Source organism: Comamonas sp. SY3 (assembly GCF_041730275.1).
Classification (GTDB): Bacteria; Pseudomonadota; Gammaproteobacteria; order Burkholderiales; family Burkholderiaceae_C; genus Comamonas; species Comamonas sediminis.
The window spans coordinates 1-54,570 of record NZ_JBGTYN010000024.1 but is presented as its reverse complement, the minus strand read 5'-3'; the positions used below and the strand labels follow the sequence as shown (position 1 = coordinate 54,570).

The 54,570-nt window shown below is 62.4% G+C and carries 56 protein-coding genes, 2 tRNA genes and 1 riboswitch (1 of these 59 only partly in view); of the genes, 24 read left to right on the top strand and 34 right to left on the bottom strand.

Annotated elements, in window-relative coordinates:
- Positions 1-1,446, top strand: partial view of a polynucleotide adenylyltransferase PcnB gene (gene pcnB / locus ACCQ08_RS21960; protein ID WP_312413568.1) — the 3' portion only. 171 nt of this gene lie to the left of the window's left edge; the window shows 1,446 of its 1,617 coding nt (coding positions 172-1,617); the start codon falls outside the window, past its left edge; the stop codon is at positions 1,444-1,446.
- On the top strand, positions 1,436-1,987 hold the full coding sequence (folK, locus tag ACCQ08_RS21955; RefSeq protein ID WP_373450996.1) for a 2-amino-4-hydroxy-6-hydroxymethyldihydropteridine diphosphokinase: 552 nt from the start codon (positions 1,436-1,438) through the stop codon (positions 1,985-1,987). The genes pcnB and folK overlap by 11 nt, the downstream gene beginning before the upstream one ends.
- Before the next feature lie 97 nt (positions 1,988-2,084).
- Here folK and ACCQ08_RS21950 read toward each other — a convergent pair whose 3' ends face one another.
- A complete protein-coding gene (locus tag ACCQ08_RS21950) occupies positions 2,085-3,056 on the bottom strand; it encodes a tripartite tricarboxylate transporter substrate binding protein (RefSeq protein ID WP_312461817.1) in 972 nt (323 codons plus the stop codon).
- Between the two features lie 288 nt (positions 3,057-3,344).
- Complete coding sequence (locus tag ACCQ08_RS21945) at positions 3,345-4,400, bottom strand: CDP-6-deoxy-delta-3,4-glucoseen reductase (RefSeq protein WP_239808996.1); 1,056 nt, start codon at positions 4,398-4,400, stop codon at positions 3,345-3,347.
- Between the two features lie 193 nt (positions 4,401-4,593).
- Between ACCQ08_RS21945 and ACCQ08_RS21940 the strand changes: the two genes are divergently transcribed.
- Entirely contained in the window at positions 4,594-5,604 is a 1,011-nt protein-coding gene (locus tag ACCQ08_RS21940; protein WP_373450995.1) for an NAD-dependent epimerase/dehydratase family protein, read from the top strand.
- 12 nt (positions 5,605-5,616) lie between these two features.
- Here ACCQ08_RS21940 and ACCQ08_RS21935 read toward each other — a convergent pair whose 3' ends face one another.
- From ACCQ08_RS21935 to ACCQ08_RS21925, 3 genes are read right to left on the bottom strand one after another with little or no spacing between them, the layout of a single operon-like run.
- Positions 5,617-6,381: a DUF4124 domain-containing protein gene (locus tag ACCQ08_RS21935; RefSeq protein ID WP_312807921.1), complete on the bottom strand. Its 765-nt coding sequence runs from the start codon at positions 6,379-6,381 to the stop codon at positions 5,617-5,619.
- A gap of 24 nt (positions 6,382-6,405) precedes the next feature.
- The gene (locus tag ACCQ08_RS21930) at positions 6,406-6,861 is read right to left on the bottom strand and encodes a hypothetical protein (RefSeq protein ID WP_239808993.1); all 456 of its coding nucleotides are present in this window, start codon (positions 6,859-6,861) and stop codon (positions 6,406-6,408) included.
- A gap of 57 nt (positions 6,862-6,918) precedes the next feature.
- Positions 6,919-7,410 (bottom strand): hypothetical protein, encoded by a 492-nt coding sequence (locus ACCQ08_RS21925; protein ID WP_133857912.1) that lies wholly within the window; start codon positions 7,408-7,410, stop codon positions 6,919-6,921.
- Between the two features lie 539 nt (positions 7,411-7,949).
- Here ACCQ08_RS21925 and ACCQ08_RS21920 point away from each other — a divergent pair.
- Positions 7,950-9,080, top strand: coding sequence for a branched-chain amino acid ABC transporter substrate-binding protein (locus ACCQ08_RS21920; protein ID WP_239808992.1), 1,131 nt, complete (start codon positions 7,950-7,952; stop codon positions 9,078-9,080).
- A gap of 39 nt (positions 9,081-9,119) precedes the next feature.
- Here the strand turns inward: ACCQ08_RS21920 and ACCQ08_RS21915 are convergent, their stop codons facing one another.
- Positions 9,120-9,653 carry a methylated-DNA--[protein]-cysteine S-methyltransferase gene (locus tag ACCQ08_RS21915; protein WP_239808991.1) on the bottom strand — a complete coding sequence of 178 codons (534 nt, stop codon included), beginning with the start codon at positions 9,651-9,653 and terminating at the stop codon, positions 9,120-9,122.
- Positions 9,654-9,863: 210 nt separating this feature from the next.
- Positions 9,864-10,021: riboswitch (FMN riboswitch) on the top strand.
- A 90-nt stretch (positions 10,022-10,111) separates the two neighbouring features.
- On the opposite strand from ACCQ08_RS21915, the gene ACCQ08_RS21910 reads away from it, so the two are divergent.
- Positions 10,112-10,633 (top strand): 6,7-dimethyl-8-ribityllumazine synthase, encoded by a 522-nt coding sequence (locus ACCQ08_RS21910; protein ID WP_373450994.1) that lies wholly within the window; start codon positions 10,112-10,114, stop codon positions 10,631-10,633.
- Positions 10,634-10,747: 114 nt separating this feature from the next.
- Positions 10,748-11,962 (top strand): sugar transporter, encoded by a 1,215-nt coding sequence (locus tag ACCQ08_RS21905; RefSeq protein WP_312413595.1) that lies wholly within the window; start codon positions 10,748-10,750, stop codon positions 11,960-11,962.
- 227 nt (positions 11,963-12,189) lie between these two features.
- Here the strand turns inward: ACCQ08_RS21905 and ACCQ08_RS21900 are convergent, their stop codons facing one another.
- The 5 genes from ACCQ08_RS21900 to ACCQ08_RS21880 form a co-directional block, all read right to left on the bottom strand.
- Positions 12,190-13,596, bottom strand: coding sequence for a PepSY-associated TM helix domain-containing protein (locus tag ACCQ08_RS21900; RefSeq protein ID WP_373450993.1), 1,407 nt, complete (start codon positions 13,594-13,596; stop codon positions 12,190-12,192).
- A gap of 13 nt (positions 13,597-13,609) precedes the next feature.
- Positions 13,610-15,184, bottom strand: coding sequence for a phosphonate ABC transporter, permease protein PhnE (gene phnE / locus ACCQ08_RS21895; RefSeq protein WP_373450992.1), 1,575 nt, complete (start codon positions 15,182-15,184; stop codon positions 13,610-13,612).
- A complete protein-coding gene (locus ACCQ08_RS21890) occupies positions 15,175-16,023 on the bottom strand; it encodes a phosphonate ABC transporter ATP-binding protein (RefSeq protein WP_373450991.1) in 849 nt (282 codons plus the stop codon). The genes phnE and ACCQ08_RS21890 overlap by 10 nt, the downstream gene beginning before the upstream one ends.
- A 74-nt stretch (positions 16,024-16,097) precedes the next feature.
- On the bottom strand, positions 16,098-16,982 hold the full coding sequence (locus tag ACCQ08_RS21885) for a putative selenate ABC transporter substrate-binding protein (RefSeq protein WP_373450990.1): 885 nt from the start codon (positions 16,980-16,982) through the stop codon (positions 16,098-16,100).
- Positions 16,983-17,191: 209 nt separating this feature from the next.
- The gene (locus tag ACCQ08_RS21880) at positions 17,192-18,094 is read right to left on the bottom strand and encodes a LysR family transcriptional regulator (RefSeq protein WP_239808986.1); all 903 of its coding nucleotides are present in this window, start codon (positions 18,092-18,094) and stop codon (positions 17,192-17,194) included.
- A gap of 132 nt (positions 18,095-18,226) precedes the next feature.
- Here ACCQ08_RS21880 and ACCQ08_RS21875 point away from each other — a divergent pair, with 132 nt between their 5' ends.
- The gene (locus ACCQ08_RS21875) at positions 18,227-18,886 is read left to right on the top strand and encodes an NAD(P)-dependent oxidoreductase (protein ID WP_373450989.1); all 660 of its coding nucleotides are present in this window, start codon (positions 18,227-18,229) and stop codon (positions 18,884-18,886) included.
- Between the two features lie 19 nt (positions 18,887-18,905).
- Here the strand turns inward: ACCQ08_RS21875 and ACCQ08_RS21870 are convergent, their stop codons facing one another.
- The 3 genes from ACCQ08_RS21870 to ACCQ08_RS21860 form a co-directional block, all read right to left on the bottom strand.
- Complete coding sequence (locus ACCQ08_RS21870) at positions 18,906-19,703, bottom strand: alpha/beta fold hydrolase (protein ID WP_373450988.1); 798 nt, start codon at positions 19,701-19,703, stop codon at positions 18,906-18,908.
- Positions 19,704-19,753: 50 nt separating this feature from the next.
- Positions 19,754-21,286: a glycosyltransferase family 39 protein gene (locus ACCQ08_RS21865; protein ID WP_373450987.1), complete on the bottom strand. Its 1,533-nt coding sequence runs from the start codon at positions 21,284-21,286 to the stop codon at positions 19,754-19,756.
- Positions 21,287-21,388: 102 nt separating this feature from the next.
- Positions 21,389-21,874 carry a nucleoside deaminase gene (locus tag ACCQ08_RS21860; RefSeq protein ID WP_373450986.1) on the bottom strand — a complete coding sequence of 162 codons (486 nt, stop codon included), beginning with the start codon at positions 21,872-21,874 and terminating at the stop codon, positions 21,389-21,391.
- A 131-nt stretch (positions 21,875-22,005) separates the two neighbouring features.
- Between ACCQ08_RS21860 and ACCQ08_RS21855 the strand changes: the two genes are divergently transcribed.
- Positions 22,006-22,743, top strand: coding sequence for a methylated-DNA--[protein]-cysteine S-methyltransferase (locus ACCQ08_RS21855; RefSeq protein ID WP_373450985.1), 738 nt, complete (start codon positions 22,006-22,008; stop codon positions 22,741-22,743).
- Between the two features lie 66 nt (positions 22,744-22,809).
- Here the strand turns inward: ACCQ08_RS21855 and ACCQ08_RS21850 are convergent, their stop codons facing one another.
- Positions 22,810-24,048 carry a CaiB/BaiF CoA transferase family protein gene (locus ACCQ08_RS21850; RefSeq protein ID WP_373450984.1) on the bottom strand — a complete coding sequence of 413 codons (1,239 nt, stop codon included), beginning with the start codon at positions 24,046-24,048 and terminating at the stop codon, positions 22,810-22,812.
- Positions 24,049-24,280: 232 nt separating this feature from the next.
- Complete coding sequence (locus tag ACCQ08_RS21845) at positions 24,281-25,471, bottom strand: acyl-CoA dehydrogenase (protein WP_021026966.1); 1,191 nt, start codon at positions 25,469-25,471, stop codon at positions 24,281-24,283.
- 216 nt (positions 25,472-25,687) lie between these two features.
- On the opposite strand from ACCQ08_RS21845, the gene ACCQ08_RS21840 reads away from it, so the two are divergent.
- The 3 genes from ACCQ08_RS21840 (at position 25,688) to ACCQ08_RS21830 (ending at position 28,772) form a co-directional block, all read left to right on the top strand.
- Complete coding sequence (locus tag ACCQ08_RS21840) at positions 25,688-26,626, top strand: LysR substrate-binding domain-containing protein (protein ID WP_312530717.1); 939 nt, start codon at positions 25,688-25,690, stop codon at positions 26,624-26,626.
- A gap of 153 nt (positions 26,627-26,779) precedes the next feature.
- Positions 26,780-27,322, top strand: coding sequence for a polyhydroxyalkanoate synthesis repressor PhaR (gene phaR / locus ACCQ08_RS21835; protein ID WP_021026964.1), 543 nt, complete (start codon positions 26,780-26,782; stop codon positions 27,320-27,322).
- A 433-nt stretch (positions 27,323-27,755) separates the two neighbouring features.
- Positions 27,756-28,772 (top strand): LPO_1073/Vpar_1526 family protein, encoded by a 1,017-nt coding sequence (locus ACCQ08_RS21830; protein WP_373450983.1) that lies wholly within the window; start codon positions 27,756-27,758, stop codon positions 28,770-28,772.
- A 219-nt stretch (positions 28,773-28,991) separates the two neighbouring features.
- On the opposite strand, the gene ACCQ08_RS21825 is transcribed toward ACCQ08_RS21830, so the two are convergent.
- The 3 genes from ACCQ08_RS21825 to ACCQ08_RS21815 all read right to left on the bottom strand — a co-directional run bounded on the left by ACCQ08_RS21825 (position 28,992) and on the right by ACCQ08_RS21815 (position 30,059).
- Positions 28,992-29,243, bottom strand: coding sequence for a hypothetical protein (locus tag ACCQ08_RS21825; protein ID WP_373450982.1), 252 nt, complete (start codon positions 29,241-29,243; stop codon positions 28,992-28,994).
- A 173-nt stretch (positions 29,244-29,416) separates the two neighbouring features.
- Complete coding sequence (locus ACCQ08_RS21820; RefSeq protein ID WP_373450981.1) at positions 29,417-29,875, bottom strand: hypothetical protein; 459 nt, start codon at positions 29,873-29,875, stop codon at positions 29,417-29,419.
- Complete coding sequence (locus ACCQ08_RS21815; RefSeq protein WP_373450980.1) at positions 29,868-30,059, bottom strand: hypothetical protein; 192 nt, start codon at positions 30,057-30,059, stop codon at positions 29,868-29,870. Before ACCQ08_RS21815 ends, ACCQ08_RS21820 begins: the two co-directional genes overlap by 8 nt.
- 93 nt (positions 30,060-30,152) lie before the next feature.
- Here ACCQ08_RS21815 and ACCQ08_RS21810 point away from each other — a divergent pair, with 93 nt between their 5' ends.
- The 4 genes from ACCQ08_RS21810 to ACCQ08_RS21795 all read left to right on the top strand — a co-directional run bounded on the left by ACCQ08_RS21810 (position 30,153) and on the right by ACCQ08_RS21795 (position 32,049).
- A complete protein-coding gene (locus ACCQ08_RS21810) occupies positions 30,153-30,458 on the top strand; it encodes an N-acetylmuramoyl-L-alanine amidase (protein ID WP_373451004.1) in 306 nt (101 codons plus the stop codon).
- Positions 30,455-30,736, top strand: coding sequence for a hypothetical protein (locus tag ACCQ08_RS21805; protein WP_373450979.1), 282 nt, complete (start codon positions 30,455-30,457; stop codon positions 30,734-30,736). Before ACCQ08_RS21810 ends, ACCQ08_RS21805 begins: the two co-directional genes overlap by 4 nt.
- Before the next feature lie 37 nt (positions 30,737-30,773).
- On the top strand, positions 30,774-31,022 hold the full coding sequence (locus ACCQ08_RS21800) for a hypothetical protein (RefSeq protein WP_373450978.1): 249 nt from the start codon (positions 30,774-30,776) through the stop codon (positions 31,020-31,022).
- Between the two features lie 94 nt (positions 31,023-31,116).
- On the top strand, positions 31,117-32,049 hold the full coding sequence (locus tag ACCQ08_RS21795) for a hypothetical protein (RefSeq protein ID WP_373450977.1): 933 nt from the start codon (positions 31,117-31,119) through the stop codon (positions 32,047-32,049).
- 34 nt (positions 32,050-32,083) lie between these two features.
- Here ACCQ08_RS21795 and ACCQ08_RS21790 read toward each other — a convergent pair whose 3' ends face one another.
- From ACCQ08_RS21790 to ACCQ08_RS21780, 3 genes are all read right to left on the bottom strand, one after another.
- A complete protein-coding gene (locus ACCQ08_RS21790; protein WP_373450976.1) occupies positions 32,084-32,329 on the bottom strand; it encodes a DUF4113 domain-containing protein in 246 nt (81 codons plus the stop codon).
- 30 nt (positions 32,330-32,359) lie between these two features.
- Positions 32,360-32,773: a hypothetical protein gene (locus ACCQ08_RS21785; protein ID WP_373450975.1), complete on the bottom strand. Its 414-nt coding sequence runs from the start codon at positions 32,771-32,773 to the stop codon at positions 32,360-32,362.
- Positions 32,774-32,929: 156 nt separating this feature from the next.
- On the bottom strand, positions 32,930-33,322 hold the full coding sequence (locus ACCQ08_RS21780) for a LexA family protein (RefSeq protein ID WP_373450974.1): 393 nt from the start codon (positions 33,320-33,322) through the stop codon (positions 32,930-32,932).
- A gap of 239 nt (positions 33,323-33,561) precedes the next feature.
- On the opposite strand from ACCQ08_RS21780, the gene ACCQ08_RS21775 reads away from it, so the two are divergent.
- Positions 33,562-34,641, top strand: a complete 1,080-nt coding sequence (locus tag ACCQ08_RS21775) for a DUF3800 domain-containing protein (protein WP_373450973.1) — start codon at positions 33,562-33,564, stop codon at positions 34,639-34,641.
- 18 nt (positions 34,642-34,659) lie between these two features.
- Here the strand turns inward: ACCQ08_RS21775 and ACCQ08_RS21770 are convergent, their stop codons facing one another.
- Entirely contained in the window at positions 34,660-36,267 is a 1,608-nt protein-coding gene (locus ACCQ08_RS21770) for a recombinase family protein (RefSeq protein ID WP_373450972.1), read from the bottom strand.
- Positions 36,268-36,301: 34 nt separating this feature from the next.
- Here ACCQ08_RS21770 and rimO point away from each other — a divergent pair, with 34 nt between their 5' ends.
- A complete protein-coding gene (gene rimO, locus ACCQ08_RS21765) occupies positions 36,302-37,696 on the top strand; it encodes a 30S ribosomal protein S12 methylthiotransferase RimO (protein WP_373450971.1) in 1,395 nt (464 codons plus the stop codon).
- A gap of 83 nt (positions 37,697-37,779) precedes the next feature.
- Here rimO and ACCQ08_RS21760 read toward each other — a convergent pair whose 3' ends face one another.
- The 5 genes from ACCQ08_RS21760 to earP all read right to left on the bottom strand — a co-directional run bounded on the left by ACCQ08_RS21760 (position 37,780) and on the right by earP (position 42,819).
- Positions 37,780-38,592 (bottom strand): PPK2 family polyphosphate kinase, encoded by an 813-nt coding sequence (locus ACCQ08_RS21760; protein WP_373450970.1) that lies wholly within the window; start codon positions 38,590-38,592, stop codon positions 37,780-37,782.
- A 111-nt stretch (positions 38,593-38,703) separates the two neighbouring features.
- Positions 38,704-40,092 (bottom strand): MATE family efflux transporter, encoded by a 1,389-nt coding sequence (locus tag ACCQ08_RS21755; protein ID WP_313335244.1) that lies wholly within the window; start codon positions 40,090-40,092, stop codon positions 38,704-38,706.
- A gap of 38 nt (positions 40,093-40,130) precedes the next feature.
- Positions 40,131-40,769: a DUF2239 family protein gene (locus tag ACCQ08_RS21750; RefSeq protein WP_373450969.1), complete on the bottom strand. Its 639-nt coding sequence runs from the start codon at positions 40,767-40,769 to the stop codon at positions 40,131-40,133.
- A gap of 220 nt (positions 40,770-40,989) precedes the next feature.
- The gene (gene efp / locus ACCQ08_RS21745) at positions 40,990-41,544 is read right to left on the bottom strand and encodes an elongation factor P (RefSeq protein ID WP_021026959.1); all 555 of its coding nucleotides are present in this window, start codon (positions 41,542-41,544) and stop codon (positions 40,990-40,992) included.
- 165 nt (positions 41,545-41,709) lie between these two features.
- The gene (gene earP, locus ACCQ08_RS21740) at positions 41,710-42,819 is read right to left on the bottom strand and encodes an elongation factor P maturation arginine rhamnosyltransferase EarP (RefSeq protein WP_373450968.1); all 1,110 of its coding nucleotides are present in this window, start codon (positions 42,817-42,819) and stop codon (positions 41,710-41,712) included.
- A 256-nt stretch (positions 42,820-43,075) separates the two neighbouring features.
- Here earP and ACCQ08_RS21735 point away from each other — a divergent pair, with 256 nt between their 5' ends.
- The 7 genes from ACCQ08_RS21735 to ACCQ08_RS21705 all read left to right on the top strand — a co-directional run bounded on the left by ACCQ08_RS21735 (position 43,076) and on the right by ACCQ08_RS21705 (position 50,617).
- A complete protein-coding gene (locus ACCQ08_RS21735) occupies positions 43,076-44,290 on the top strand; it encodes a CaiB/BaiF CoA-transferase family protein (protein ID WP_239808970.1) in 1,215 nt (404 codons plus the stop codon).
- Between the two features lie 61 nt (positions 44,291-44,351).
- A complete protein-coding gene (uvrC, locus tag ACCQ08_RS21730) occupies positions 44,352-46,337 on the top strand; it encodes an excinuclease ABC subunit UvrC (protein WP_239808969.1) in 1,986 nt (661 codons plus the stop codon).
- A gap of 206 nt (positions 46,338-46,543) precedes the next feature.
- A complete protein-coding gene (gene pgsA, locus ACCQ08_RS21725; protein ID WP_116927291.1) occupies positions 46,544-47,110 on the top strand; it encodes a CDP-diacylglycerol--glycerol-3-phosphate 3-phosphatidyltransferase in 567 nt (188 codons plus the stop codon).
- Between the two features lie 306 nt (positions 47,111-47,416).
- The gene (locus ACCQ08_RS21720) at positions 47,417-47,689 is read left to right on the top strand and encodes an HU family DNA-binding protein (RefSeq protein WP_021026954.1); all 273 of its coding nucleotides are present in this window, start codon (positions 47,417-47,419) and stop codon (positions 47,687-47,689) included.
- A gap of 16 nt (positions 47,690-47,705) precedes the next feature.
- Positions 47,706-47,781 (top strand) — tRNA-Val (locus tag ACCQ08_RS21715).
- Positions 47,782-48,567: 786 nt separating this feature from the next.
- Complete coding sequence (locus tag ACCQ08_RS21710) at positions 48,568-50,481, top strand: SurA N-terminal domain-containing protein (protein ID WP_312417829.1); 1,914 nt, start codon at positions 48,568-48,570, stop codon at positions 50,479-50,481.
- Between the two features lie 60 nt (positions 50,482-50,541).
- Positions 50,542-50,617, top strand: a tRNA-His gene (locus ACCQ08_RS21705).
- A gap of 75 nt (positions 50,618-50,692) precedes the next feature.
- On the opposite strand, the gene ACCQ08_RS21700 is transcribed toward ACCQ08_RS21705, so the two are convergent.
- The 6 genes from ACCQ08_RS21700 to ACCQ08_RS21675 all read right to left on the bottom strand — a co-directional run bounded on the left by ACCQ08_RS21700 (position 50,693) and on the right by ACCQ08_RS21675 (position 54,465).
- On the bottom strand, positions 50,693-51,706 hold the full coding sequence (locus ACCQ08_RS21700) for a tyrosine-type recombinase/integrase (protein WP_373450967.1): 1,014 nt from the start codon (positions 51,704-51,706) through the stop codon (positions 50,693-50,695).
- A 52-nt stretch (positions 51,707-51,758) separates the two neighbouring features.
- Positions 51,759-52,016, bottom strand: a complete 258-nt coding sequence (locus ACCQ08_RS21695; protein WP_373450966.1) for a hypothetical protein — start codon at positions 52,014-52,016, stop codon at positions 51,759-51,761.
- Between the two features lie 120 nt (positions 52,017-52,136).
- Entirely contained in the window at positions 52,137-52,643 is a 507-nt protein-coding gene (locus tag ACCQ08_RS21690; RefSeq protein WP_373450965.1) for a hypothetical protein, read from the bottom strand.
- Positions 52,636-53,088, bottom strand: coding sequence for a hypothetical protein (locus ACCQ08_RS21685; protein ID WP_373450964.1), 453 nt, complete (start codon positions 53,086-53,088; stop codon positions 52,636-52,638). The genes ACCQ08_RS21690 and ACCQ08_RS21685 overlap by 8 nt, the downstream gene beginning before the upstream one ends.
- The gene (locus ACCQ08_RS21680) at positions 53,085-53,696 is read right to left on the bottom strand and encodes a hypothetical protein (protein WP_373450963.1); all 612 of its coding nucleotides are present in this window, start codon (positions 53,694-53,696) and stop codon (positions 53,085-53,087) included. The genes ACCQ08_RS21685 and ACCQ08_RS21680 overlap by 4 nt, the downstream gene beginning before the upstream one ends.
- Before the next feature lie 229 nt (positions 53,697-53,925).
- Entirely contained in the window at positions 53,926-54,465 is a 540-nt protein-coding gene (locus ACCQ08_RS21675) for a hypothetical protein (RefSeq protein ID WP_373450962.1), read from the bottom strand.
- Between the last annotated feature and the right edge of the window lie 105 nt (positions 54,466-54,570).

The window sequence follows — 54,570 nt, the reverse complement described above, 5'->3', positions numbered from 1 at the left end:
GAGGCCTATATCGTCGGCGGGGCCGTGCGCGACCTGCTGCTGGGCCTGCGCCCCAAGGACTTCGACGTGGCCACCAACGCCACGCCCGAGCAGGTCAAGAGCCTGTTCCGCCGCGCCTTCATCATCGGCCGGCGTTTTCGCATTGTGCACGTGGTCTATGGCCGTGGCCGCGAGAACGAGGTCATCGAAGTCACCACCTTCCGGGCCTTCCTGGACAGCTCCAAGGCCGAACAGGTGCAGGGCAACGAAAAAACCAGCAAGGCCGCACTGGCCGGCATGAAGCTGGCGGTGGACGAAAGCGGCCGTGTGCTGCGCGACAACGTCTGGGGTCCGCAGAACGAGGATGCGGCGCGGCGCGACTTCACCGTCAACGCCATGTACTACGACCCGCAGACCCAGATCGTCGTGGACTACCACAAGGGCATCCGCGACTCGCAAAAGCATGTGCTGCGCATGATTGGTGATCCGGCCACCCGCTACCGCGAAGACCCGGTGCGCATCATCCGCGCCGTGCGCTTTGCCGCCAAGCTCAGCAAGAAGGGCTTCACGCTCGACCCCAAGACCGCCAAACCGCTGGTCGAATGTGCCCAGCTGCTGCAGGAAGTGCCGCAAAGCCGCATGTTTGACGAAATGCTCAAGCTTTTGCAGACAGGGCATTCGCTGGCCTCGATCGAGCAACTGCGCCTGCTGGGCCTGGCCAAGGGCATCTACCCGCTGCTGGATGTGGTGGTGGACCGCGCCGACCTGCCGTTTGTGCAGGCTGCGCTGATGGACACCGACCGCCGCGTGGCCGAAGGCAAGAGCGTGGCGCCAAGCTTCTTGCTCGCCTGCGTGCTGTGGCAGGACGTGAAAGCGGGCTGGGACAAGCGCATGCTCAAGGGCGAGCACCCGCACCCGGCGCTGCAGGATGCAATCGACGATGTCTTCAACCACCGCATCGGCGATGTCTCCGGCCGGGGCAAGCTCGCCGCTGATATGCGCGAAATCTGGGTGATGCAGCCGCGCTTTGAAAAGCGCACCGGCAGCACGCCGTTCGGCATGATCGCACAGGCGCGCTTCCGTGCCGGCTTCGACTTTCTGCGTCTGCGCGCCGATGTGGGCGAGGTGGACGAAGCGCTGGCCAACTGGTGGCAGGAGTTCCAGCAGGCCGATGAGGCCCGCCGCGAAGACCTGATCGCCCAGGTGCGTGAAGAGCAGCGTGCCAAGCCCAAGGCAGGCGCTGCCAAGCCCAAGCGCGCCCCGAGAAAACCGGCAGCCGCCACAGAGGCGCAGGAAGGCTCCAGCCTGGACCAGGTGGCTCAGCAGGCCATCGACAGCGAGAGCGCCGCCGCTGGCGATGCGCCAGCGAAGAAGCGCCGCCGCCGCCGCCGCAAACCCGGTGCGGGTGATGCCGGCGGTGCAGCAGGTGGCGGCAATGGTGGTGATGCAGCCGCCCATGGCGACTGAAGCGTTGGGCCAGGCGCAGCGCCTGGCCAATGGTGATGCCGCACCGCCCGCTGGGCAGAGCTTGCGCGCCTGGATAGGCCTGGGTGCCAATTTGGGCGACCGGGGTGCTGCAATGGCGCAGGCCTTGCGGCAATTGGCGGGCAGCGCGGGTGTGGCCGTGCAGGCGGTCTCGTCGTTGTACAGCAGCCGGCCGGTGGATTCCAGCGGGCCCGACTACCTCAATGCCGTGGCCGAGCTGCGCACATCGCTGTCGGCACAGCAGCTTTTGCACCTGCTGCAGCAACTGGAGCTGGCCGCCGGCCGCGAGCGCCCCTACCGCAATGCCCCGCGCACGCTGGACCTGGATGTGCTGCTCTATGCGGATATCGACACGTCGATCGCGATGCCCGACCTGCAGGTGCCCCATCCGCGCATGTGGCAGCGTGCCTTTGTGCTGGCACCGCTGCAGGAGCTGGCGCCGGCCTGGGTCAGCGAGGCACAGCTGCAGCCGCTTTTGCCACAGGGTGTGCAGCGCAGCCAAGGGCCGGACTGGTGGCGCTGAGCCGGCGAGAGAAAGATACCGCCCCACAAGAACAAAGCCCCGCAGCTGCACGCTGGCGGGGCTTCTTGCTGGGCGCTACGGATTCGCAGCGCGGCGCTTAGTCGACCTTGGCGCCGGAGAGCTTGACCACCGATTCGTACTTGTTGCGCTCGGAGGCCATGAACTTGTCAAACTCGGCCGGCGTAGTGGGCACGGGCTCGGCCATCAGGCTGGCAAAACGGGTCTTGGTGGCCGGATCCTTCAGCGCATCGGTAAAGGCCTTGTTGAGGCGGTTGATCACATCAGGCGGCGTGTTGGCCGGTGCCACCAGGCCCCACCAGGTGTCGATCTCGAAGCCTTTGAGGGTGTCAGCCAGCGGTGGCACGCCGGGCAGCATCGGGCTGGCGTGCAGGCTGGTGACGGCCAGCGCGGTGAGCTTGCCGCTGTGGATGTTGGCCGACGCGGCCGCCAGGTTGTCGATGTTGAAATCCACCTCGCCCGACAGCAGCGCCAGCTGCGCAGGGTTGGCGCCACGGTAGGGCACGTGCACGGCAAAGATGCCGGCCTGGCGTTTCATCATCTCGCCGGCCAGGTGGCCGGAGCTGCCATTGCCGCCGCTGCCGAAATTGAGCTTGCCGGGGTTCTTCTTGGCATAGGCGATCAGCTCCTGCACATTGCTGATCTGCAGCGCCTTGGCGCGCTCGGTGTTCATCACCAGCACGTTGGGCACGCGCACCATCTGGGTGATGGCGGTGAAATCCTTGGCGGCGTTGAAAGGCATCTTGGTGTACAGCCAGGGATTGACGGCATGCGTGGCCGTCGCCGACAGGCCGATGGTCAGGCCGTCCGGTGCGGCCTTGGCCACGATGTCGGCACCGATGTTGCCGCCGGCGCCCGCCTTGTTGTCGATCACCACGGTACCCAGTTGGTCGCGGACACGTTCAGCCAGGATGCGCGAGGTGACATCCAGTGGACCTCCCGGAGCGTAAGGCACGACCAGGCGAATCACCGGATCGGCCGCAAAAGCGGCAGGTGCAGCGAAAGCGGCGGCGGCCAGGACGGTGGATAACAGGATATTTCTGCGTTGCATGGTTTGGTGTCTTCTTGACGAGAGTGAATAACGACGAAGCGCCTGAGACGAGCAGGCACTATCCCCTGAGTGCCGCCAGCACAGCCCCGCCAGCCAAAGCTTGGCGTTGCAGACGAGGGGCCCAGCCTGCAGCATGACAGACGCACGACAAGGCGGGGCCCTAACGCAGGTTGGACTGTGTGAGCGGCTCTAAACTTTCTAGTGTAGCGGCTGGGGCATGTACATGCCGTGACGCGGAAGTGGGACAGGGCCGCGATTGCGCCCTGTCAGACCCCGTGTCTCAGCCGTTCATACGATCTGGTTCTGCTTGTCGGCCTCGGTCACGAAGGCATCGGCAAAGAAGGCGTCCTCCGGCAGGCCGCGCTGGCTGGTAAAGCTGGCGCGGGCGGAATCCACGACAATCGGCGCGCCGCAGGCATAGACCTCGTAGCCCGACAAGTCGGCAAAATCATCGAGTACGGCCTGGTGCACAAAGCCGCTGCGGCCTTGCCAGGCGTCTTCTGCCAGCGCGTCGGAAACCACCGGCACATAGCGCAGCTGGGGCATCTCGGCGCTGCGTGCCAGCATCCAGTCGTGCATATACAGGTCTTGCGGGCGCCTGCCGCCCCAGTACACCACCACCGGGCGCTGGATGTCGTGGTGCTGCAGATGTTCGATGAGCGCCTTGATCGGCGCAAAGCCGGTGCCCGAGGCCAGAAAGACCATCGGTTTGTCGCCGTCATGCAGGAAGAAGCTGCCGAACGGGCCTTCGATGCGCAGGATCTCGCGCTCCTTCATCGCGCCAAACACGTGGTCGGTAAAAAGACCGCCGGGTGTGTGGCGGATATGCAACTCCAAGCCAGGCGCGCTGTCTTGGTGGTGCGGCGCAATCGCCATCGAATAGGCACGGCGCGTGCCACCGGCAAGCAAAAACTCGATGTACTGACCGGCGTGGTAGCGAAAGCTGTCTGCGGCAGGCAGCTGCAGGCGCAGCTTGACGACATCGGGCGACAAGCGCTCGATGGTCTGCACGCGCACCGGCATTTTCTTGATCGGAAAGGCGCTTTCATCGGTGACATGGCGCGACTCGATCACCACATCGCTGGTGGGCACGGCGCAGCACGGCAGGATCATGCCGTCGGCCTCTTCCTGCGGGCTCAGCGCACGTTCGCTGTGGGGACCATGCACGACGGTGCCGCTGAGCTTCTTGCATTTGCAGGAGCTGCAGGCGCCATCCTTGCAACCATACGGCAGACCTACGCCGCTGCGGATCGCAGCCGTCAGGATCGCTTCCGAGGCCTGGGTGGCAAATGCGCGTCCGCTGGGCAGGACCGAAATTTGAAACGCGCTGGACGAAGAGCTCATTGCACCAAAATTCCTTATCGACACAAAACAACGGCGCTCATCGGCGCCTGGGGTTGCATAAATGGGGTGAGCGCTGGCATTTGCAAGCAGGTTCAGACGCTAGACTGCAGTGTGATGGCTGCCATCTGAACCACGAAAGCTTATTGTGCCTTTAAACCAAAGCCCGCGAAGCGGGCCCCGACAGCGCTGCGCCATGGCAGCTGGCCAGGCCTTGCCGGCGCGTTTTCGGCGCCAACGGGTGCTGATCGTGGGCTGCGGCGATGTCGGCCAGCGGGTGCTGCAGCTGTGGCAGCGGCCAGGCCAGCATGCGCATGCGGCGCGCGGCCCGCTGGTGCGGGCGCTCAGTTCATCGCCGCAGCGCTTTGACAGCCTGCGTGCCCTGGGTGCTACGCCGTTGCTGGGCAATCTGGACGAGCCGCGCAGCCTGCGCCGGCTGGCGGGGCTGGCCCAGCGTGTGGTGCATCTGGCGCCACCGGCGCAGCCCGCTGCGGGAACGCCGTCCACGCTGGCCTCGCGCGATCTGCGCACACGCCACCTGCTGCAAGCACTGGTTTGCCGCGCGGGCCAGGCGCCGCAGCTGGTGTACGGCTCCACCAGCGGTGTCTATGGCAACTGGGACGGTGCCTGGGTCACGGAGACCCATCCGCTGCGCGCCAGCACCGCCCGGGCGCTGCGCCGGGTCGATGCCGAACGCCAATTGCGGGCCTGGGCGCGGCGCTTGGTGACCAGCGGCGCTGCCGTGCATGTACTGCGCATCCCCGGTATCTACGCAGGCGACCGCGAGGGTGGTACCCCATTGGGGCGGCTGCAGCGCGGCACGCCGCTGTTGCGGCGCGAGGACGATGTTTACACCAGCCACATCCATGCCGATGACCTGGCGCGCGCGGTGGTGCGGGCGCTATGGCGCGGTAGGCCGCAGCGCATCACCAATGTGGCCGATGACTCTGCGATGCTGATGGGCGATTATTTTGACCTGGCCGCTGACCTGTGGCGCCTGCCGCACCCGATGCGCATCAGCCTGGCCGAGGCCGAGCAGCAACTGAGCCCCACCTTGCTGAGTTTCATGCGCGAGTCGCGGCGCCTGAGCAATACGCGTATGCGGCAGGAGCTGGGCCTGGTACTGCGCTACCAGACGGTGCACCACGGCTTGCAGGCCGCTGTGTACCTGGTGGGGGCGGGCACTGCGGCGGGCCCTGGTGCTTGAGCCTCGCCCGGGCTAGCAGGGTGCCGAGCCGCCCTGGCTGCGGCAGCTGCGCGGGTTGGCGCCGGGGCTCGGTGGCCGTGCGGTTTCGCCAATCTGGCCCCGGGGGTGCGAATAGCCCTGCGTATCCACACACTTGAACACATCGCAGCGGCTGATGCTGGGTGCGGGAGCGGGCGGTGGTGCCGGTGGGCGGGGGCGATGGGGGCGGTATGGGTAGCCGTCCCAATAGGGATCAGCGGGCAGTACCGCCGTCGGTGCGGGGCGGCTGGCCTCCAGCCGGCTATAGGCCTCGGGGCCCATGCAGTCGAGCTCCATCTGGCGCTTGGCCGCATCGAGCCGGGCATGGCTGCCCATGGTCTTGTCGGCAGCCTCTTCGGATGCGGCGCTGTAGCGCTCACGCGATTGCTGGCAAGCGGCTGACTGCGCGGGGTTGGCACGAGCGGGGCGGTTGGCGGCCCGTTGCGCCAAATCCTCGGCGCGTTCATCGGCCTGCAGGCGGCGCTGGGCCAGCTCCTGCTGGCGCCGCTCGGCCTTGGCTTGCAGGGCTTCCTGCTCGCGGGCGCGGTCCTGGGCCAGCTCCTCATCGGATTTGCGGCGCTCTATCTCGGTCGCGCTGGCACCGCTGGCGCAGGCGCCATCGGTGTAGGTCACCTTGCCCGTGCCCGGGTCCACGCAGCGGGTGACCTGGGCCTGTGCCAACGGCGCCGCCAATGCGCAAGCACACCAAAAACCCAGCCATGCGGCATAGCGAAGGCTGGGCAGAGGGGGGCGTGGCATGAGGCGCATGGTGGTGACCGAAGGTTAGCGCTCGAACTGCCCACCAAACCGGCCGCCGTTGGGGCGCGACGCGGGCGCTGCCGGGCGCGGGCCCGAACCATAAGGGCGGCCAAAGTTGGAGCCCGTGCCGGGTGCCAACTGCTGGGGTCGCGATGGTGGTGGCCGGCTGCTGCCGCCATGGCCGGGGCGGTCATAGCCACCGCCTGGGCGGTAGTAACCGCCACCCGGGCGGTAATAGGGGCGGCCGCCGCCATACACGTAAGTCGGAGAGCTCTGGATGACCAGCGAGCTGCTGCCGTAGTAGGGGTAGCTGTTGTAGCCATACCCGTAGCCCCCATAACCGTAGCCATAGCTGGGGGTGGAGTAGGTCGAATAGGCATCGCCGTAGTACACGCCGTCTGCGGGTGCGACCACGCAGCCGCCCAAGAGCAGGGCGCTGGCCGCAGCGATGGCCATCGTTCCGAGACGAATGGTACGCATGGTGAAAACTCCTTGAGGAATAAGCCCGCGCGCTCGGCACGCGGGCGGGTCAGCGGGTTAGCGGCAGGGGCGGCTGGGGGTCAGCACATTGTCGCTGCCAGCGGCATTCTGGCGGGCAGCGGCCGCGCATTCCTGCTGGTGACGGCTTTCGCCAAAGCGGTTGCGGTCGCGCTCGCGGTTTTGGCGTTCACGGTCTTGCGCCTGGCGCTCCAGTGCACGGCGGCGATCTTCGTCACGGGCGCGCTGGTCGCGGTCGCGTTCACGGGCCTGGCGATCGCGGTCACGGTCACGCTCGCGTTCACGGGCTTCGCGCTCGCGGGCTGCGCGGTCCCGGTCACGTTCACGGTCGCGGTAATAGCGGTCATCGTTGTAGCGGTCCTGCACATAAATGGTTTGCGAAGGCTGCTGGTAACCATAGCCATAACCGCCGCCATAGCTGCCGTAGCCCGAATCGCTGTAGTAGCCGTCGCTGCCGGTGGCAACGCAGCCGGTCGTGGCCAGCGCGCTGAACGCGATGGTGGCAATGCTGAGCAGATGACGATGATTCATATTCGAGCCTTTCTGGTTGTGTGGTGGCAGGACTTGCGTGATGCCATAGGGCCAGCAATCGCGATTCCCAATGCTAACCGTTACACCCTCAAAACCGGAGACATGGGCCCATGTATGTAAAGACGTTTTTCCGGCCTTGGGGGTTGACGGCGATGCCACAGCCATGCTGTGTTTTGCCAATCTTTACAGACAGTCTCTGCGTGGTATGCAGGAGACATGCCTGTTGTGGGATGTCAATATCCGTATTCGTCGGTGTTGAGAAGTTAGACAAATAACGGCTTTCACCGTTCCGATTGATGCAATGCAGCAATCGCTGGAATGCGTTGCGTGCTGGCGCTTATATGCGATTTCAAACCCACTGTGTCGCTATTTTTACAGGACTTGTCCTAATACCGTCGTAGGCCCCGGTAGATAAAAAATCTCACTCACGCTATCGAGTTCGATGATGTACCGAATGTGCGGCCTCCATTACAAGTGGCAAGGCGGCAGATGCCGGTACCGGTGGCGCTTAACAGACGCTTTTGATGGAGTACGACGCAATGGATAAAAGTATCAAGGCTGCAGTGGCCCTGGTGGTGGCCGGTATGGCCGTGGCTGCAAGCGCACAAGAGGTGGTGAAGATCGGTACGATGAGCCCGCTGTCCGGTCCTCAGGCGCACTATGGCAAGGACAACGTCACCGGCGTGCGCTTTGCGGTGGAAGACCTCAACACCCAGGGCGTGACCATCGGTGGCAAGAAGATCAAGTTCGAGGTGGTGGCCGAAGACGATGCGGCCGACCCCAAGCAAGGCACGGCTGCTGCGCAAAAGCTCTGCGATGACAAGGTGGCGGCGGTTGCCGGTATTCTGAACTCGGGCGTCGCGATCCCCTCATCCAAGATCTTCAACGACTGCGGTGTGCCTTTCATCACCGGCGCGGCCACCAACCCCGAGCTGACCCGCCCTGGCTACCCCGGCGTCTTCCGCATCATCGCCAACGACAACGCGCTGGGCGCTGCGCTGGCAGGCTACGCGGCCGACACCCTGAAGCTGAAGAACGTGGCCGTGATTGACGACCGCACCGCCTACGGCCAAGGCCTGGCCAATGTGTTCAAGAAGGACGCGGGCGCCAAGGGCGTGAACATCGTGGCGTCCGAGTTCACCAACGACAAGGCCACCGACTTCATGGCCATCCTGACCTCCATCAAGGCCAAGAAGCCCGATGCGATCTTCTACGGCGGCATGGATGCGCAAGCCGGCCCCATGCTGCGCCAGATGGTGCAACTGGGCATGACCAATGTGAAGTTCTTCGGCGGCGACGGCATCTGCACGGCCGAGCTGGCCAAGCTGGCCACCGGCACCAAGACCTTGGGCAATGTGGTCTGCGCCGACGGCGGTGCATCGCTGGCCAAGATGCCTGGCGGTACCGAATGGAAGAAGCGCTATGACGCCAAGAACCCTGGCGTGTTCCAGGTCTACAGCCCTTACTTCTATGACGCGACCATGCTGATCGTCGACGCGATGAAGCGTGCCGATTCCACCGATCCGAAGAAGTACCTGCCCGAGCTGCGCAAGTCCGAGTACAACGGCGTGACCGCGAAGATTGCGTTCCAGGAAAACGGCGAGCTGAAGGTGCCTCTGTACACCCTGAGCCACTACATCGACGGCAAGAAGACCCCGATCGGCGAATAAGCTGCCAAAACCGGTGCTGATAGCCTCCCCGAGCCCGCCCTAGGCGGGCTTTTTGCTGTGCCGCGCTTCATGCGCCAGCAGCCACTGCTTGCGCGCCAGGCCGCCGGCGTAGCCGGTGAGCGATGCATCGCTGCCGATCACCCGGTGGCAGGGCAGCACGATGCTGATGGGGTTGGCGCCATTGGCCATGCCCAGCGCACGCACTGCTGCCGGCCGCCCGATCTGCGCGGCCAGGCTGGCATAGCTGCGCGTGCTGCCTGCAGGGATGGCGCGCAATGCCGTCCAGACCTGGCGCTGAAAATCGGTGCCACCCAGTGCCAGTTCCAGGCGATCAAGCGCCTGCAGCTCGCCATCAAAGTACGCGGCCAGGGCATCGGCCACCGGCGCGGGCACGGCCGCGCTGCTGTGCATCTGGACGGCATCGCGCGGGTACTGGCGGCGCATCAGCAAGGCCATGCGCGCTTCATAGCCCTGCCAGTCCAGCGCGCGCAGGCGCTGCTGCGCGTCGCACAGCAGCAGGATGCCCCCTTGCGGGCTGGGGAGGCGGGAGAGCATGAAGTTCAGCAAGGCCATGGTGGGGATCGGTGGCGCGCGCAGGTACCGCAGTGTAGAGCGCAGGCGATGTATGGCAGGCCGGCAGCTAAAGCCGAAAAACTAGACGCATAACAAGTTGCCCGCGCATCAAAAACCTGGGTGACGGTGTTTGTATCGCAGCCCCTCTACAATCGGCCGGCGAGCTGCAGCAGGCTTGGGCCCTCCAGGGCCTTGCCGGCAGCCGCTCAGCGTTATTCTCAGGGCGGGGCGCAATTCCCCACCGGCGGTATCTGGCTTTGAGGAGCCAGGAGCCCGCGAGCGCTTGCAAGGCCTACGGCTGCGCAAGGTCAGCAGATCTGGTGCGATGCCAGAGCCGACGGTCACAGTCCGGATGAAAGAGAATCGCGCAAAGCTTCGCCGCCTCCTGCGCCTGTGCGCGGGTTGCGGCCATGGGCTTGCGCGCGCCCTGATTCAGGTCATTGAAGGACAGCAAAACCATGAATCAGCATTCCAGCATTTCTTACTCCATCAACAAGGCTGCACGCCTGGCGATTGTCTGCGCGCAATGGCATTCGGACATCGTGCACCAGGCCCGCGATGCCGCCCTCGCCGAGTTGGCACAACACGGCTGGCGCGCCGACCAGATCGACCTCTACGATGTGCCCGGCGCCTTCGAGATCCCCTTGCTGCTCAAGCGCCTGGCCCAAAGCGGCCAATATGCGGGTCTGATGGCCTGCGGCCTGGTGGTCAACGGCGGCATCTACCGCCATGAGTTTGTCACCACCGCCGTGATCGATGGCCTGATGCGGGTGCAGCTGGACACCGGCGTGCCGGTGTTCTCGGCCGTGCTGACGCCACGCGACTTCCATGAATCGCAGGAGCACCACGATTTCTTCCACCAGCATTTTGTGAAGAAGGGTGCCGAGCTGGCCCGCGCCTGCGCGGCCACGGTACAGCTGCACCGCACGTTGGAAGCGCAGCAATTGCACCAACTGCAGCCGCAAACCCTGGCAGCCTGACAGCTGCCAACAACCGGGATCAAAGGGTTTTCCCTGGCCATTCTGGGCAGGTAAGCGTTTTTTGGCACACTGGCGAGCCGCTCTCCGCTTTGGGGCTGCGGCTTTTTTATTGCCATGACTGACTCCGCATCTTTGACCCGCCGCCAGGCCTGGCTCGGCGTGCTCGCCCTGGCCATGGGCGCCTTTGTTTTCAACACCACCGAGTTCGTGCCGGTGGGCCTGCTCAGTGACATTGGCGGCAGCTTTGGCATGACCACCGAGCAGGTGGGCCTGATGCTGACCATCTATGCCTGGATCGTCGCGCTCACCTCGCTGCCCTGCATGCTGATGACCAAGAATGTCGAACGCCGCAAGCTGCTGATGGGCGTGTTCGCGCTGTTCATCGTGAGCCATGGTTTGTCGGCCATCGCCTGGAACTATGCCACCTTGCTGATCAGCCGCATGGGCATTGCGCTGGCACATGCGGTGTTCTGGTCGATCACCGCATCGCTGGCGGTGCGCATTGCGCCGCAGGACAAGCGCCCGCAGGCGCTGGGCCTGCTAGCCACCGGCACCACGTTGGCCATGGTGCTGGGCGTGCCGCTGGGGCGCATGGTGGGTGAGGCGCTGGGCTGGCGCACGACCTTTGGCATCATCGGCGTGCTGGCGCTGCTCGTCATGCTGGTACTGTGGCGCATGCTGCCCTTGCTGCCCAGCGAGAATGCCGGCTCGCTGCGCAGCATTCCGGTGCTGTTCAAGCGCCCGGCGCTGTCGGCCACCTATGCCCTGCTGATCCTGATGGTGACGGCCCAGTTCACCGTCTACAGCTATATCGAGCCGCTGATCCAGCGCGAGGCCGGGCTGAACAACCAGGTGACCACCTGGGTGCTGCTGCTGTACGGCGGCATGGGCATTGTCGGCAGCATCTTGTTCAGCAGCTTTGGCATGCGCTGGCCGCGCGGCTTTTTGCTGGGCGCGATGGCCGTGCTGACCGCCTGCCTGTGGCTGCTGCTGCCCAGCACGCGCTGGCCGCCTGCGCTGTACCTGGTCTGTGCGGTGTGGGGCGTGGTCATGCTGTGCATGGTGCTGCCACTGCAGGCCAAGGTACTGCGCCTGGCCTCCGATGCCACCGATGTGGGCATGTCGCTGTTCTCGGGCATCTTCAATATCGGCATTGGCGCAGGCGCGTTGCTGGGCAGCCAGGTGGGCATGCATGCCGGCCTGCACTACCTGGGCCCGGTCGGCGGCAGCATTGCCGTGCTGGGTGTGCTGTGGTGTGCCTATGCGGGCTGGAAGTGGCGCAGCAGCTTTGCGCCCACGGGGACGGCGGCGCGCATCGTGCCGCACTGACCTGCTGCGAACCAACCCCGTCCACCTGCCCGGCACCGCCTCTGTGCCGGGCTTTTTTGGGTCTAGGGATCCTCTGCAAACCCCTCGCCAAGCGGGATGGACGCGGATCGGGATGAGACGCAAGGCGTCTTTTGCGGTCAATAGCCGTAGCTATTGACAAGGAAGACAACGCAGTGGATCGCCCGAGTCCGCGTTCAGACCACGGCAGGGAGTTTGGCAGAGGGCCCCTAGCGTTGCGCGGCTGGGTGCGATCGGCGCAGGTAGATCCAGGCATCCAGCGCCAGCAGTGCCAACAGGCTGCAGCCCAGCACCGGCAGCAGCCAACCCAAGGCGATGGCCGCCAGCAACAAGGCCAGCGCGGCAGTGCGCGGCAGCTGGCGCCACTGGTGGACCAAGGTCAGCTGGCCATGCAGCCATTCGCGGCTGCGGCCCGGGCGCTTGCGCCACTGCAGCCAGCCGGTCACTGCCATCGCCACCATGCCGGCGCCCAGCAGCACCAGCAAGGCCTGGTTCAGCACACCCCAGCTGCCCATGTGCAGGTCAATGCCCCAGCGCGTCAGCTTGGCGGCCAGCGGGTAGTCGCTAAAGCGCTTGTGGTCCAGCACCTGCCCGTTCGCCAGATCCATGGCCAGCGCATCCACTTCGGTGGGCCAGGAGCGGTTGATCTCCGTCACCGTCCAGGCCTTGTTGGCAGCGGCTGGCGGCCGGATCTCCAGCTTGGCGGATGCCAGGCCGTGCTGGCGGGCGATTGCCAGCACGCTGTCAAAGTCCTGCGGCATGGGGCCCATACCCGCCATACCGGCCATACCAGCCATGGCCATGGGCGCGGCCTGGTGCTCTGCATGGTCCGCATGCGGGTCTGCGGGCTGGTGGTGGGCATGGGCGCTGCTGGCGTCCGTGCCCAGGCTGGTGTTCAAACGCGGCGTTTGCCAGCCCATCTGCTGCAGCGCCTGGCCAAAATGGCTGCCGGCCCAGCGCGACCAGGTCAGGCCCGTGGCCGACAGAAACAGCAGGCCCACCAGCAGCCACAGCCCCAAGCCATGGTGCCAACGGCGCAGCGCAGCATGGGCTACGTGGGCGCCGGCCCGCTGCGGGCGCGACAGCCACCACAGGGCCACACCCCCCAGCGCAGCCACCCACAGCCAGGAGGCCGCCAGTTCGCTGTAAGTGCGGCCCCATTCACCCATCAGCAACTGGCGGTGCAGCAGATCGAGCTGCTTGCGCAGCGGCAGCACGCCGCTGGTGCCATAGACCGTCAGGTCGCCCTGCAGCGCCAGGCTGTAGGGGTTCACAAAGAGGCTGCGGTATTCCGAGGGGCCCAGCGCCGCATCGGCCACCATGACGCGGGTGGTGCTGCGCGCATCGGGCGCCGGGCGCACGGCCAGCACCGCAGCCGATGCCGGCAAGGCCTGCAAGGCGGCCTGCACCTGGGCCGACAGAGGCTGCGCCGGGGCGCCTGGCGCCGATTCGGCCTGCAGCGCGCTGCGGTAGAGCTGGTTTTCCAGCTGGGGTGTCAGCGCATACAGCAGGCCGGTAGCGGCAGCCACCACGATGAACGGCGCGACCAGCAGGCCGATGTACAGATGCAGCCTGCGGATCAGCAGCTGCCAGGCTTTGCGGGAGGAGGGAGACATCAGGGATGGGGGGTCAGCGCATCGCGCGGCGCAGCGCAGCACTGCTCCAGTCCACCGCCATGCTCAGCAGCAGCATGGCAATGATGACGGTGCTGGCCTGCGCGTAGTGGAACAGCGAGAGTTCGACATACAGCAGCTGGCCCAGGCCACCAGCGCCGACAAAGCCGAGGATGGCCGCCATGCGGATGTTCATCTCCCAGCGGTAGAGGGTGTAGGCCAGCAACTGCGGCGCGGCCGCTGGCAGCGTGCCGTAGCAAAAGGCCAGCAGGCGGCTGCTGCCGGCCAGGCGCAGCGCCCGGGCGGGAGCGGTAGGCGTATTCTGCAAGGCCTCGGCATAGAGCCGGCCCAGCACCCCGGCCGTGTGCAAGGCCAGCGCCAGCGCGCCGGCAAACGGGCCCAGGCCCACCGCCAGCACGGTGATCGTCGCCCAGACCAGCTCGGGCACCGAGCGCAGCAGGTTGAGCAGCGCGTTCCAGGGTGCGCGCCAGCGCGGCAAGGCCAGCAGCAGCCCGGCCATGGCCGCCAGCAGGCTGCCGATGACGGAGATGGCCAGGGTCTCCCACAACCCTTGGGCCACTTTGCGCAGCCAGGCGGCACTCAGGTCGGGCGAGAAAAAACCGGCCACGAAGCTGCCCATCGATCGCAGCGCATCGCGGCTGAACAGCGCGGACCAGTCAATGCCGAGCAGCCAGAAGCTGGCCCACAGGCCAATGCCGCCGAGCAGCAGCATGGCCGCGCTGCGCCAGCCAAAAGGCAGCGCACGGGCCGCTGGCGGCGTATCGAGCGCGCGGCGCAGCCACCAGGACAGCAGATCGGCCAGCGCCACGAGCAGCATGAAGGCCAGCAAGATGCTGGCGACCTCGCCGCCATTGAGCATCTTCATCGCCTGGTCCATCAGCTGGCCCAGGCCACCCGCGCCCACAAAGCCCATCACCACCGAGGCGCGGATCGCGCATTCCCAGCGGTAGACGGTGTACGAGGTCAGCTCACGCGCCGCTTGCGGCAGGCTGCCGTAGAGCAGGGCCTGCAGGCGCCCTGCGCCACTGGCGCGCAAGGCGCGGGCGGGGGCCGGGTCGGTGGATTCCAGAATCTCGGCATACACCTTGGCCAGCATGCCGCCATAGGTCAGGCCCAGGGCCAGCACGCCAGCGGCGGGGCCCAGGCCAAACACCCGCACAAACACCAGCGCCCAAACCAGCTCGGGCACGCCGCGCAGAATGGTCAGCACGCCGCGGGTAAGGGGGTTGAGGCTGACTTTCTCGCGCGCAGCGCCGCTCGCCAGGTAGGACAGCGGCAGCGCCAGCAGCAGCGCCAGCGCCATGCCGGCGGTGGCAATGGCCAGGGTCTCCAGGCTGGCCTGGCCCAGGTAGGCCAGAAACTCCTGGCTGGTCTCTGGCGGCAGAAACTGGGCCAGAAAACCACCGACGACCTGGAGGTTGTTGCTGTCAAAAAACGGCGCCAGCGAGAAGCCCGAGGTCTGCAGCATCGGCCACAACACCACCAGCGCCAGCAGCAGCGCGATGAGCCGGCCACGGGCGGCAGGGTCGCGGCGCTGTGCGTCGTTGGCAGCGGCAGGCATCAGCGGCATGTGATCACTTCAGCTGCCGGGCTGGACAGCACTTGCGGCGTGGCGCTGCCCATGCTGCCCAGCGTGGGCAATACGGCCGCACTGCCATCGGCATGGGCATACAGGGCCTGGAGCTGTGCCTGGCTCACCTGTGCAGCGGGCAGGTCAAAGGCAATCCGGCCACCGCGGATGCCGACAATGCGTGCAAAGCAGCGGAGGGCCAGGTCCACCGCATGCAGGCTGGCCACCAAGGTGGCCTGGCGCGCAGCCGCTTCCTGCACCAGCAGCTGCACGGTGGCCAGCGACAGCGCAGGGTCGAGCGCGGAGACCGGCTCATCGGCCAGAATCAGCCGGGCCTGCTGGTAGAGCACCCGGGCAATACCCACGCGCTGCAGCTGGCCGCCGGAGAGCTGGTCGCAGCGCGCAAAGAGCTTGTCTTCCAGCTGTACACGGACCAGGGCCTCGCGGGCGCCGGCGATGTCTTGCGGGTAGGCCAGCGATGCCAGCGCCTTCCACAGCGGCCACTGGCCCAGGCGGCCGGCCAGCACGGCGGTGACCACACGCTGGCGCAGCGCAATGGGCGCGCTCTGGTGCACGGTGCCAATCAGGCTGCGCAGCGCTTTGAGCTCGCGCGCGGAGGGGGTGGCAGGCGCCGCCGGCAAGGCCTGGCCGAGCACCTGCATGCGGCCGCTGCTGGGCAGATGGGCCGTGCCAATGGCCGTCAGCAGCGAGGTCTTGCCCGCGCCGGAAGGGCCGATCAGCGCAATGCTCTCGCCCTGGGCCGCCGCCAGGCGAATGCCCGCGAGTGCGACAAAACCATTGGCGTGGGTCAGGCCCACATCGTCAAGCACAAAGCTCATGGATCAAATGCTGGAAAAGTGCAGCAGAGGCAGGCGGCATGGGCGCTGCAGCAGTGCCCATGCCCGGCGGCCCGTTACTTGAGCAGGCCGGCGGACTTGGCGGCCGCTTCGGTGCCAGCGTAGTTTTCGGGCTTGGTCGGGATGAACTTGGAGGCGCGCTGCAAATCCATGATCGCCTTGTGCTCGGGCTTGGACGGGTCCAAGGCCAGGAAGGCGTCGGTCAGCTTCTTGATGATGGCCGGGTCCAGGTCGCCGCGCACGGTCCAGTTGTAGTCGAAATAGGTGGGGGTGGTGGCAAACACGCGCACCTTGCTGGTGTCCACCTTCTTGGTCTCGACCAGTTTGTCCCATACCGACGTATTGAGCACACCGGCCTCGGCCTTGCCGGCCGCCACAAAGGCCACGGTGGCATCATGCGCGCCCGAGTAGGCCACGGTCTTGAAGTCCTTTTCCGGGTTCAGGCCGTCCTGCAGCAGAAAGTAGCGCGGCATCAGGCTGCCCGAGGTGGACGAAGGCGCGCCAAACGCGAAGGTCTTGCCCTTGAGGTCGGCCAGGGTCTGGATGCTGGGGTCGGCCGTGATGAACTTGCTGGTGAACACCGCATCTTCGGCGCGCTGCACGATCGGGATGGCCGTGCCATTGGTGCGGATCTTTGCCTGCACATAGGTAAAGCCGCCCAGCCAGGCCAGGTCCAGCTTCCTGGTGGCGAGGGATTCAACCACCGCCGCATAGTCGGACACCGGCGTGAACACCACCTTCATGCCCGTCGCCTGCGACAGGTACTCGCCCAGCGGCTTGAACTTGCGCTGAAGCTCCGTGGGTGCCTCGTCGGGGATGGCAGATACGCGCAGCACCGCCGGGGTGTCTGCATGGGCACTGAAGCTTGCCAGGCTGGAGAGGGTGAGCGCGGCCAGCGACAGGCCACGCAGCGCCGAGCGGCGAGCGGTAGAGTGGGTCATAAAGCTTCCGTTCGTTAATCTACCGCCGTCCGGATACACGGCGGTTTAATAGGCCGCGCGGGGTGCGCGCAGCGATAGGGATCCAGGCAGTACACCGACCACCAAAGGAGGATTCTTGCGTATTTGCCAAAACCACCGCTGCCCCTCACGTTCTTTTTAGGCAACAGCGAAGGTGCAAGCGCCCGCTTGGGGCGGCCAGGCAACGCGCTTCAGGACAGCGCCAGCGGCGCAAAGTGGGCCTGCAAGGTGGCCAGCGCCAGCCGCACCCGCGCAGGCAGCGCCTGGCGCTCGGGGGTGAGGGCGGAGATGCGCAGGCTGCCGCAGTCCCAGTCGGGCAGCAGGCGCAGCAGCTGGCCGCTGCGCACCTGGTCGGCCACTTCGAGCGAAAACAGCCGCGCCAGGCCCAGCCCCTCGCTGCACAGCTGCTGCAGCGCGTACTGCTGGTTGCTGATGATGCGTGGCGCCGTGTGCAGCATGACCACCTCGCCGCTGTGGCGGTGCTGCAGCTGCATGCTGGCGCTGGTGGTCTTGCCGATGTTGCGCGCCATCCAGGGCCAGGCCTGCAAGGCCTGCGGGTGTTGTGGCACCGGCCTGCCTTGTGCCAGCGCGGGGGCGGCGCATATCCACCAGGGCAAGGTGCCCAGCGGGCGGGCCACCCAGTGGGAGTCGGGCAGCTCGCCCAGGCGGATGGCGATGTCCACCCGCTCTGCTACCAGGTCGCTGTGCGATTCATCGAGCAGCAGTTGCAGCCGCAGCTGCGGGTGGGCGTGCAGCAACGGAGCCAGCGCCCGGCCCAGAGGTGCGGCCAGGCCCAGCACGGCGGCAATGCGCAGCTCGCCCACTGGCTCGTCGCGCTCGGCATCGAGCTCGGCGCGGGCCTGGCGTGCGGCCTGCAGCATCACTGCGCACTGTGCATAAAAGCGCTGCCCGGCATCGGACAGGCTGAGCCTGCGCGTGGTGCGGTGCATCAGCGGCAGGCCCGCCTGGGCCTCCAGATGCCGCACCTGCTGGCTGACGGCCGAGGCACTCATGCCCAGCAGGCGTGCGGCGGCCGTCATCGAGCCTTGCTCGACCACGGTCGCAAAAATAGCCATGCGCTTGAGGTCTTCCATCGGCTGATTATGAAGCACAGCTTCAAAGAAATGCTTGGATGGGAGGGATTATCAATGCCGCTCGACCGGCATACAGTGGGGTCTTGGCGTGGCGCAGGGGCTGCCCGCCTTTGTCCATGCGAAGGAAATACGATGAAAGTCACACTGATTGGATCGACCGGTTTTGTAGGCGCTGCACTGCTTGATGAATTGCTGCAGCGTGGCCACGAGGTGGTGGCCCTGGTGCGCGACCCCGCCAAGCTGGCGCCCCGCCCGCATCTGCAAGTGCTGCAGGGGGATGTGATGGATGCGGCCGTGGTGCAAAAGGCGGCCACCGGCAGCGATGCCGTGCTGTCGGCCTACAACGCAGGCTGGACCAACCCGAATATCTACGAGGATTTTCTCAAGGGCTCGCAGGCCATCGAGGCCGGCACCCGCGCAGCCGGTGTGGCCCGCTACCTGGTGGTGGGCGGCGCAGGCAGCCTGTATGTGAACGGCCAGCAGCTGGTGGATTCGCCCGAGTTCCCCGCCGCCATCAAGCCCGGCGCCAGTGCAGCCCGCGACATGTACAGCGCGCTGCAAAAAGAGACCGCGCTGGACTGGACCGTGCTGAGCCCGCCGGTCGGCTTCCATGGGGGATCAGCCGCGCAAAGCCAGGGCCGCACCGGCCAGTACCGCACCGGCAAGGATGAGCCGCTGTGGCAGGCCGAGGGCAGCCCTGGCGATATCTCGGCCGCGGATTTGGCGGTGGCCCTGGTCGATGCGCTGGAGCAGCATCTGCACAGCAAGGCCCGCTTCACGGTCGCCTATTAATTAAAAACGAAACGCAGGTCTAGCCGGCCTGCGCCAGAAAAGCACGCACCCGGCCGAGCACCTGCTCGGCCATTTCGCGGTGCGGCACATGGTGGGCGCCGGCGATGATCTCGGTCTGGCCACCGGCACCGGCCTGGCGGGCAATGCGCTCAGGGTGCGCGGTGCTGCCGTATTCATCCCGCCCACCATGGATGGCGAGCAGAGGGCATTGCAGACGGGGCAGCCAGGCGTCCACGTTCCAATCGCTAAACGCGGGGCTGAGCCAGGTCTCCGTCCAGGCATCCACGACCCAGCGTGCCTTGCTGCCGTGGTATTTGGCCAGGCGTTCCAATTGCGCAGCGTCCTGGAACAGCGCGCGGGCCTCGGCAATGCCCGCCCGCGTGCGGTCTTCGACAAAGGCCTGGGCGGCGATGGTTACCAGCGCCGTGCAGGCCTGGCCCGCGCCGGCGGCTATCGCAATGCCCATGCCGCCGCCCACACTGTGGCCCAGCAACGCAAAGCGATCCAGGCCCAGATGCTGGCGCACAATGGGGAAGTAAAGCTCCGCCTCTTCAGCCACAAACTGCGTTGATAGCCTGTCTGTGCGCGCATCCGATTGGCCAAAGCCCAGGCGGTCATAGGCGATCACCTGCCGTCCCGTGGCCTGGGCCAGCTGCGCCGGAAAATCGCGCCACAGCGCGACTGAACCCAGCGAGTCATGCAGCAGCACCAGTGGCGCTTTGTGCGTGGTGCCCGGGGTCCAGGTTTTGGCATACAGCCGGCCCTGTGGGGGCAGGCCGATCCAGTGCTCTTGGGCGGTGGCGGCGGTGTCGGTCATGGTCTGGGCGGCGAGGGAAATGGCCAGATCTTAGTGGCGCCGTGCGCTGTTTATCTGCCCGCCGGAGACACCACAAAGTTCATCTGCATCTGCGCACGTGCCGGATCGGTCCAGCGGTAGGGCAGCTCGGCCTCTTGCACCTGTAGCATCGCATCGACGGGCCAGGCGGCCCACCACCAGGCATCGGGCGCCGGGTCCTCGGTGGAGATCTGCAGCCAGGGCAGGTGCTCGCGGCGGGCGCTTTCAGCGGCCTGCCAGGCGCAGTCCATATGGAAGCCCGGTTCGTCTGCATCGCAGACCACGATCTTGGCCTGGGGGAACAGAATGCGCATCACGCCGCCGGTGGTGTGGTGCTCGGCCAGCACCATGCCCTGGCCTTGGTAGCCGGCCTGGCGCAAGGTGGTGGCAATCAGGTCCAGCTGCCAGTTGAGGCGGTCGCCCTTGCCGCGCTTGGCATCGCGCAGCGGCGCCAGCAACGCCAGCGACCAGACCAGCACCAGCATGCCCAGGCAGGCCAGCAGATAGCGCCGGCGGCTTGTGTCCGACTGGGCCAGTGCCGGCCAGCGGGCCAGCATGTAGAGCGGAAAAATGAGCAGCAGCGGCTGGATCCAGCGGCCATCGAACTTGGCCGCACCTGCCAGCGCCATCAGCACCAGCGCGCCCGCCACCAGCGCCATATAGCGGCGCAGCAGCGGCACCAGCCAGTCAGGCGTGGGGCTGTGATTGACAGCGCCGGTGGCAGCAGCGGGCTGTTGCCAAAAGCGACCACTGGTCCAGCGCGCCATCAGCAGCAAGGGCAGCACCGCCAGCAGCAAAAAGGCCAGCAGATCCCGCAGGCCGTGGGCCAGGCCGCTGAGGTAGGAGCTGGTCTCTGCCGGGTGCAGCTTGTCCAGGGTGGCGCCGCTGGCCGCTTGCCAGTGCTCCAGCACCCACCAGGCATGGGGGGCGACCAGCGCGATGCTGATCAGCGGCGTGAGCCACCAGCCGCGCGACAACAGTGCGCGGCGCGTGCTGGCCATGCTCAGGCAGGCCAGCAGCAGGGTGATGGCGACCAGCAGGTAGCTGTACTTGGACAGCATGCCCCAGGCGACGACGAGGCCCAGGTAGACAAAGCCCAGCGGGCGCGGCTGGCGCAACTGGCGCAGCAGCAACCACCAGGTGGCGCAGATGGCGCAGGTCAGCATCACCGTATGGGTCTGGTCGCGCAGCAACTGCCAGGCAATGCCGGGCAGCCAGGTCATGCCGGCAGCGGCCAGCCAGGCCTGGCGCGCGGGCAGCACCTGGCGTGCGGCCAGCAGCATAAAGACAAAGCTCAGCGCGATCAGGCTGTTTTTCAGCAGCACCACGGCCAGGGTGCTCGGGCCCAGCACCCCCACCAGGCCCCATTGCAGCCAGGTGTAGAGCGGCGGCTGGGGCCCATAGCCCAGCGCCAGTTGCTGGGACCAGACCAGCTGCTCGTTCTGGTCCCAGGACACGCCGTGCGAGGCCAGCAGGCGGCTGGCCATGACCAGTACAAACAGCGCAGCAATCCAGCGCAGTGCTTGGCGGTCAACGGCAGGGGGCGGGGCAGAAGGCGGGGTCATGCAAGCGGAGGGAAGGGCGGCATGGCCGCCAAAAATAGCTGCCCGATCATAAGGGGCAGACGTAAAGCCAGCGCAAAGCGCGAAGGCCAGGTAAGGCGCTTGTCAGCCCGCGCTGGGCCAGGGCGCATCGCCATAGAGCTGCGCTGCGCTGATGCCCAGATTCAGCCGGTGAATGGGCAGTGGCGGCGGTTGCAGCTGCAAGCCCAGGCGCTGGTAGACGCCTTCGCTCGACAGCCCGAAGGGCGCCGCATCGGCATTGTCAAACGCAAAAAACACCTGCTTGGCCTGGCCCGCCACTATTGCTGCCAGGCACATGGGGCAGGGGTGGCCGGAGGCATACACCGTCAGCCCCTGCAGATGCGGCAGCTGGCGCTGGCGGCAGCAGTCGCGGATGGCTTCCATCTCGGCGTGGCCGGTCATGTCCTGCGTCTGGCTGATGGTGTTCACGCCCCGGCCCAGAATGCGGCCCGCATCATCGGCAATCGCTGCGCCAAAGGGGCGGCCTTTGTGCAGATGGCGGTTGCGGTGGGCGCTGTCCAGCACCTCGCGCATGATGGCGGCGTGCTGGGCTTGCAGGGTGTCGGTCATGGGGATCTTCTTATCGGGGAACACGGGCTTGATTGTCCTGTCAGCCCGAGGGGCCGCGCGGCTTGGGCGGCAAAGGCTGACAGTGGCACTGCGGCTTGCGGGGTCGGCATGGTGGGGGCAAGATGCGGGGCATGAACACTGAGCCGCTTTCTTCCCGCTCCCTGCCCGGCGATGCCTGGAATGCTGCGCAAACGGGCCATGCCTTGTTCCGCACCCGCCTGGGTGTTTGTGGCATTGCCTGGGGTGCGCAAGCCGTTGTCGCGCTGCGGCTGCCCGAGCCCAGCCTGGAGGCTACACAGATGCGCCTGCTGGAGCATGCCCGCCAGCGCCGCGAGGGCTTGTGGCCACAGGCCCAGGCGCCCGGTGATCTGAGTGCCCAGGCTTTGCAGGCGGTGGCCGGCGTGCAGTGGCTGCTGGCCGGGCGCCAGGAGACCAGTGAACCGGAGGGCAGCGCGCGCTGGCCGGATGCACCTGCCCCCGTGCTGGGCGACCTGCGCAGCCTGCTGACCCTGAACCGCTGGTCCGCGCACAGCGGTTTGCCGCTGCTCGATGATGTGGTGCTCGACTGGCATGGGGTGCCGGATTTTTCGCGTGCGGTCTACCAGCTGGCACTTGCCATTGAGCCGGGGCAGACGCGCAGCTATGGTGAGCTTGCCGACGACTTGGGTGGCAAGGGGATGGCCCGTGCGGTAGGCCAGGCGCTGGGGGGCAACCCTTTTGCACCCGTCGTGCCCTGCCACCGCATCTTGGCGGCGCATGGCGCGCGCGGCGGCTTCTCAGCCGATGGCGGCACGCGCACCAAGCTGCAAATGCTGGAATGGGAGGGTGCAGCGCTGGGCGACGGCATCAGCCTGGGTCTGTTTGACTGAGCCTCTCTATGGATGAAAAAAGGGCCGCGTTGCGGCCCTTGGTGTATGGAAGCAAGAGCCCCAGCGTCAGACCACGCCTTCGCTGTGCAGCTGCGCAATCTGCGCGGGCGAGCGGCCCAGCTCGGCCAGGATCTCGTCGGTGTGCTGGCCCATCGCGGGCGGCGGGCGGCGCACCACAGGCGGCGTAGCGGTCAGCCGCATGGGGCTGGCGACGGTGCTGATCGTACCGATCTGGTCGCCGGCATCGCGCGGGATCTGCACATGCAGGCCGCGTGCAATCACCTGCGCATCGTCAAAGGCCTGGGCGATGTTGTTGATGGGGCCGCAGGGGACGGCCTTGTCTTCGAGCAGCGCAATCCATTCGGCGGTGGTGCGGGTTTTCATCAACGGGTACATCAGTTCCTGCAAATCCTTGCGGTGGATGATGCGGCCCGAGTTGCGGGTAAAGCGCGGGTCCTGTGCCCAGGCCTCGTTGCCGGTGGCGGCGCAAAAGCGCGCGAACTGGCCGTCGTTGCCAATGGCCAGCAGCACATTGCCGTCCTTGCTGGGGAAATCCTGGTAGGGGCCCACGCTGGGGTGGATATTGCCTGCGCGCTGCGGAATATCGTCTGCATTCAGGTAGCCCACGGCCTGGTTGGCCAGCACGGCCATGCCCACATCCAGCAGCGCCATGTCGATGTGCTGGCCTTCGCCGGTCCGGTGGCGTGCCTGCAGCGCGGCCAGGATCGAGCAGCAGGAATAAATACCGGTGAACACATCGGTGACTGCGACGCCGACCTTGAGCGGGCCGCCACCGGGCTCGCCATCAGGGTGGCCGGTGATGCTCATCATGCCGCTCATCGCCTGCACCATCAGGTCGTAGCCGGCGCGCGGGGCGTAGGGGCCGGTCTGGCCAAAGCCGGTGACCGAACAGTAGATTAGGCGCGGGTTGATCGTGCGCAGGCTTTCATAGTCCAGGCCATAGGCCTTGAGGCCACCGACCTTGAAATTCTCGACGAGGATGTCGGCATCCTTGGCCAGCTCGACGATCAGCGCCTGGCCCTGGGGCGAGGCCATGTCGATGGTGATGCTGCGCTTGTTGCGGTTGCAGCAGGTGTAGTAGCTGGCCTGCTCGGTCTTGGTGCCGTCATCGGTGTGCAGGTAGGGAGGGCCCCAGTGGCGCGTGTCGTCACCGGCCTCGGGCCGCTCGACCTTGATCACCTCGGCGCCCAGGTCACCGAGCATCTGCGCGCACCAGGGGCCGGCCAGCACCCGCGACAGATCCAGAACTTTGATGCCGTCCAGCGGCGCGATGGGTGCGGTCATGGTGTCTCCAAATTCGATAGCTGCCCATGCATGTGCAACAGGCGCTGCAGCAAGAAATTTCTGCAAAACTCGCCGATGGTACGTGCGGCCTCAGGGCGGCGCCATTCGCATCCGGCAAGGGGGTGGTTAAGCGATCACAAAACACCACAACCCACCCACGCAGCGCCTGCGGTGAAGTGGGTTGTGGGCAGGCATGCAGCGGGCGCTGCATGCGATGGGGCTCGGGCCGTTCCTAGTTGGCGAACGCGGCGATGCCGGTCTGGGCGCGGCCCAGGATCAGCGCGTGCACATCATGCGTGCCTTCGTAGGTGTTCACCACTTCCAGGTTGACCAGGTGGCGCGCCACACCGAACTCGTCGCTGATGCCGTTGCCGCCCATCATGTCGCGGGCCAGGCGGGCAATGTCCAGCGACTTGCCGCAGTTGTTGCGCTTGATCAGCGACGTGATCTCGATGACGTTCTGGTGCTCGTCCTTCATGCGGCCCACGCGCAGCGCCGCTTGCAGGCCCAGCGTGATTTCGGTCTGCATGTCGGCCAGCTTTTTCTGGATCAGCTGGTTGGCAGCCAGCGGGCGGCCAAACTGCTTGCGGTCCATCGTGTACTGGCGCGCGGTGTGCCAGCAGAACTCGGCCGCACCCATCGCACCCCAGGCAATGCCAAAGCGGGCGCTGTTCAGGCAGGTGAAGGGACCCTTCAAGCCACGCACTTCGGGGAAGGCGTTTTCTTCGGGCACAAACACGTCGTCCATGACGATTTCGCCGGTGATCGAGGCACGCAGGCCCACCTTGCCGTGGATCGCAGGAGCCGACAGGCCCTTCATGCCCTTTTCCAGCACAAAGCCACGGATCTGGCCGACGGCACCGCCTTCGGAGACTTCCTTGGCCCAGACCACGAACACATCGGCGATGGGGCTGTTGGTGATCCACATCTTGCTGCCCTTGAGCTTGTAGCCGCCGTCCACCTTGTAGGCGCGGGTGGCCATGCTGCCAGGGTCGGAGCCGTGGTCAGGCTCGGTCAGGCCAAAGCAGCCGATGAACTCGCCCGATGCCAGCTTGGGCAGGTACTTTTGCTTTTGCGCTTCGGTGCCGAACTCGTTGATCGGCACCATCACCAGCGAGGACTGCACCGAGGCCATCGAGCGGTAGCCCGAGTCGATGTACTCGATCTCGCGTGCCACCAGGCCGTAGCTCACATAGTTGAGGCCAGCACCGCCGTATTCGGTCGGGATGGTGGGGCCCAGCAGGCCCAGCTCGCCCATCTCACGGAAGATGCTCGTGTCCACCGATTCCTTGCGGAACATTTCCTGCACGCGCGGTGCCAGCTTGTCGCGGCAATAGGCACGGGCCGCGTCGCGGATCATGCGCTCGTCTTCGGTCAGTTGTTCGTCGAGGTGGAAGGGATCTTCCCAGGTGAATTGCGCCATGTCTGCTCCTTGGATCGGTATTCGCTTATTGGAAGGCGGGGGCCGCACGTTGATGCGCTGCCCTGCCAAAACAGCCGCCATGGTAGACCCGCGCTAGCAGCGGGGCAAACGATTGTTTATCATCCAGATATGCGATCTACGCATTTATAAAAACGCATGCACTGGTAGTGCCAGAGAAAGATGCATTGATGCCATGCGTCACATCGGAGACAAGATATGCGCCGAATGATTCCCTCGACCCAGGCACTGGCCTGTTTTGAGGCCGCCGCCCGCCACGAGAGCTACACCCGCGCCGCCCAGGAGCTGGCGCTGACGCAAAGCGCCGTCTCGCGCCAGATCATTGCGCTGGAAGAGCAGCTGGGCGTGCAGCTGTTCAAGCGCTCGCGCCACGGCATGGTGCTGACGCCTGCGGGCCACCAGTACAGCCATCAGGTGGCGCAGTGGCTGCAGGGCATTGAGCGCGGCACGCTGGACATCATGGCCCACCAGGGCGCAGGCGGCGCGATCAGCATTGCGGCCGTGCCCACCTTTGCGACCCGCTGGCTGCTGCCGCGCCTGCCGCAGTTTTTGCAGCAGCATCCCGGCGTGGTCGTGCATATCGATGTGCAGACCCGGCCCTTTGCGTTTGCCGAGCGCCTGGTCGATGCCGCCATCTATGCCGGTACTGCCGAGCAGGCGCGCCAATGGCCGGGTACACAGGCGACCTGGTTGATGGACGAGGTGATCGTGCCGGTCTGCAGCCCGCGCCTGTTGGAAGGCGCCACCCAGCGCGGGCGCGGCCGAGCCTACCTGACCGTATCGCCCCAGGTGCTGGCGCAGCTGCCGCTGCTGCAGCAAAGCACCCGGCCCGATGGTTGGCGCAAGTGGTTTGATGCTGCCGGTGTGCCTGCCCCCCATGCGCTCGATGGCCCGCGCTATGAGCTGTTCTCGATGTTGGCTGTGGCCGCAGCAGCGGGCATGGGGGTGGCGCTGATTCCGCCGATGCTGATCGAGGATGAGCTGGCCCGGGGCGAGCTGGTGGTTGCCTGCGAGCTGCCGTTGAAAGGCAGCCGCGCCTATTACTGGATGACCCCGCTGGCGACCGAGCCCATGCCCGCCCAGCCTGCGCTGCAGGCCTTTGGCAACTGGCTCAAGGGCCGGGCGGGCGCCTCTTAGAACAGGTTCTTAGGGTAAGTGCTGCAGCGCAACAGGCCTCCGCCGTCACTACAATCTAAAAATTGCCTTAGAGGTAAAAACCGCCGTCCCAGAGACTAGGATGGTCGGTATTCCCATAACGCCCGCCGTTGGCGAGAGACACAGGAGATCCGCGTGCCGGAAAACACCCCAGGAACAGCTACCGCGTCCGAGCGCGTCGTCAAGAAATACCCCAACCGCCGTCTGTACGACACCCAGACCTCTGCCTACATCACCTTGGCCGAGGTCAAGGCGCTGGTCATGCAGAACGAGCCCATCGTCGTCAAGGACGCCAAGACCGGCGAGGACCTGACGCGCAGCATTCTGCTGCAGATCATTCTCGATGAGGAAGCCGGCGGCGCGCCAATGTTCACCGAGGCCATGCTGGTCAACATCATCCGCTTCTACGGCCATGCGATGCAGGGCTTCATGGGCTCCTACCTGGAGCGCAATGTGCAGCTGTTCACGGAGATGCAAGGCCGCTTTGCCGACCAGATGAAGGGTGCCACGCCCGAGATGTGGCGCAACTTTTTGGGCATGCCGATGCCCGGCGTGCCAGGTATGCCCGATGCGAGCAACTACCAGGCCCAGTCGCAGCAGTTCTTCCAGCAGATGCAGGAGCAGATGCAAAAGCAGACGGAGCAGATGCTGACGGCTTTTGGGATCAAGCGGCCTTGAAGCAGGCCATCTAAAGCGTCGGCTGCCGTGCTGCCATCAAGCAGCTAGGCATGCGGATACGGGTGCAATTCCCGCCAACCTGCCCTGTGATCAACCGCCATCTACCGGAAGTTTCGGTAGATGGCGGTTTTTGTTGCTGTAGCGCCCACGCCTGCGGGTCTATACCCCAGGGGCGGAGCCTGTCAGGGCGCCTGCTTTAAAATACCGCCCAGATTAGTTGCCAGGTTCCCCTGCAAGAAAAATGAATACCGATACCCACGCTGCCACTGCGACGCTCGACGCCAACCGAACCCCCAAGGTGGGGTTCGTCAGTTTGGGCTGCCCGCAGCACATCCTATATATACTGATTAACAACCATGCTGCGTAAATTGACAATCGGTGCATTTCTACTCGCGTTGATAGCTAGCATCATTTGGGCTGCTAGCAAGCCTGGATGGGACTCATATGCCAGTGTTGCGGCAGCGTTTGCCGCCTTGCTGGCATCGTTCTTCTTGGGGCGCGACAGCGCGCCCGGGCAGAACCAGCAGGTGGGAAGTGGTGGAGTTGGTATCCAAGCTGGGCGCGACATCACGACTGGAAGAATCAAGGTGGGGAAAAAGTGACAGTGCTTGGCAAGTCGCAAGATCAAACAGTTGGCGAAAACTCGACTGCTCTCCAAGCGGGTCGCGACATCCATTACCATGGGCTTTCGCTTGCTGATGTCCAAACCGCGTGCGCGTTTTTTATGGAGAACAATTTCCCTCGCTTGCAGGAGGCTGCGCGAGTAAAAGCAGAGGAAAATGTCCGCGAGTTTGCGTTGAAGATTTCGGAGGATTTGCAGAAAGAGGCTGTGAAGGTGCTGGTGGAAAAATTCACCGACCCCGATGTTCAGGCGACGATGAACGATGCGGTCAAGGCTTGCGCGCGCAAAGGGGAAGCAGCCAGTCCTGAAGTCTTGTCGAGACTGTTGGTACACAGGATGGAGGACAACACCCCGTTTCTAGATACGGTGCTGGGCGAGGCGGTCACAGTGGTGCCTAAATTGTCGAAGTCACAACTTGCATTCCTCGCTTACGTGCTCATTTCCCGATACGTTTCTCTTGTATTTCCCTCGTTCGCCATGCTTGAGCATATGGGGAGGAGCGCGCTTCCTATTGCTCAACCTGGGTTCGGTCTTTCATTGCCGCAAAAGCTTCACTTGCAATATGCAGGAACGGTCACTGTTAATTCATTCAGAGGGGGTGATATCTATGAAAATCTCTATGAGGCCTACGGTAACCGTCTTGACGTGAAATCAGTGGACGAACTCAAAAATGTCTTGAAGTTCTATTGCCCATCTTTTAGCATACTGATGGAAAACTTTGCTGCCAATAAGCTTTATGAAGTTGACCTTACAAGTGTCGGTTACGCGATTGCAATCACGTTGCTGAGGCCCTCGCTCCCACTGGACTTCTCAATTTGGCTTAACTAGCGTACGTGGATGATGGCGGTCATCATTAGTTTCTACGACATTGCCCAGTTCCAGTCCATCTATGCTGCTGATAGCGAGCTGGGTGGATGATTAAGCAAAAGCTACTACGTTGAATTAGCAGCTCTGTGTGTTTTGAAATTCATCCTGGTAAGTAAGGTTGTGCACCAGCGTTGATGCCCTTAAGCATCCCTAGACTACAGGTTTGTTAGAGTCATAGTTTTAAGTTGCCGCCTTAATTGGGTTGCTTAAAACTCGGAGGAAACCCATGCCTTTGCGCATATTGCGGTAGCTGTTCACTGCCACGGCCTCCGCCTCACGCGCAACATCGGCGCCCGCTGCGATGATCTGGCCATCCTCAGTGATGATGGCCAAGCGGGCTGGTTTTCCATTGACCATCACCGTAAGGCCCTCATGACTCACCGCCGTGATCTGGACGCCCTCAATGTGGCCGGTAGGTTGATCGCCAATCATTTTTCCTCCTTCAGCTATGCCGCTTAGCATCCAGCGCATGAGCGGGCTGGGCCTGGGGTGCTGGCAGTGGTCGTGCAGTTGCCGCAAGCTCCTCGATCAGGATCATCTGCAGCTCATCCTTGGTAACCAGCATGGCCTCGGGCCAAATTGCCGGGCTGTCTCGGTCGTCCAGCTCAGCCACTCGGTGGCAAACAGCTGCAGTGATCGCGGTCAAAGTGGTGGATTGCGCCGGCCCGGCCTGCACCTCTGCCTGGATCCCTTCGCCACGCGCCGCCAGGAACGCGCAGAAGTTCGCCACATCCACCGGGTCGCCCTTGGTAGCGTGTTCCGCGCAGCATGGCCGACAGGCGCTGCTGTGAGCATTCCGACGTGTCCCATCCGCCATAGCCTTTGGCGCGCTGCTTTGCGAGCTTGGCCTTCATCTTGGCAGCCAGGGCATACACGGCCGCGTCGTCGGGGTGCACCGGCTCGGCCTGCACCTTTGCCCATTGCTTCAGTTCGATGTTGAGCCGCAGAAGTTCCAGAGCGACAACTTTGGGGATGGTGTAGGCCACACCCTCTATCAACACTGATTCGGTTGCCAGGTCACCTGCTGAGGAATCCTCGGTACCTGGATCGTGAGCTTTAGACATGGGTTACCTCCTGCACCTGGTCGGCTGCGAACTTGACGAATTTCTTGGTGCCGCGCTTGGGGTGGGGCATGGCCACCTCGTAGCCCTTGGCGCCCAGGTCGCGATAGATGTTGCCCGTCATACCGCCCCAGTTGGCCAGGCTCGGGTCGAGCGCAACGCGGATGATCGTGACTGGTGAGCCCAAGGGGGATACGATCGCCGCTGGCGGCGGGCGTGTCTGCAGGGGCTCAATAGTTGATAACGCTCCAGCCTCCTCAGAAGCGATCACTGTCGCAGGCTGGAGATTCACCTGAACGCATCGACCAACCCCCAAGCCACGGGAGTGGAGACGATTGCACTGCCTAAGCACCGGGGCCTGGCTCAGCGCATCAGCTTTGCCGTGTCGGCCGTCCTGAGCTTGCGGGTGCGTGGTGATGCGGGCTATATCGAGCAGTCGGCCAGCGCACGCGGCAAGCTGGGCTTTGTCACGGCAGGCGGCCTGATCGCTGAGTTGTGCTTCATCAGCAACCAGGCTGACCTGGTGCAGCTGCAGAGCAACATGCACCGGGTGGCCGGCGCCATTGCTGAGGTGCTCACATCATGACCCTGGAGCGCACCTTTCTTGCGGCCGCAGCCATCGCGCTGGCGGGCCTAGCGGGTGGCTGGACCTTGCACGCCTGGCGCACTGACAGCCAGCTGCAGGACATGGACGCGGTCATTGCGCAGATCCAGCAGCGCCGCGCGGTGCAGCTGGGCGAGCAGGCCACGGCCGCCCGTGAGGTAGCGCGCCTGGAGCAGCGGGCAACTGATCTCAACCAGGCCGCACTTGCGGCCGTCGACACCAAACTGACAGGAGAGAGATGCAGAGAAGCTGGAAGCTGATCGCCTGCGCAAGTGCGTTGGCAATGGCACTTGCGGGGTGCGCATCGTCACCAAGCGTGCCGCCTGCGCCGCCGACGCGAGTGGCGGTGGAGGGCGCCTCGATGTCGGCGCCGGCAGCGTGGGCGATGCAACCATCTCGCTCGACGCAGATACTGGAATCGCTGTTCTGGATCTCCGAGACAGCGTCAAAGAAGACGCCGACAAGCTCGAATACCTACGATCTTATGCCATCCAGTGCGCCGGGGTTAAAGCCCAAAATCAACAACTAAACTTGCACCTGAGGTGAGTCGCGAACATCGAGTTTTCCTCTTGTCGTGCTATAAAGTGGTATTCTTGCCTGTCCTGCAAGGAATTTCTTGGCCTTTTAAATTGGAGGGGGAATGGCTAAACCACTGATTGAATATGCTCTGTATTTGAGGGGTTGGAAATATGAGGGCGGGGATGAGGCAACGCTAGAAAGAGATGCAGAGAAGGTCTATGCGCTGGACTTCGATGCGGTTATGGCAAATCACATTTTTTGTCCTAATTGCTTTACTCCAATAACTCGTCGGCCATTAGAGCGCGAACGAACTAGAAATAATAAGCGTGCATTCTTTGCCCATATTCCTAGTTATTTGAATGTTCCCTGTGAGAGGCGTACTCCGTATATCCAAGGAGAACTTTTTAACAATGAAGAGGTCGCCCGGGAAGCTATAGCCCGAGGCGACCTTGTAGTGTTCTCAGGCTTTGCGGAGGAGCCGCAAGTGGCGAATGAGCGCGCATTGCCTTATGCGCAAGGGCATGTCGAAGATCCTGAGGGTCCAGAAACAAGAGTTCCAATCGCGCGACACGTAGGCGATGAATTTTATGTTCCAGGTCGCAATCGAACGATCATGAGTATCTGTAGAAACTTTGATCAAAACCTTCAAAAATACTACCAGTTCCCGGGTCAAAATTTCCCCTCTAAGTTAATGGACCAAATTAGGGATGTTTTTGAAATCGCTGGTGAGGATGATGAGAAAAAGCTATATTTTGGTGAAGTAAAGCGAGTTTCTTTCAGAGTTAATCAAGATGATATATTGCTTAAATCAGGGCCATATATAAAGGATTTTACGTTGGTATGCCATATTCAGCAGCTTCAAAGGCGAGGTTTTAATAGAGATACTGAAGGAGTTTTTGTATTGTTTTGGGGGCAGGTATTTGACTATGGCCTGGGATTCTGTGTCCGACCTCGATGGGGTGAATACGCGATGATACCGCCACAATACAATGACCATATACGGCGATTACGTGCTGAAAGAGCACAAGCTCTAAAAATGGAGAGGAAAAAGTGAGGCGATTCAGGCAGCATTGATTCAGCCTCTTTTATTAACACCGTGCAACCGGAATTTCAGTGACGTTGGTGGTGTATTTCGGAGTGCGCCGCTCTTGCTTCATGCCCCAGCGCGCACTGCCTGGCTCTAGGCCGGTGGAAGCCAGGTGCAGGGTGCCGCGCACGTAGCGCAAATTGATCTTGTCCAACGCACCATAGAGGGCGCTGCGATCCTTGGAGGCCTCGCCCAGGTCCAGCTCATTTTGCTGAATGGTGCCGTCGCTGATGTCGAGCAGGATCACTCCGGCCTTGATCAGCTCATATCCCTCTTCTTAAATACGGCGCAGGCCGTCGACCGCGCTGCGGACAATCAACGCAGTGTCAGCTGTCGGCTGCAGCAGCGGAACGACGATGGAGCGGCTGAAGCGTGGGCCTGGCCTGAAGGGGCTGGTATGTGCAAACACCTGTACCTGGCCAGCCAGGCCGCGCTGACGCCTTAGCTTCTCGGCCGCACGGCTGGCATACTCGCTCACCGCCTCGATCAAGGGGCCAAGGTCCTCCACCGGCTGGCCAAATGACCTGGTGCAGGCAATCATTTTCTTAGGGGGGGCATCCTCGAGGGCGATGCAACTTTCGCCGCGCAGCTCGCGCACGGTGCGCTCCAGGACCACCGACCAGCGTCGACGTATGGTGCCCAGGTCGGCCTGAGTGAGCTGCCAGACATTGGCTATGCTCGCCGCGTTCAAGTCGTTGCTAATTCACTTGCCGATCCCCCAAACGGCCCCAATTAGCGCAGCCGTCATTGTTCCTGAGCACCACCACGGGGCAGCGGTTGAGCGCTGGGCGAAACACCCTCTCGCAGCTCACATAGAAGTTGTTCCCATCGACCAGTGCATACATGTTTACACCTTGACGAAGCGCTTGATGCTGCAGGTGACAACGCCCCAGATCTCAAGCGTCTGCTCGTCGCCGATGCTGGTGTCAGGGAGGGTAGGGTTGGCTGCCTGCAGCTTGATCCGGCCACCGCGCTTGAAGAGATATTTGACGGTGAAGTCGTTGTCCAGCACCGCCACCACGATCGACTTGTGCTCAGGCTTCATGTAGCGGTCGACCACCAGAAGGTCGCCATCATCGATGCCCGCGTCCTTCATCGTTAGTCCGCCCGACTTGACCAGGAATGTGCAGGCGGGATGAGGTATCAGGAGCTTGGCAAGGTCGATTCGTTCCTGGCTCCAGTCATCTGCAGGGCTTGGGAAGCCGGCGCGCACAGTGCTTCCCGCCACTGGGAGGATCATGGGGCTCGCATCAAGATGTAGGGGCTGTAGAGTACTGTGTATGCATACAGTATAAATCTTTTCTCAGGATAGGTGCTAGTCAGGTAGGATGAGTTCGATCGTCAAAGGAAAAGAAGATGACGAAAGGAGATAATTTTTATCAGTTTCATAATGAATCCAAATGAGAGGAAAGATTTTTATTCAATATTTGTTATGTGGTTCTAATTAATGTTTTTCAATTATTAATGTGGGTGTAATTTATGTCTATAATTTACTGTGATGAAGCTGGCAACACGGGTGCAAATCTTCTAGATGAAGTTCAGCCTTCGTTTATATTGGCATCAAATGATTTTTCCAATGAAGAGGCGGCGGATTTGCTTCAGCATGTGCGTTCAGGGCAAACGGGCGAGTCAAAGTTTAGTAACTTAAGGCGTCGTCAAGAGGGTATAAATAAAGTAATTAAATTTCTCTCCGATCCTCGATTGAATGAGCACCGTGTTCAAATAAGTGTGTTTCATAAGCGATATATGGTGACGACAAAGATAGTTGATTTGATCGCTGAGAATATATTTTATGAAATGGGGTATGATCTTTATAAATTTGGACACAATCTGGCGCTCTCCAACTTCCTCTACTATGTATTGCCAACAATGTGTGGGGAGGAGAAAGTAAACAATTTCCTGAATTCGTTTGTTGAACTTATCAGAAAAGGTGCTGATGAGGGTAAAGATCCCTTTTATGAAGCAGCGAATTCTCTTGTTCACTCTTGCGCGAATGAGCAATTGAAAAAATTTCTGAGTGGTTTGCTAGATCCTCAATATTTCAATATGTGGTATGAGGATTATGATTGGTCAAATATTGATCCTGCAATCCCTGCACTCTTTCACCAAATTGTGAGGTGGGGTATGATGAAGAATGCCCGGTTTGATGTGGTGCATGATCAATCCAAACCTATTATGCTTTCTCAGCAAACTTTTGAGGAAATGATGGCAATGCAAGGAGAGGATTCACAAATCATCGGTCCTGATCGAAGAAAAATTCAGTTTCCTTTAAAAGCTCAGTCGCTGACACAAGGCGATTCAACGCGTTATCCACAGTTGCAAGTCGCAGATATTTGTGCTGGCTCGCTAAACCATTTTTACAAACTGCATTTTGCTAATCAAAAAGATGAATTATCGGAAGCCGTCGAAAAATTAGGTTGTCTGAACTGGGTGAATAATGCTGTAATACCACAGCCGCATTTTACCCCTGAAGAGCTTGGGACAAATAGTGCAGATGGAACAAGTGCAGTCGATGAAATAGCTTCGTACCTTCAGCAAAGACGCAGCAACAGAGTCTGAGATGACACTATTGTGAGCTCAGATTTCTAAAAGGTAGTCATCTCCCTCAATCCAACTACCAGTTCGATCTATAGTTAGTGCGCGAGCATGACCACCTTTAGCAATCAAAACTAAATCGATTTTATAGTCACGAGACTTTGAGGTGTGGTCTGGCCGGATACCATGGTGATAAACCACAATGCGTTCAAAAGTGTCGGCTACCAGCTGCCTGGCTTGTAATCGGGCTTCTACATCCTGAGCCTCAACTCCAGCAGCCAACTTTTGCCATGCTTTATTGGCGTCGCTATTATCGTTGCGCGACATGGCAATCAGATCACGCTCGGCGGCTTGCAATTCAGCTTTAGCGGCGGACAGTTCGTCCTCTAAGGCTCTAGCTCGCCTAGCAAACACCGCTGGCGTTCCTTCTGCAGAAGAAGCCAGCATGGCATCCGTGAGTCTCTCCAGCTGAGAGTTGATATCCTCGACCTTTGCGCTGGCGACAACAATCTTGGCGCGAGGCGCCTGACTGCGGTCATTTCCGTATAGCGCCTGAAGGTTCACGATGTCTGAGCAGTAGGCCATAATGGCACGCTCAATGGGGGCGACGCTTGTACTGCCAGGCACCTTGCAACCAGCGCCATACGCGGCAGCGGAGGCGCACAGCAAACGGCGGTATCCATCCTGAATCCTGCCATCGGGCAGGCGAGGCTTGGTGGCAAGGTTCTGGCCTGTCATTGGCTTGCCGCAATATCCACAGATTGCAATGCCTAAACTGGTGATTATGTGGGGCAGATCCCCCTTGGTGCGCCGGCGGCCGTGATGGTTGGCAACACGCTGAAGCTCTATCCATTCGCTATCATAGAGCAGGGCCGGGTAGTAGTCCTGCAGCAAATACTGCTGGCCATCAACACTGATTGGCTTGGTGCCCATCAATTGCGGCATTTTGAAGAGTCGGTAGCACTGTGAGGATGAGTTTGCTGATTTGGCTGATAGGCGTAGGCCTTCAGCATCCAACGCTTGCACAATGCGCTTTCCTCCAAAACCGCTGGTGTACATGCCAATGATGCGGCGAATTGCTGCTGCACGCTCTGGGACGATTTCGAACCTGCCTTCGACCGATTGAACCCAGTCAGGGTCATGGCCTTGATTGACAGCGCCTCGGTAGGTGCCCGCCAGCCAGCCCTCGCATAAACGGCGAATGCTAGCCTTCACACGCTTACTCTTGGTGTCGCTCTCTTCATGGGCGCGGATCATGACTAAGAGGCTGTAGACCAGGTCCATGGGGTTGGCTTTCAGCCGTTCACGGCTGTAGGACTTCCCATCACTGGCAGTGACCACAGTGAGGCCAGCATTTACAATCTGGGCCAATTGCGCTTGGGCTTGTATCGGCTCAGCGCGTGATAGGCGGTCTAGGCCTTCCACGATTAGCACCGAGCCGGGCGGTACGCGGCCGTCTTCTACTGCCCGCAGGAACGTTCCCAGGGCTCCGGATTTAACGTGCTGCTGGTGATAGGCAGATAGACCCTCGTCGCGTAAAGGCAAGCTGCTGTCGAGCTGCAACCCATGCTCTGCAGCCCATTTAGATGCGTAAGCTATTTGCCGGTCAGTGCTGCTACCCGTCGACTGCTTAGGGTCAGAGAACCGCAATTAGCTATAAACCAACCCCACAGAACCTGATTTCATGACTGACACCATCCAAAAAGCCGAGCACATACCGCGTATAGGTATGGTATCACTTGGCTGCCCCAAAGCCCTTACCGACAGCGAGCTGATCCTGACGCAGTTGAGCGCCGAGGGGTACCAGACCTCCAAGACCTTTGAAGGCGCCGATCTGGTGATCGTCAACACCTGCGGCTTCATTGACGACGCCGTGCGCGAAAGCCTGGACACGATTGGCGAGGCGCTGGCCGAGAACGGCAAGGTGATCGTGACCGGTTGCCTGGGCGCCAAGATGGGCGACGGCGGCGGCAACCTGGTCAAGCAGATGCACCCCAGCGTGCTGGCGGTAACGGGCCCCCATGCCACGCAAGAGGTGATGGACGCGGTCCACACCAACCTGCCCAAGCCGCATGACCCCTTCATCGACCTGGTGCCCGGCAGCTTTGGCGAGGCGGGCATCAAGCTCACGCCCAAGCACTATGCGTACCTGAAGATTTCCGAAGGCTGCAACCACCGCTGCACCTTCTGCATCATCCCCTCGATGCGCGGTGATCTGGTCAGCCGCCCGATTGGCGATGTGCTCAAGGAAGCCAAGGCGCTGTTTGCCGGTGGCGTCAAGGAGCTGCTGGTGATCAGCCAGGACACCTCCGCCTATGGTGTCGATGTGAAGTACCGCACCGGTTTCTGGGACGGCAAGCCGGTGAAGACCCGCATGCTGGAGCTGGTGGAAGCGCTGGGCGAACTGGCCAAGCCGTATGGGGCATGGGTGCGCCTGCACTATGTGTACCCGTATCCCACGGTGGACGCGATCTTGCCGCTGATGGCCCAAGGCCTGGTGCTGCCGTATCTGGATGTGCCACTGCAGCACAGCCACCCCGATGTACTCAAGCGCATGAAGCGCCCGGCCAGCGGCGAGCGCAATCTGGAGCGCATCCGTGAGTGGCGTGCGATCTGCCCCGAGCTGGTGATCCGCTCGACCTTTATTGCCGGCTTCCCCGGCGAGACCGAAGAAGAGTTCGAGCACCTGCTGGACTTTATCCGCGAGGCCGAGATTGACCGCGCAGGCTGCTTTGCCTATAGCCCGGTGGAAGGCGCTACCGCCAACGAGCTGCCCGGCATGCTGCCCGCTGAGGTGCGCGAATCGCGCCGCGCCCGTTTCATGGAAGTGGCCGAAGAGGTGTCCGCCAAGCGCCTGGAGCGCCGTGTGGGCCAGACCATGCAGGTGCTGGTCGACAAGGCCATCGGCCTGGGCAAGAAGGGTGGCATCGCCCGTACCTATGCCGATGCGCCCGAGATCGACGGTGTCGTGCACCTGCTGCCGCCCGAGAAGCTCAGCAAGACCTACAAGGTCGGCGAGCTGATCAAGGTGCGCATTGTGCGCAGCCAGGGCCATGACCTGGTGGGTGTGCCGGTCTAAACACTGGATCGCCTACAAAGCAAAGGGGCCTTGCTGTTGCAGCAGGCCCTTTTCTGTGGTCGGTGCGCTTTTGCCGGGCGCGCTTATTCGACCTGCAGGCCGACCAGCTCGGGGAAATCGACCGGGTACTGCGGCTGCATGTCGAGCAGGCAGTGGTTGAGCAAGGTGTTGACCATCAGGTTGCGGTGCAGCTTGTTGTCGGCCGGCACCACATACCAGGGCGCATGCGCGGTGGAAGTGGCTTCCAGCAGGTCCTCGTAGGCCTGTTGGTAGGCGTCCCACTGCTTGCGCACCGCGAGGTCATCGAGGCTGAACTTCCAGCGTTTTTCCGGCACATCGATGCGCTCCTGCAGCCGAACGCGCTGTTCGTCCTTGCTGATATGCAGCATGCATTTGAGGACGGTGGTGCCGTTCTCAGTCAGCAGGCGCTCGAAGTCATTGATCTGCGCATAGCGCTGCTTGGCGACCTGCGGCGTGATCCAGCCGTTGACCAGCGGCACCAGCACGTCTTCATAATGGCTGCGGTTCCAGATGCCGATCTCGCCCTTGGCGGGCACCACCGCATGGCAGCGCCACAGGTAGTCGTGCGAGAGCTCTTCCTTGCTTGGGCTTTTGAAGGTGGCCATGCGCAGGCCCTGCGGTCCCGTGGTTTTGAACACGCCGCGCACGGTGCCGTCCTTGCCGCTGGTGTCCGTTCCTTGCAGCACCAACAGTACCGAGCGCTTGTTCTCGCCCTGCAGCGGGCGCATCAGTTGCGCCAGCTGCTTGTTGAGCGTCTTCAGGTCCTTTTCCTGGGCCTTGACAGTGCCGTGTGCAAACGGTGTGGCGGCCGGGTCGTAGTCGGCCAGATGGACGGGGCCCTTGACGGGCACGCGGTAGTTATCAAGCTTGGGCATAAAGGCGGATCGTTGAAGGCAGGCAGGCAGGCTGCTGCAGCTGGCCATGATTTCAGTTTTTACGGCGCTTGTCACCTGGGCTGGTGGGCGCAGCGCCTGGGCGTGCCGCGCTCAGACCATCTTGCGGATCGGGCGCTTTTTCCAGATGGCCTGGTAGTACCAGGTTTGCAGCGCCAATGTGATGCCGTAGGAGACCGGGAAGGCCATCCAGATGCCCACCAGGCCAAAGTGGCGGCTGAACAGCCAGGCCAGCGGCAGCTCCAGCGTGGCGATCACGCCGATGGTGATCAACGTGGGGATCAGCACATCACCGCTGGCACGCATCAGCGCGGCCAGGGACGCGAAGGCGCCAAACAGCAGACCGCTCCACAGCACAATGCGCAGCAGTTCCACGGCCACATGCAGCACCTCCTGATCGGTGATGAAGATCGACAGCAAAGGCCTGGCGAAGAGGGTGCCGAGCAACGCGGTGGCGCCCCCTATGGCCAGGTTGATCTGCATCGCAGTGCGCGCAATGGCGGGCAGGCGTTCGCTGCGGCCGGCGCCGATCGACTGGGCGGCCAGGATGGAGGCGGTGATGGCGATCGAGATCAGCGGAAACTGCGCGAACGCATTGATCTGGTTCACGGCGCCGTAGGCGGCGGTGGCGTTGGATCCAAATCCGTTGATCAGCGACAGGACGACCAGGCCGGCCAGCGAGGTAGCGATCATCAGCACGCCGGTGGGGATGCCCACGCGCAGCACGCCGCGCAGCAAGCCCCAATCCGGGCGCATGGCGCGCAACAGCGCCCTGTTGGGTGCCAGCACGCTGCGCTTGCGGCGCAGCTGCACCGTCAGCCAGACCAGGGCGATGCTGAAGCCCAGGATCATCGACACCCCGGCGCTGGCCACGCCCAGGCGCGGCAGGCCGCCCCAGCCGGCAATCAGCGCTGGGGTGCTGACCAGGCCGATGCCGGTGGACACGATCAGCGACCACATGGGCGTGAGTGTGTCGCCGACGCCGCGCAGCAGCGAGGTGAACAGCAGGAAGATGAACAGCCCAGGCATGCCCAGCAAGACGATGCGCGAGTACACCGTGGCCTGCTCGAGGATATCGGCTGGGGTACCCAGCAGCCGCATGATGGGCTGGGTGAACAGACCGCCAAATAGCGCCACCGCCGCCCCCATGGCCAGCCCGGTCAGCAAGGTGGTGCCGGCAATGGCACGGACCTTGTCGGGCTGCCCTGCGCCCCAGGCCTGGCCAATCAGCACCGAGGCGCCAGCGCCCAGGCCGATGACAAACGCAATAAAGACAAACATGACCGGGAAGAAGGCCGCGACCGCAGCCAGCGCCTTGACCCCCATCATCTGACCGAGAAACATGCTGTTGAGCGTGCCCGAGAGTGACTGGAGGATGTTGGACAGCAGCATGGGGCCCAGAAACACCATGAACACTTGCCACAGGGGGCGTACAGGCGGGGCGGGCGGCGCAGCCTGCGTGAGGGGAAGGGGCGAAGACATGGGGGCGTGTGTAGTCGGGGGGAACGGGACTGTAGCGCTTACACCGGCCAGATGGGACGGCTGAGCTGGTGCAGATAAGCTTGTACATCATCAGGCCATGCCTGGGTCTGCAGCAAGAATGCCGATTGCTTGTGGGCAAACAGCGCGCGGCAGGCTTCGTCAAAACCGGGCAGATCGCCTGCCATCGCCTGCATGAACTGGTAGGTGGCCTCGGTCGCGGCGCGCTGGGAATCCTTCTCCGCGTGGGCATTGCGGGCATCGTCGATCAACCGGCGCAACGCGGCGGAGGCGCCGCCGGGCTGGCGGTTGAGCCACTCCCAGTGGCGGGGCAGCAAAGTGACCTCGCGCGAGACCACACCCAGTTTGGGGCGTCCCACGGCCCGCGCGGCACGGCCGTGGCTGGCCGGCTCTATCGGTGCGGCCGCCGGGGTAACGGGCGCAGGTTCTGCACCATCCAACGGGGTGGGAGGGCTGGTGGGCGCAAGTTCCGAGCGCCAGTTCAGGTCCAGCCGCAAGCCGGAGAGGTCGTCAAACACCCACAAAGGGGTAGGGCTGCCGCCGGGGTGCAGTTCGTCATGGTTTTGCAGATAGCGCAGCACGGTGAGGCGGTCGGCTTGCAGCAGGCGCTGGTGGCCCTGGAAAATCGTCAACCGGCCGGTCAATGTCTCGGTAGTCATGGCCACTTGTTCTTTCTATTTTTGGGGATATGCGCTCTATTTTACCGGGGCAAAAATATTTGGCTATTTTTAATGGGTAAAAATATGTATCTGCATGTGCATCGCTGCAATGGCCCGCTTGCGGCTGTCTCGTCTTAGAGAGGCCTGCGATGCCGAGGCGAAAAAAAACCTCCAGCGCGGGGCATGGAGGTTGTTCTGGCTGGGGCTTGCGGCCCAGGCATTACACGCGCTTGCGGTATTCGGCAGTGCGGGTGTCGATTTCGATCTTGTCTTCCTGGCTCACGAACAGGGGCACAGCGATTTCAAAACCGGTAGCGATCTTGGCGGGCTTGAGCACCTTGCCCGAAGTGTCGCCCTTGACGGCTGGCTCGGTCCAGGTGATTTCGCGCACGATGGTGGTTGGCAGTTCGACGGAGATGGCCTTGCCGTCATAGAACACCACTTCAGCGGTCATGCCGTCTTCGAGGTAGTTCAGGGCGTCAGCCATGTTTTCGGCTTCCACTTCGTACTGGTTGAACTCAGGGTCCATCCAGACGTACATGGGGTCTGCGAAGTAGGAGTACGTGCAGTCCTTCTTCTCCAGGATCACGTTGTCGATCTTGTCGTCGGCCTTGAACACGTTTTCCGTGCCGAAGTTGCCGATCAGGCTCTTGAGCTTCATGCGCACGGTGGCAGCGCCACGGCCGCCACGTGCGTATTCGGTCTTCAGAACGATCATCGGGTCCTTGCCGAACATGATCACGTTACCAGCGCGGATTTCTTGAGCGATTTTCATAGCAATAGGTGCCTGTGTTGGGCCGCTCAAACTTCTACGGGCGGCGCGCAAGTGTCGTTGGACGGGCTGTGCTGCGCCGTAGCATGTTCCGCGGCGTTGTGCGCATCCGTCAAACCCTGTTGCCTGGCGGCGCTGGGTACGCGGATAAGCGCAAAGACTCCGATTCTAACATTTTTCGTCTGCAAATGCCATCAGCTGCTCGGCAAGGCTGGGCTGCATCTGCAGACTGTTGCGTGCCGCCTGCACGCACTGCGCCCATTGGGACAGCACAGCGGCGGTGGTGCCGGGCCAGGCCGGGGGGGAGCCATTGGCGCCGGGGATGCCATTCCAGGCCGCATGGGCTTGGCGCAGGCTGTCCGGCGCATGCAGCCAGTCCAGAAAGGCCTCCAGCTTGGCATGGTGCGCGTTGTCGTCTTGCGGGTAGATCTGCCAGACAAAGGGCTGGCCAGCCCATAGTGCCCGCACCAGCGAGTCTTCGCCGCGCACAAAGTTGAGGTCGCAGGACCAGAGCATGTCGTCGAATTCCGGTTGGCTGCAGGGCTGCAGCAACTGCACCTGACGGGGCAGGGGCTGCGGCAGTTGCCGCTGTACCAGTGCCGCCGCGCGGCCCGGGGTGACCAGCCATTGCGTGGCCGTGCCGGCGCTGGCAAAGGCCTGCAAAAAAGCGGGCGGTTCATAGCAGAACAGCGAAAACACCGGGTCGCCGTCATGCAGGCCATGCCGCGCCCGCCAGGCGCTGCGGTCAAACTCCGCCTGGCGCTGGGGCAGATCGGCCTCGCGCAGCAGGCCGCCGGTGCCGGTGCTGAAGCCGGGGTAGAAGAACCAGCGCGTGAGGCCGCTGGCTGGGCCGCTCATCAAGCGTGAAGGCAGGCGGTGGCAGCGCTCCACATAGTCTTCGGCAGACAGGTATTCCAGGTTGATCCAGACGCTGGGCCGCTGTGCTGGCGATTGCGCACGCGCGGCCAGTGCCTGCTGGAAGGCGGGGGGGATCTCGCAGCCAAAGGCTTCCACCACCACATCGGCAATGCCGCTGGCCGGCACCGCACCGGGCCACGGGTGCACGGTCACGCCGGGCGCGCCCTGCGGCGCCATCCAGGCCAGCGCGCTGCCATCGTCCACCCACAGGCGCACCTGGCAGCCGCGCCGGGCCAGGTCGGCGGCCAGGCGCCAGCACACGCCGATGTCGCCAAAGTTGTCGATCACCTGGCAAAAGATATCCCAGACCTGCGGGGGTGGGATGGGGGTGGCGGAGGGCGGGGCGGGAGCGTTGGGCATGACGGGGCGATGATAGTGCAGTCCCGGGCGTCACTGTTGTGGAATCCGCTGCACAACTCCCTGTCGTGGTCTGAACGCGGGCTCGGGCGATCCGCTGCGTTGTCTTTCTTGTCAATAGCGGGCTATTGACTGCAAAAGACGCCTTGCGGCTCATCCCGATCCGCGCCCATTCCACTTGACGAGGGTTATGCAGAGGATCCCAGGCCCTGCCGCCTGGGCCACAATAAGCCCCAGTTGATCAAGCATGGAGACAGACATGAACCCCCACACTGCAACCCCGGGGCCGATGGCTTTGCAAGGCGTCAAGGTGGTCGAGATGGGCCAGCTGATTGCCGGGCCGTTCTGCGGCAAGACCTTGGGCGAGTTTGGTGCCGACGTGGTGAAGATCGAGGCCACCGGCGCGGGCGACCCGCTGCGCAACTGGCGCCTGCTGCAGGATGGCACCTCCGTCTGGTGGCAGGTGCAGTCGCGCAACAAGCAGTCGCTGGCTTTGGATTTGCGCCAGAAAGAGGCGCAGGACATTGCCCGCCAGCTGATTGCCGAGGCCGATGTGCTGGTGGAGAACTTCCGCCCCGGCACCCTGGAGGGCTGGGGCATGTCGCCCGAGGAGCTGCATGCCCTCAACCCGGGCCTGGTGATGCTGCGCATCTCCGGCTACGGGCAAACCGGTCCCTACCGCGACCTGCCAGGCTTTGGCGTGATTGGCGAGGCCATGGGCGGCCTGCGCCATCTGACGGCCGAGCCCGGGCGGGTGCCTGTGCGCGTGGGGGTGTCGATCGGCGATACCTTGGCGGCACTGCATGGCGTCATCGGCGTGATGATGGCGCTCTACCACCGCAAGGTCAACGGCGGCAGTGGCCAGGTGATCGATGTGGCCTTGCATGAGGCAGTCTTCAATGTGATGGAAAGCCTGATCCCCGAGTACAGCGCCTTTGGCGTGGTGCGCGAGGCGGCGGGCAGCGCCTTGCCGGGCATTGCGCCGTCCAATGCCTATGCCTGCCAGGATGGCTGGGTGCTGGTGGCCGGCAATGGCGACAGCATCTTCAAGCGGCTGATGGACACCATTGGCCGGCCTGACCTGGGCCAGGCGCCCGACCTGGCCAGCAATGCGGGACGGGTGGCACGTATAGAGGAGATCGATGCGGCCATCAGCGCCTGGACACAGCCGCGCGCGATTGCACAGGTGATGGATGCGTTGGCCGCTGCAAGGGTGCCGGCCGGCAAGGTCTACACCGCCAAGGACATCAGCGAAGACCCGCACTACCGTGCGCGCCAGATGATCGTGCCGCAGACCACTCGCGATGGCCACACACTCGAGGTGCCGGGCATCGTGCCCAAGCTGTCTGTCACGCCGGGCACGATCCGCAGCAGTGCCCCCCACCTGGGTGACGACACCGACGCCGTACTGCAGGGCCTGGGCCTGAGCGCAGCGCAGATTGCAACGCTGCGGGAGCGCGGCATTGTGCAGTGAGCCTGCATGGGTGATGGACCGGTTTGCTGCGGGCAGCGCGAACGCATAAGACAATAGCGCCATGCCCATTCACGTGCACTCTCCCGAACTTCTTGCCCAGGTGGCTGGTTTGCCCGCCATGCCCGGGGTCTACCGCTATTTCGACGCCAGCGATGCCTTGCTGTATGTGGGCAAGGCCATCAACCTCAAGCGCCGGGTATCGAGCTATTTCCAGAAGGACCATGGCGGCACGCGCATCGGCCACATGGTGGGCAAGATCGTGCGCATGGAGACCACGGTGGTGCGCTCCGAAGCCGAAGCGCTCCTGCTGGAAAACAACCTCATCAAGACCCAGCATCCGAAATACAACATTCTTTTTCGGGATGACAAGAGCTATCCGTACCTGAAGATCACCGGCATGGCGATCCACGATGGTGACATGCGCGCGCCCCCCAGCCAGTGCTACCCGCGCGTGGCCTACTACCGGGGTGCCACCGACAAGCGCCAGCGCTATTTCGGACCGTATCCGAATGCCTGGGCGGTCAAGGAAACCATCCAGTTGCTGCAAAAGGTGTTCCGCCTGCGCACCTGCGAGGACAGCATCTTCAGCAACCGCACCCGGCCTTGTCTGCTGTACCAGATCAAGCGCTGCAGCGGCCCCTGTGTCGACCACATCAGTCCCGAGGATTACGCCGCCGATGTGGCCCATGCCGAAGCCATGCTGCGCGGCGAGACCGACACCCTGCTCAAGACGCTGGAGGCGCGCATGATGGCGCATTCGGACCAGCTGGAGTTTGAGCAGGCGGCCGACATCCGCAACCAGATCAAGGCGCTGGCCAGCATGCTGCACCAGCAAAGCATCGAGACCAGTGATGACCGCGATGTGGACATACTGGCCGTGCAGGTGCAAGGCGGCAAGGCCTGCGTGAATCTGGCGATGGTGCGTGGCGGGCGGCACCTCGGGGACCGCGCCTACTTCCCGGTGCATGTCGAGGACAGTGCTGCCATCGCCAGTCTGGAAGAAGCCGAAGACGCCGAGGACCAGGCGTTGGGCACGCCCGGCACCACCGTGGCTGCCAAGACGGTGGAGCAGCGGGTGCTGGAAGCGTTTGTGGCGCAGCACTATCTGCAGGTGGCGCCTCCGCCGGTGCTGGTGGTCAGCGTTGCGCTGGAGCCCGCATTGCTGGAGGCCTTGTCACAACAGACCGGCACGCGCATTGCTGCGGTGTCGCAGCCGCGCGAGGAGCGCCGCGTCTGGCTTGAGATGGCGCAAAAGAATGCCCAGTTGCAGCTGGCCCGCCTGCTGGCGGAAGAAGGCTCGCAACAGGCACGCACGCGTGCGCTGGTCGAGGCGCTGGATTTGCCCCAGGACGATATCGACCAGCTGACCATCGAGTGCTTTGACATCTCGCACACCTCGGGTGAGAACACCCAGGCCTCCTGCGTGGTGTTTCACCACCACAAGATGCAAAGCAGCGAGTACAGGCGCTACAAGATCGAAGGCATCACCGGCGGTGACGACTATGCCGCCATGCGCCAGGTGCTGACGCGCCGCTACAGCAAGGTGGCCGAGGCCCAGCGCGATGCCGGTGGCGCCGAGCTTGGCAAAAATGCTGCCCGTTTGCCCGACATCGTGCTCATCGATGGCGGCAAGGGCCAGGTCGGTGTCGCACGCGAGGTCTTTACCGAGCTGGGTCTGGATCTGTCACGCATCGTCGGTGTCGAGAAAGGCGAGGGCCGCAAGGTCGGTCTCGAAGAGCTGGTGTTCTGCGATGGGCGCGACAAGGTCTATCTGGGCCGCGACTCGGCCGCGCTGATGCTGGTGGCGCAGATTCGCGATGAGGCGCACCGCTTTGCGATCACCGGCATGCGCGCTGCGCGTGCCAAGGTGCGGGTAGGTGGCAGCCGGCTGGAAGACATTCCCGGGGTCGGGCCCAAGAAGCGGGCGCGCCTGCTGCAACGCTTTGGCGGCGTACGCGGTGTGGAGGAGGCCGGGGTCGATGACCTGATGACGGTCGATGGCATATCGCCAGCGCTGGCGCAGGATATCTACAGAGCCTTGCATTGACGGGAGGCCTGTGCGGCCTTGCAACAGGTCGCGCAGGCGGGCGCGTCATGGTGCCCATGCAGAACCCTCGCCCTGTGAAATGGACGCCGGTCGCGCCGGACCGCGCTCCGGTCCAGACCGCAAGCTTTGCCAAGGGTTCTGAACGCATGTCGTTCACAGAGCATGTCGTTCACTGAATTTGCACCGCAGCGTGCCACAATAGCCGCATGTTCTTCACGATCCCCACCATCATGACCTGGACGCGCATTGTCGCGATCCCGCTCATCATCGGCGTGTATTACTCGCCTCTTGATATGGCCACCAAGAACCTGTGGGCCACCGTCATGTTTGTGGTGTTCGCCTTCACCGATTGGCTCGATGGCTTTCTGGCACGCAAGCTCAACCAGACCTCATCCTTTGGCGCCTTTCTGGATCCGGTGGCCGACAAGTTCCTGGTCTGCGCGTCGCTGCTGATCCTGGTCTACCTGCAGCGTGCCGATGTCTTTGTCGCGCTGATCATCATCGGCCGCGAGATTGCGATCTCGGCGCTGCGTGAATGGATGGCGCGCATTGGTGCGAGCAAGAGCGTGGCTGTGCACATGGTGGGCAAGCTCAAGACCACCGTGCAGATGGTGGCCATTCCGTTTTTGCTCTACGACGGCAAGGTGGCCGGGATCGATACCGGTGTCTGGGGTACCTGGCTGATCTGGGGGGCAGCGGTATTGACCGTCTGGTCGATGATTTATTACCTGCAAAAGGCATTGCCAGAGATCCGGGCTAGGGTTGATTCTTAGTTGGCCGTCACAGGTTTGGGCGTAGACTCCACCTCGCCTGTACAAGGAATTCAGGCTACAGAGCCCGTGATGCCTGGCTTTTGCAAGGCAAACCGGGCGCTGGTCAGCGAAAAAAAGTGATTTTTTGCCTGAGTACCCAGAAATTCCGTCTAGAATTCACCTCATTCCAGAGGCACTGGGGTCGAGGTGAAAATTTCGTGCCAGTGGTGTTGTTTTTGAATCTGTGACAGTTGCACCATGTGCAAACTGCTCATAATGGGATGAAACATACACTTCCTTAACTCTCTTGATGAATAGAGGCTGCTTGTGAATAAAACTGAACTCATTGAGCACATTGCTAACAATGCTGATATCTCCAAGGCTGCTGCGGCTCGTGCGCTGGAGTCCACCATTGATGCAGTGAAGAAAACCTTGAAAAAAGGTGGTACAGTCTCTCTGGTAGGTTTTGGTACCTTTGCCGTTGGTAAGCGCGCTGCGCGTACCGGCCGTAACCCACGTACCGGCGCTGCGATCAAGATCAAGGCAGCCAAGGTGCCTAAGTTCCGTCCAGGCAAGGCATTGAAAGATGCGTTGAACTAATTTCGGTTATCAGGTGGGGTGCTTAGCTCAGTTGGTAGAGCGGCGCCCTTACAAGGCGTAGGTCGGCGGTTCGACCCCGTCAGCACCCACCACATTAACCAAGAAAATAAACCCCTTAGAGTGATCTAAGGGGTTTTTTCTTTGTCTGTTTACTCTCTGCAGGGTCAGCTCGGATCAGCCCATACCAGCCAAGTTTATTGCTTACCCACTTGCCTGGGCGTTGAGTATCGGCCATCAGCCAGGGCGGGGTGGCTCGTTATCGCCGTCCCGCCGCATGGTCGCCATGGCGCAGTCTGCAGCGTTGGTACGCATGCGCCGGGCCATCCCCCAGAGCCGCGCCCGTGCCTGCGCCCTAGAACCCGGTATCTCCGTTCCTCCCGTTGTTCCCGAGCTTCAATGGCCAGATGAGGCGTCTGCCGCGCTACTTTGACATGCGCGTCGTTGCAGTCTGGAACCTGTCAGACGGGCGGTTGCGTCCAGCCCGGCCTGGGACGCCTCCAGTGCTTTTCTCCTTAGTGCTGCCTCTTAAAAAGAGGGGGAGGTGCTGCGCACCCACCGCCTCGCGGTCACAGGTGCGGGCAAAAATCCTGTATTCCCTAACGCGCCCCTTGCCCTCATAGGGAGGAAAAACTCTTTCGCGGTACACTTGCTGTTTCGACGTTCATGCGTTGCCAAGACGCATGTTGCACGCCCTATTTGACAGGGGGTGGGGAGCAGATGTCAGTTGACGTTGTATCTGATTGATATGCAATGGGAAAACCGCCGTTGCATGCAGCAGATGCCTACGTCTGACCGTCTGCCGCCCGCATCCCTTGCTGAAAACCGAATAAAGGCGAATGAGGGTTCGCCTTTTTTTTTGTCCTCAGGAAAGTTAGACGATGTTTGAAACCATCCGCAAGTACTCCAAGGTGCTGATGTATCCGCTGTTCTTGCTGATCATTCTGTCTTTTGTTTTGGTGGGAGTGAACCAGAACTACTTCACCGAAAAGAGCCCGGTGGTCGCCAAAGTCAATGGCAAAGACATTACGCAGATGGACTGGGACAATGCGCACCGCGTTGCCTCGGATCGCATGCGCCAGCAAGACCCCAACATGGACGCCAAGTGGATGGACGGCCCGGAAGCCCGCTATCTGACGTTGGAGCGCATGGTGCGTGACCAGGTGATCGACGCCGCGGTGCAAAAAATGCACCTGACGGTGGACAATGCCGCACTGGTCCGCGCGCTGCAGGAAATTCCGCAGATTGCTGCGCTGAAAAAACCCGATGGCTCGCTGGACGTCGATGCCTACCGCGCACTGGTGGGTGCCCAGGGCATGACGCCCGAAGGCTTTGAAGCAGGCATGCGCCGCGACATTGCGTCGCGCCAGGTGCTCGGCGGTGTGTCCAACACGGCCTTTGCGACCGATGCACAGACCCAGCTGGCGGTCGACGCGCTCTACCAGCAGCGTGAGATCCAGCTGGCGCAGTTTGCAGCCAAGGACTATGCGTCCCAGGTCAAGACCACCGATGCCGATGTGGAAGCGTTCTACAAGAGCAACCAGGAGCTGTTCCGCCAGAAGGAGCAGTCCACGATCGAGTATGTGGTGCTGAACGCCGAAGCGGTCAAGAGCATGATCAAGCCCAGCGAAGACGATCTGCGCACCTACTACAAGGAAAATCTGAGCCGCTTCATGGACAAGGAACAGCGCCGCATCAGCCACATCCTGATTGACGCGCCAGCCTCCATGTCGGCAGCAGACCGTGAAAAAGCCAAGCAGCGTGCCGAGCAGCTGTTGGCCGAAGCCAAGGCCAACCCAGCGCAATTCGCCGAGCTGGCCAAGAAGAATTCGCAAGACACCGGCTCGCGCGACAGCGGCGGTGATCTGGGTCTGGTCAAGCAGGGCGACATGGTCAAGCCTTTTGAGGACGCCGCCTTTGCAATGAAGACTGGTGAGATCAGCGACCTGGTCAGCACGGAGTACGGCTTCCACATCATCAAGATGGGTGAGATCAAGACCCCGCGTACCCCCAGCTTTGAAGAGCTGCGCGCGAAGATCGAGACCGAGGTGCTGGCCCAGCAGGTGCAGCGCAAGTACGCCGAAGTCGCCGAGACCTTCTCCAACATGGTGTTCGAGCAGTCCGATAGCCTGCAGCCTGTGGCTGAGAAGCTGGGCCTGAAGATCCAGAAGGCCGAGCATGTCACCCGCACGGCCGCCCCTGGAGCGACGGGCGCCCTGGCCAACGCAACCTTCCTGGAAGCGCTGTTCTCCAGCGACGCTTTGCAGAACAAGCGCAACACCGAAGCCATTGAAGTGGCGCCCAGCACCCTGGCCTCGGGTCGTGTGGTGGAGCACTTCGATGCACGCATTCTGCCGTTCGAGGAAGTCAAGGCCAAGGCCCATGACCTGTACGTCGCGCAGAAGGCTGCAGAACTCGCCCGCCAGGACGCGCAAGCCAAGCTGGAAGCCTGGAAGGCCGACGCTGCAGGCGCCAAGCTGGCAGCACCGATTGTCGTGTCGCGTCAGGATGCCAAGGGCCAGGTGCCTGCGGTGCTCAATGCTGCCATGCATGCGAAGGTCGGCGAGGCTGCTTCCTGGGTGGGTGTGGACCTGGGCAACGATGGCTACACCATCGTGCGCGTGAACAAGGTCGTGCCGCGTAGCGAAGACTCTGCCGAGATGCGCCTGCGCCAAAAGCAGGAGTTCGAGCGTTACCAGGCCAATGCTGAAACCTTGGCGTATTACGAAATGCTCAAGGAGCGTTTCAAGGCGCAGATCAAGGTCCCACGCCCCGCAGAAACAAAAATTTCATAAAAACGGAGAATTCATGAGAGGGGCCAAATTTCTGGCTATAATCATGTCTTCCCCAACACGGTGGCTGTAGCTCAGTTGGTAGAGTCCAGGATTGTGATTCCTGTTGTCGTGGGTTCGAGCCCCATCAGCCACCCCAAATAAAGAAACGCGCTAGTGCTATAAAAGCCCTAGCGCGTTTTGCTTTTTATTCCAACGGTTGGAATTTAGATTTCTAGAGGGACTCCCTTCCGATCTCTTCGGAGCGGTCATAGACGCGCGCTGTAGTGGCAGGATTTGAGTGCATGTCAGGCAAGTGGCCGCGTTGCTTTTTGTGCATCGTCACGTAATAGGCGCGCAGGTCATGAAAGGTGAATCGGTTGTCTTTGGTCAGCACCTTCTCCACCAACGCCTGGTCAATACACCGTTGCCAAAGCGTCTTGAAGCCCCGGTGCGTGTAGGCATTGTTGTCGCGCGTTGGGAAAACATATAGACAATCGGTGCCGCGCTCGAAGCTGACCTTGCGAAGCCGATGGAGCAGGTCGTTCATGAGAGGGCTGATTGCAATCGTCTCAATGATCTGACCTCGTTTGGCGCCGCGCTGCTTTGCACGAACCAAGCGAATCTCACCGGCTTTCTGATCGACATGGCTCCATTCAAGAGTCAAGAATTCAGCTTTACGGTTGCCGGCCAGGCTGGCGTACTCTGCTGCCATGCCTATGATCTGCCGCTGTGGTGTTTGCTGGGTGAGCCAATCAAGAAATTTAGCCAACACTTCTTGCTTGGGGGCGATGGTTCTGGGCTCACTGCCATGTGGCTCGACACCGATTGTGCTGTTTGCCGTGCATGCACCGAGCTTTATCCCATGCCCGAAAAGTCTTGATAGCAAGCTTTTCTCAATGTCTGCGCGTCTTGGAGAATCACTTCGCTCGACATGAACATAGTGGACCACCACTGCTGTCGTGATCTCGGACATGTGCATGTGCCCAAGTCGCGAGTCGAGTTGCTTCCAGGCAGCCTCATAGTCTTCGCGTGTTGAAGCTGCGTATTTCTTCCAGCGTGGCCCCTTTTTGTAGTTCTCCCAAACCCAAAGCAGCGTGCCAGTGATTTCGGCTGGAGCGCTGCCGTTTAGGTTGAGGACGGTGCGTATGGCAGCCGCTAAGTCTTTTCCAAGAGCAATTGGTTTTCCCTTCGCGGGGTGGTAGCGGTAGGACTTAGTCTTGCCATCCTTCCATACGTACGCTTCCATTCGTGGCAGGAGCCCTGCCGCGCTGGCTCGGTCGCGTGTTCGCGCCATATTTCTATCCTCCTGCAGCTGTCTTCTTCCAGCGTGGGCCGTTGGCAGCCTGTGTTGTCGTCATAGTTTGAGGTTCGGCTGCTGTGCGTTGAGCCTGCAGCCGCTCCAGGTCAGCGCGGAACACCAGCGGGCGACCATTCGGGCGACGGCTGACAGGCAGGCCAAGCCGAATTAGGAAGCGAATTTTGGCTGCATTCTGAACTAGCCCTTCACAGATCTTGTCGATCATTTCGTCTGTGGCATCAATTCTGTCGTGCAACATTGCTGTTCTCCAAAGAAAAAGGCCCGCTGTGTGCGGGCTCGGGTTGCTCGGTTGGTTCTTTCCAGCGATCGCGTTTATCGCCGCGCTGGCGTGCCCGTCTGCTCATCGATATGGATCGGTTCATTTAAGGGCCTCGCTTGGAAGATCCAGTGGCTTGATCGCATCTGCGCCAACGGTGCCGGCCTTGACCTCGTGCGAGAGCAGGCGGGCGCCCGGCTCAAAGCGGCGGCCCAGGTTTCGATAGCTGCAGAATAGGTCGATGCTGATTTCTACGGCAAGCGAGAGCTGCGCTCCCCAGCTTGAGTCCCAGCGGTGGCCATCCACTGCCATGTCTACCACGGCGGCCAGCGCCTGGTGCAGGCCGGGCCGGTTGTTTCCGGCTACGGGTATGGCTCGCGCAATCTCTGCGCCAATCCCGATTAGATAGGCAAGGCTGGCAAGCATCTCGGGCTGCTCGCTACCGTGGTCGGTCATCATGCAGTGCAGGCCGAGGTTGACTACATCGGCCTGCATGCTCTGGCGCACCATCAAGGCCTCGATGGGCGAAGCTTTGCGGTAGATGCCGTTTTTCATGGCCAGGCTGTGGGTCGGCTGCCGTTGCGAGCGCTTGGTGGTGGCTTTAGCCATTGGCGGCTCCTTTGTCTGGGCATGGAGCTACTGACAGCATGGCGTCCAGTATCCTCTGCGGTAGCCCGTCAAGGCCGTTGGCCCGGTGCAGCACCTTAACGGCGGCTACGTGCATTGCTTCTGCAACTTTCACCGGCACCAGTCGCCACCCATCCGGCGCAGCCTGCCGCGCTGATAGCTGGGCCAACTGATCGCGCGCATCGGTGTTCAGCCGATTGGCCATGTCCAGGCGCTGGGTGAGGGTGGTGACTTGCTGCTTGGCTATCACTGCGCGATTCACTTGGGCGATAAGCTGATCCTCTACGGATGCGATGCGTGCGTGCAAGGTATCCAGCAGATTGAAGTCGGGCGCTTTTCCCAGTGGGGGCTTCCAAAGAATGCCTCCCTCATGGGTATAGCCGAGGTTTTCGAGCGTGGCTATGGCTGCTTTGGCCTTGTCGGTCATGGTGCTTCCTTGGGGGCGGGCTGGTCGATGCGCTTGAAGTCGATGACCCACACCCACGGGTTCGCGGCCCAGTCGCCGCCCGTGGACTTCCATACTTCAGCAAACCATTCGCGGGGGTTTGCATCATCGGCCAAGTTTGGAAAGGGGCATCCTTCTGCCATGGCATCGCCTCGGCTTATGGACTGCAGCCGCTCCGCGCGCACTCCTGTTATCTCCAGCCAGATGCGAGCCGCAGCCTTTGGCATATGTATGGATGGGATGTATCGCACGCCGGCAGCCTTGTCGCTCCCGTCCTGATAGTCAGCAGCGAACACAATCTCGTCGCTTTCGCAGGCCGTTGGCACCCAGGCGAACGTCTCGCGCACATAGATGCGGTCGCCGGGTTTGCCAAAAGGGCATGGCACACGCTTGATGGACTCGTGCACTTCGTGGCCGGGGCCGTCTCCGTAGAGCCAGGAAAGCTCAGCCACACCTGGATTGGCATCGTCTATGTCGACGCTCAGGCTTGGGCCAACAGCCTGTTTAAATACGCGCCTCGTTTGCGTCTTCTGGCCGCTCAGGATGGCGCGCACCAGCGGCGCCTTGAACATCAAGCCGGTTTCTTTCATTTGCTGTCCTTGTGTGGTTGGACCTGGGCCGATCTTTGCCCCGCGCGATGCGCAGATTGAAGGCCGTCCATCAGTTCCTTGTGTGTGAGCACATAGCAGCCGCCAGCCTGTTCGCACCTCGCAGCGACTGCGCCAGGTACGACGCGGCCAGTGAAGTGGTAAAACTGCTGCATGGTGATCGGCTGGCTGTATGCCGCGCCTGCGATAGCGATGAGGAGTAGGGCTCGCATCACTGTCCCTCCCTCTGTTGGGCGCGCTGTCGCATTGCATCGATGCGGCGCGTTAGGGTATTAGCATCACGATGAATAGCCCGAATCCGATCTACTTCATAAGGACGCATTCCGGGCGCGCTGAGCCAGTAGTCATTAAGAGAGCCGCTCTCCAATATGAGCAGGATTTCAAACGCCGTTGCCGCTCTGTGCTTGCCGCGCAGGTCTATCCTTGCGGCTTCCCAGTTGTCTAGTTCTGAATTGACGCCGTAATGCGTCAGAGTGCAATTCAGGTGGGCGCCGCAGTCATCGCAAATTTCCAGACCATCCGCTTCGTAGCCCCATCCACCATCGCGGAGGTATTCGTGATCAGGATGTTCCTCGTTAAGCTTGTCTACAAGTTTGTCGCAGCAGGCTCGGCAGTAGCTTGGCCCTTGATCAGGATCTGCGTTGCGAGCGCCAATCCAATGCACCTCGCTCACCGACTCGGCGAACTCAGCTTGAATGGGGCGTAGAAAGTCGATGCACCTTTGCAGGCGCTGCTTTTGAGACTCGCGCATCACGCCTCCTTTGCGGCATTGCCGCCTTCCTGGGCGGGCTGGCCCTCCCGCTGTTGGGCGCGCTGGGCGTCGCAAGTGGTAAAGCCGGGGTGTCCGCGGTGGTAG

Excerpts from the sequence above, each read along its gene's own strand:
- folK (WP_373450996.1), top strand. The coding sequence starts at position 1,436 with ATGGCGACTGAAGCGTTGGGCCAGGCGCAGCGCCTGGCCAATGGTGAT.
- ACCQ08_RS21950 (WP_312461817.1), bottom strand. The coding sequence starts at position 3,056 with ATGCAACGCAGAAATATCCTGTTATCCACCGTCCTGGCCGCCGCCGCT.
- ACCQ08_RS21945 (WP_239808996.1), bottom strand. The coding sequence starts at position 4,400 with ATGAGCTCTTCGTCCAGCGCGTTTCAAATTTCGGTCCTGCCCAGCGGA.
- ACCQ08_RS21940 (WP_373450995.1), top strand. The coding sequence starts at position 4,594 with ATGGCAGCTGGCCAGGCCTTGCCGGCGCGTTTTCGGCGCCAACGGGTG.
- ACCQ08_RS21935 (WP_312807921.1), bottom strand. The coding sequence starts at position 6,381 with ATGCCACGCCCCCCTCTGCCCAGCCTTCGCTATGCCGCATGGCTGGGT.
- ACCQ08_RS21930 (WP_239808993.1), bottom strand. The coding sequence starts at position 6,861 with ATGCGTACCATTCGTCTCGGAACGATGGCCATCGCTGCGGCCAGCGCC.
- ACCQ08_RS21925 (WP_133857912.1), bottom strand. The coding sequence starts at position 7,410 with ATGAATCATCGTCATCTGCTCAGCATTGCCACCATCGCGTTCAGCGCG.
- ACCQ08_RS21920 (WP_239808992.1), top strand. The coding sequence starts at position 7,950 with ATGGATAAAAGTATCAAGGCTGCAGTGGCCCTGGTGGTGGCCGGTATG.
- ACCQ08_RS21915 (WP_239808991.1), bottom strand. The coding sequence starts at position 9,653 with ATGGCCTTGCTGAACTTCATGCTCTCCCGCCTCCCCAGCCCGCAAGGG.
- ACCQ08_RS21910 (WP_373450994.1), top strand. The coding sequence starts at position 10,112 with ATGAATCAGCATTCCAGCATTTCTTACTCCATCAACAAGGCTGCACGC.
- ACCQ08_RS21905 (WP_312413595.1), top strand. The coding sequence starts at position 10,748 with ATGACTGACTCCGCATCTTTGACCCGCCGCCAGGCCTGGCTCGGCGTG.
- ACCQ08_RS21900 (WP_373450993.1), bottom strand. The coding sequence starts at position 13,596 with ATGTCTCCCTCCTCCCGCAAAGCCTGGCAGCTGCTGATCCGCAGGCTG.
- phnE (WP_373450992.1), bottom strand. The coding sequence starts at position 15,184 with ATGCCGCTGATGCCTGCCGCTGCCAACGACGCACAGCGCCGCGACCCT.
- ACCQ08_RS21890 (WP_373450991.1), bottom strand. The coding sequence starts at position 16,023 with ATGAGCTTTGTGCTTGACGATGTGGGCCTGACCCACGCCAATGGTTTT.
- ACCQ08_RS21885 (WP_373450990.1), bottom strand. The coding sequence starts at position 16,982 with ATGACCCACTCTACCGCTCGCCGCTCGGCGCTGCGTGGCCTGTCGCTG.
- ACCQ08_RS21880 (WP_239808986.1), bottom strand. The coding sequence starts at position 18,094 with ATGGAAGACCTCAAGCGCATGGCTATTTTTGCGACCGTGGTCGAGCAA.
- ACCQ08_RS21875 (WP_373450989.1), top strand. The coding sequence starts at position 18,227 with ATGAAAGTCACACTGATTGGATCGACCGGTTTTGTAGGCGCTGCACTG.
- ACCQ08_RS21870 (WP_373450988.1), bottom strand. The coding sequence starts at position 19,703 with ATGACCGACACCGCCGCCACCGCCCAAGAGCACTGGATCGGCCTGCCC.
- ACCQ08_RS21865 (WP_373450987.1), bottom strand. The coding sequence starts at position 21,286 with ATGACCCCGCCTTCTGCCCCGCCCCCTGCCGTTGACCGCCAAGCACTG.
- ACCQ08_RS21860 (WP_373450986.1), bottom strand. The coding sequence starts at position 21,874 with ATGACCGACACCCTGCAAGCCCAGCACGCCGCCATCATGCGCGAGGTG.
- ACCQ08_RS21855 (WP_373450985.1), top strand. The coding sequence starts at position 22,006 with ATGAACACTGAGCCGCTTTCTTCCCGCTCCCTGCCCGGCGATGCCTGG.
- ACCQ08_RS21850 (WP_373450984.1), bottom strand. The coding sequence starts at position 24,048 with ATGACCGCACCCATCGCGCCGCTGGACGGCATCAAAGTTCTGGATCTG.
- ACCQ08_RS21845 (WP_021026966.1), bottom strand. The coding sequence starts at position 25,471 with ATGGCGCAATTCACCTGGGAAGATCCCTTCCACCTCGACGAACAACTG.
- ACCQ08_RS21840 (WP_312530717.1), top strand. The coding sequence starts at position 25,688 with ATGCGCCGAATGATTCCCTCGACCCAGGCACTGGCCTGTTTTGAGGCC.
- ACCQ08_RS21830 (WP_373450983.1), top strand. The coding sequence starts at position 27,756 with ATGGGACTCATATGCCAGTGTTGCGGCAGCGTTTGCCGCCTTGCTGGC.
- ACCQ08_RS21825 (WP_373450982.1), bottom strand. The coding sequence starts at position 29,243 with ATGATTGGCGATCAACCTACCGGCCACATTGAGGGCGTCCAGATCACG.
- ACCQ08_RS21820 (WP_373450981.1), bottom strand. The coding sequence starts at position 29,875 with ATGTCTAAAGCTCACGATCCAGGTACCGAGGATTCCTCAGCAGGTGAC.
- ACCQ08_RS21805 (WP_373450979.1), top strand. The coding sequence starts at position 30,455 with ATGACCCTGGAGCGCACCTTTCTTGCGGCCGCAGCCATCGCGCTGGCG.
- ACCQ08_RS21795 (WP_373450977.1), top strand. The coding sequence starts at position 31,117 with ATGGCTAAACCACTGATTGAATATGCTCTGTATTTGAGGGGTTGGAAA.
- ACCQ08_RS21780 (WP_373450974.1), bottom strand. The coding sequence starts at position 33,322 with ATGATCCTCCCAGTGGCGGGAAGCACTGTGCGCGCCGGCTTCCCAAGC.
- ACCQ08_RS21775 (WP_373450973.1), top strand. The coding sequence starts at position 33,562 with ATGTCTATAATTTACTGTGATGAAGCTGGCAACACGGGTGCAAATCTT.
- rimO (WP_373450971.1), top strand. The coding sequence starts at position 36,302 with ATGACTGACACCATCCAAAAAGCCGAGCACATACCGCGTATAGGTATG.
- ACCQ08_RS21760 (WP_373450970.1), bottom strand. The coding sequence starts at position 38,592 with ATGCCCAAGCTTGATAACTACCGCGTGCCCGTCAAGGGCCCCGTCCAT.
- ACCQ08_RS21755 (WP_313335244.1), bottom strand. The coding sequence starts at position 40,092 with ATGTCTTCGCCCCTTCCCCTCACGCAGGCTGCGCCGCCCGCCCCGCCT.
- ACCQ08_RS21750 (WP_373450969.1), bottom strand. The coding sequence starts at position 40,769 with ATGACTACCGAGACATTGACCGGCCGGTTGACGATTTTCCAGGGCCAC.
- efp (WP_021026959.1), bottom strand. The coding sequence starts at position 41,544 with ATGAAAATCGCTCAAGAAATCCGCGCTGGTAACGTGATCATGTTCGGC.
- earP (WP_373450968.1), bottom strand. The coding sequence starts at position 42,819 with ATGCCCAACGCTCCCGCCCCGCCCTCCGCCACCCCCATCCCACCCCCG.
- ACCQ08_RS21735 (WP_239808970.1), top strand. The coding sequence starts at position 43,076 with ATGAACCCCCACACTGCAACCCCGGGGCCGATGGCTTTGCAAGGCGTC.
- uvrC (WP_239808969.1), top strand. The coding sequence starts at position 44,352 with ATGCCCATTCACGTGCACTCTCCCGAACTTCTTGCCCAGGTGGCTGGT.
- pgsA (WP_116927291.1), top strand. The coding sequence starts at position 46,544 with ATGTTCTTCACGATCCCCACCATCATGACCTGGACGCGCATTGTCGCG.
- ACCQ08_RS21710 (WP_312417829.1), top strand. The coding sequence starts at position 48,568 with ATGTTTGAAACCATCCGCAAGTACTCCAAGGTGCTGATGTATCCGCTG.
- ACCQ08_RS21700 (WP_373450967.1), bottom strand. The coding sequence starts at position 51,706 with ATGGAAGCGTACGTATGGAAGGATGGCAAGACTAAGTCCTACCGCTAC.
- ACCQ08_RS21695 (WP_373450966.1), bottom strand. The coding sequence starts at position 52,016 with ATGTTGCACGACAGAATTGATGCCACAGACGAAATGATCGACAAGATC.
- ACCQ08_RS21690 (WP_373450965.1), bottom strand. The coding sequence starts at position 52,643 with ATGGCTAAAGCCACCACCAAGCGCTCGCAACGGCAGCCGACCCACAGC.
- ACCQ08_RS21685 (WP_373450964.1), bottom strand. The coding sequence starts at position 53,088 with ATGACCGACAAGGCCAAAGCAGCCATAGCCACGCTCGAAAACCTCGGC.
- ACCQ08_RS21680 (WP_373450963.1), bottom strand. The coding sequence starts at position 53,696 with ATGAAAGAAACCGGCTTGATGTTCAAGGCGCCGCTGGTGCGCGCCATC.
- ACCQ08_RS21675 (WP_373450962.1), bottom strand. The coding sequence starts at position 54,465 with ATGCGCGAGTCTCAAAAGCAGCGCCTGCAAAGGTGCATCGACTTTCTA.